The following is a 53,221-nucleotide window of genomic DNA, read 5'->3' on the forward strand; positions in this document are numbered from 1 at the left end:
ATGATCAGATAGCTCACCAGCGTAATGACCAGCATGCCCGCCAGCGTGAAGCCTTCAGGGATGTGGAAGTGTAGCGTCACACCCGCAATCACCAACCCGACCAGCGTGCCCGCCGAACGGTGTAGTATGCGAACCCGCGTCGCGCCGTAGCCGTTTTGCGTTACAAACAGCACCGTCATCAGGATCCAGTACGGTTTCGGCAGATGTAACGCGCTGCCCATCAGACTGGCGATACTCAGCATGACGCTGATGCGCCCGGCATTTCGCAAAGCGGGCGATTTGAAGGACAGATAGTTTTTTAGCGCCGGGATCAGCGGGAGTCGGCGTTGTTTATCCGCCATCAGGTCGCGGGCATAGAGTGGGCGTTGGGTCCGCAATACACGGGCAATGCGGCTAAAGTGCCAGTAACAGAACTGACCCACCGGGTTATCGGGATGCTGGTTGGCGATTTTCTCCAGCGCGCCAATCTGCTTTTCCATGGAAAAGCGAGTCGGCAGACGGTGATACAGAATGTCATCCGCCAGGATGCGCAAGCGCGCAGCGACCGTTTGCGCGTTCCAGCGAATCACCTGCTCCGCATGGCTGCGTTCGACCAGTTTTTGCACCTCTTCCGGCTGATGCAGGCTGACCGAGATATGTTCCTGTAAGTCCAGCGCTTCCTGGAAGGCCCGCAGCAGGCGTTTATATTCATTGTTGTGATGCGCCGACAGCATGTGCATTTGCTGGTAACACTGGGTGATGAGATCTACCGCTTTCTGTTGGCGCACCAACAAGGGTGGCAGCGCTTTTTCAGGATCGGCGTGCTGGGTGAGCAGACTGTATTTGGCTTCGCAGTAGTCGGCCAGCTCGCGGTACAACAAACTGAGCGACTCGCGTAGCGGTTGTTCACGCCAGAGCCAGAACCAAAACCAGTTAAAAAGCCCGTACCACAGGGTGCCCAGGGCATAGATCAGCAACGGCTCCCAGACGGGCATGTTACCAGCCAGGCTTAGCGTGAAAATAGCGGCGATAAGCGAGGCAGGCAGGAGTCGGGCATGCAAGGCGCTGAGTTCCGCCGTCACGCCAAGAATCAGCGTTAAACCTGTCAGAATCAGCGGTAGCGGTATTGCTTGCGCGAGCAGTAGCTGCATGACCAGGCTGCATCCGGCAAACAGCGATGCGCCAATGACTAAGCGTTTGAAAAAGCGTTTGTGGGGGGTATCAAGCCCGGCAATGTTGCAGCAGGCGGGAACGAGAGAAAAGAGCAATCCCAGATGCAACTGGCCAATGATAAGGCCGATCGCCACAGGCAAACACAGCACCAGCGTTTGCCGCAGTGCGTAGTTGATTTCAGGGTGATAAATCAGTCTTCGCCACATCGGTGCCAACAAAAATGGCGCATTACAGGGTAATACGCCATTTCGACGGGGTTAACGAGTGCCGTAGACGACGATGGTCTTACCGTGCGCGGAGATCAGGTTCTGATCTTCCAGCATTTTCAGAATACGACCAACGGTTTCGCGAGAACAGCCAACGATCTGACCGATCTCCTGACGGGTGATTTTGATTTGCATGCCGTCCGGGTGAGTCATCGCATCGGGTTGTTTCGCCAGGTTCAGCAGAGTCTGAGCGATACGACCAGTTACGTCGAGGAAGGCAAGGTTGCCGACTTTTTCAGACGTAACTTGCAGGCGACGAGCCATCTGGGAAGACAGGCGCATCAGAATATCCGGGTTCACCTGGATCAGTTGGCGAAATTTTTTGTAGGAGATTTCAGCGACTTCACAGGCCGTTTTTGCACGTACCCATGCACTGCGTTCCTGGCCTTCTTCAAACAGGCCCAATTCGCCAATGAAATCGCCCTGATTCAGATAAGAAAGGATCATCTCTTTCCCTTCTTCGTCTTTAATCAGCACAGCCACTGAGCCTTTAACGATGTAGTACAACGTTTCTGCTTTTTCACCCTGGTGAATCAGCGTGCTCTTCGACGGGTACTTATGAATGTGGCAATGAGACAAGAACCATTCGAGAGTCGGGTCTGTTTGCGGTTTGCCAAGCACCATGCGCGGTTATCCTCTGTTATAAGCTGTCTCCAGAGCCAGAAAACGACGCTGTCTCTGGGGTTGCCAAAATATGCTTCCCGCTGCCAGGGAAGGGGGCTGCTAAAAATGTACTGCAGCCTGTAATGTGATGTCCTCTGCATACATGCAGTACGTCAATGTATTACTGTAGCATCCTGACTGTTTTAGCATAGCTTTCGCCGTGTGTCTCCTGGTGTCTCGCTTCAGCATGATGCAGGTCGCCTTCCATTGCGAGATTTGTTATGTCCGCGTAATCTGTCAGGAAAATTGAAACATTGGAGTTACGAAATATGCAAGCGCGTGTGAAATGGGTCGAAGGGCTAACCTTCCTGGGAGAGTCTGCTTCCGGCCACCAGATTTTGATGGATGGTAACTCCGGTGATAAAGCGCCGAGTCCGATGGAAATGGTGTTAATGGCCGCGGGTGGCTGCAGTGCGATTGATGTGGTGTCTATTTTGCAAAAGGGGCGCCAGGACGTGACCAACTGCGAAGTGAAGCTCACATCCGAGCGTCGTGAAGAGGCGCCGCGCCTGTTCACCCATATCAATCTGCATTTCATTGTGACCGGCAATGATCTGAAAGATGCCGCCGTTTCGCGCGCTGTTGATCTTTCAGCAGAAAAATATTGTTCTGTTGCGTTGATGCTGGAAAAAGCGGTGAATATCACGCACTCATACGAAGTGATTGCCGCGTGATCTCAGGTTGCCGGAGGGCGTGACGCTTATCCGGCAACGCTGCGCATTATTCGATTTTTTTGCCTTCCATCAGTCGCTGAACCAGCGGCAGCATAATCAACTCCATCGCCAGTCCCATTTTGCCGCCCGGCACGACTAATGTATTGATATGAGAAATAAATGAACCCTGAAGCATCGCCAGCAACCAGGGAAAATCGATCCCTTCCAGATTACGAAAATGAATAACGACAAAGCTCTCGTCTAATGACGGGATGCCTTTTGCCGCGAAGGGATTCGAGGTGTCCACAGTGGGCACGCGCTGAAAGTTAATATGCGTACGGGAGAACTGCGGGGTGATGTAGTTGATGTAATCATCCATTGAGCGAACCACCGAATCCATCACCGCCTCGCGGGAGTGCCCACGTTCGCTGGTGTCGCGGATCAGTTTCTGTATCCACTCCAGGTTAACGATCGGTACTACGCCAACCAGTAAATCCACATGGCGCGCCACGTTATGGTGCGGCGTCACCACGCCGCCGTGCAGCCCTTCATAGAACAGGACGTCGGTCGGTTCAGGTAAGGGCTGCCACGGCGTGAAGGTTCCCGGCACCTGATTCCACGGTACTGCTTCATCGTAGGTATGCAGATATTTCCGCGACTGGCCTTTACCCACTTGTCCGTACTCGCTGAACGTTTGTTCCAGCAGACCAAAATCATTGGCTTCGGGGCCGAAATAACTGATATGCCGCCCGGCGTCCCGCGCTTTGCGGATCGCCATGTCCATTTCCGGGCGTGTATAGCGATGAAAACTGTCGCCTTCCACCTCGGCGGCGCGCAGATTTAACTGTGAAAAAATTTTACGGAACGCGAGGCTGGTGGTGGTGGTCCCCGCGCCGCTGGACCCTGTTACCGCAATCACCGGATGTTTGGCAGACATAACAACTCCATGAATAAACACTCGTTTTAGTATAGTCGGCCCTCAGCGGCGAATTACTCGTGCAACTGCTTTTTGGGCATAATATTGACCGTTTCGTGGAGTTCGGACCACACCAGAACGGCCTCGCCACACTGTAGCTGACGTTTGACGTCGGCGACTTTTTGCGCAAGCGAACGTTCATGTTCACCATAATCGGTGCCTTCGCGCAATACAAAGCTTTCAATCAGGTTATCCAGCGTTTCAGGGGACAACTCCTGCCAGGGGATCATCATGATTATGCTTCCAGATACGTGGTGAGCCAGTCAGGGATTCGCGATTCAAGCCACATTTCAGGGCGGCGCAGCGTCCCGCCGATAAAGCCGACATGCCCGCCATGCTCGGTTAATTGATACTCTACCTGCGGCGGAAGATTCTCGGGGTTCGGGATCACATGACTGTCCATAAACGGATCGTCTTTCGCGTGAATAATCAGCGTGGGTTTGGCGATCTGATTGAGCAACGGCATGGCGCTACATTGACGATAATAGTCTATCGCATCAGCAAAACCGTGAATTTTGGCGGTAATCAGATCATCAAAATCACGGATACGCCGTACCGCTTTTAGCTGCGCCAGGTTGACAGGGAGCGTGCCGGGATAGGCCGCCAGTTTGCGTGACGCGTTGGCTTTGAGCAGATTGAGCAGATAGCGCTGGTAAACGCGCGAAAACCCTTTTTCCATGTGATAGCTGCAGGCTTCAAGCACGAAAGGTGCAGAGACAATCACTGCCGCATCGACAGGAATCCCCCGACCTTCTTTCGCCAGCAGGCAGGCCAGCATATTGCCGCCGAGCGAATAGCCAACCGCCGCGGTAGGAACACGACCAAACTCGTGTTGCAGCCACTGTAAAAACCAGGTGCCGTCTTCCGTTTCCCCGGAGTGATAAATGCGATTCAGGCGATTGGGTTCGCCGCTGCAACCGCGAAAGTGCATCACGACACCCAGCCATCCACGCTTTTGTGCGGCCTCTATGAGTCCGTGGGCATACGGGCTGTTCAGACTACCTTCAAGACCATGAAACACCACCAGACGTGGTTTGTGCTTCGCCTGATGCGGATCTTCACTCCATGCCAGATCGACAAAATCGCCGTCAGGTAATTCCAGGCGTTGCCAGTGTGGGCTGAACTGCACTTTACGGCGGATCAGTCGTGGGAGCATCGTTTGTAGATGGCGATTGCTGATGCCGCGCATCGGGCGGAACTCATACGAATCAGCGTCGGTCGGGGTCATTTCTGTGGGGGTGATTTCAACCATAGCACCAGAGCAATTAATCATCGGGAAGAATAACTATACCGCGCACACGGCTGGCAGGTTAGCCAATATGTGATTTTACGCTTAGTCAGTCAGGAGGTTACGTGAGAAAAGATGGATGTCCACCCCGGGTTTACGCCGCCAGAGACGGGCTTTACGCGTCCCTGTCGCCGCACTTTCCCCTGTCTCTTCAAACATGCCCGACGCCTCAAAACGGCGAATCAGACTTTTACGCTGAATGGCCTGACCCAGAATGATTTCGGTCGCCTCCTGCAACTGACCCTGGGTAAACGACGCCGGCAGACAGTAGACGGGCAGTAACGAGTACATCGTTTTTTGCCGTAGGCGATGCAGCGCTGAGGCAATGATGTTCTCGTGGTCGAACGCCAGAGGATATTCGGCAAGCTTGTCGACCGGCACCCAGCGGGCGTCGCTAACGCTGGCGATATGCGGCGCGCAATCTTCCCAGGCGATCAGCGCGAACCAGGTGACGGTCAGGCTCCAGCCGCGCGGGTCGCGGTCGGGTCCGGAGACGGTATCCAGTTGCTCCAGCCATGAAGGGGAAACCCCTGTTTTTTCTGTCAGCTTACGTAACGCCGTCGCGCGGGTGGAATCATCGCGTGCCATATCAATAAAACCGCCAGGCAATCCCCAGCGCCCTTTCTGCGGCTGCTTTGCCCGTTCGACCAGCAGGACACACAGCGTTTGTTCATGCAGGGTGAACAACACGCTATCCACTGTGACCAGGGGAGAAGGAAAGCGGCTGGCATCGTACTGGTTCAGATAGTCGGCTTCGGTTGTCATAAGGCACTCACGGTGATGTGGAACGTTCACAAGTGTACCAGCACAACATCAGGCGGCAAGGCGCGTTTTTTTCCATTACTTATCAGCTGATTAACTTCTCTGTGAAAAATTAATCAATTTTGCGCTTGCTTAATATGTGTCTTAAGGACATTATTAATTGTGTCGAAGGGACACAATTAAGGGCGGGATGAGATATGAGCGAAAAATTGACATTAACGCTGGATGAGCAGGTCTACGCCATTGCCAGCGGTGTTTTTCCGGATGGCGCTGTCTGGCTGAAGGTGACGGAGACGTTACCGCCCTCCGCTCGTCTGATGCGCATTCGCGCAGCGGCGATGCGTGATATGAACGATTTCATGCTGCTGGCGCAACTGGTTGAGGCGGTACGTCATCAGACGGATGTGTTGGTGAGTCATCTTGAACTTCCCTGGCTGCCGTGGGCGCGTCAGGACCGCCATATGGTTACCGGTGACAGCTTTGCACTGAAAGTCTTTGCCCGTCAGCTCAACACGCTGAAGTTCGACAAGGTGAAAGTGCTCGACCCGCATAGCGACGCTGCAGCGGCGGCGATAGATAACATGATCGCTGTGCCACAGGAAGCCTGCCTGATGCAAAGCGCGACTCTGCGCCGTCAGTTTCAACAACATGCGCTGATGCTGGTGGCACCGGATGCCGGGTCGCTGAAGAAAATCGATGCTGTGGCCAGAGCCGCAGGGGCAGCAGAGTACGCCATTTTGAGCAAAAAACGCGATGTGGCGAGCGGCAATCTGACCGGCTTCTCGCTGGTGGCGGGAGACGTGAAGGACAGGGATGTGCTGATTGTCGACGACCTGTGCGACGCGGGCGGCACCTTCATTGGTTCGGCGCAGGTGTTACGTGATGCCGGAGCGCGCAGTGTCAGTCTGTACGTGACGCATGGCATCTTCTCGAAAGGTGTTGAGCACCTGTTTGCCAATGGCATTGATGCCCTCTACACCACCACCTCGTTGGCTGCACCGACGCTGGCGCATCCGCAGCTTGAACTTATCGACATTGACGCGATTTACCGCTGAGGGAGACAACATAATGAAAATGAATCCAATTCTGGCTATCGACGGCTACAAAGTCTCCCACCGCGTGCAGTATCCGCAGGGAACCACCCGGGTGTATTCCAACTTCACGCCGCGCAGCGATCGCTATTTTCAGTCGCCGTTGCCGGACGGCAAGTTGGTGTTCTTTGGTCTGCAGGGCTTTTTACAGTGGTTTCTGGTCGATCTGTTTAACGAGGCCTTCTTTGCCCGTCCGGAAGACGAGGTGGTCAACGAATATAAGCAGGTGATGGACAGTTATCTCGGTCGCGATGCCGTCGCCGTCGATCATATTCGCGCGCTGCATCAGTTGGGCTACCTGCCGCTGCATATTAAGGCGCTGGATGAAGGCACTAAAGTGCCCATGGCGGTACCGGTTCTCACCATTATCAACACCAAACCCGAGTTTTTCTGGTTGGTAAATTACCTGGAAACTGTACTGTCGGCGGAACTCTGGAAAGCCTCAACGAACGCCACCATTGCTCACCATTACCGCAAAATTTGCGCGCATTGGGCAGAGAAAACCTGTAGCAACCTGACGCATCTCGATTTTCAGTGCCATGATTTTTCGTTTCGCGGCATGGCCGGTCTCCAGGACACCATGCAGGCGGGCAGTGGGCATCTGTTGAGTTTTAAAGGCACGGATAGCATTCCGTCGCTGTTGTATGCCCGTGATTACTACACCGACGGCGACGCCTATTTTATCGGCGCCAGTATTCCGGCGACCGAACACAGCGTGATGTGCATGGGCGAGCGCGAACATGAGATTGAAACGTTCCGTCGGCTGATTGTCGATCTTTACCCGCAGGGTTTTGTGTCGATAGTGTCTGATACCTGGGACTACTGGCAGGTGCTGACGGAGTATACCCGTGAACTCAAAAATACCATTCTGGCGCGGGAAGGGCGGGTGGTCTTTCGCCCCGACAGCGGTGATCCGGTGGAGATCCTTTGCGGCACCGGGATGGACGAGGATGATCGCGCCGACCGCAGCCCACAAGAGAAAGGATCGGTGGAAGTGCTGTGGGAGATTTTTGGCGGCACGATCAATGAGAAAGGTTATAAGGTGCTCGACCCGCACGTAGGGTTGATTTATGGCGACTCCATCACCCTTGAACGGGCGAATGAGATCCTACGGCGGCTGGAGGCGAAAGGGTTTGCCAGTTCGAACGTGGTCTTCGGAGTCGGTTCTTTCACCTATCAGTACAACACGCGCGACACCTTTGGTTTTGCGATGAAAGCGACCTGGGGAGAGGTCGACGGCAACGGCCGTACAATCTTTAAAGCGCCGAAAACCGATAATGGACTGAAACGTTCTGCCCGCGGATTGCTGCGCGTTGCGCGTGATGAACAGGGCGAGTTACGCCTGCACGATGAACAAAGCTGGGTTCAGGAGCAGGAGGGTGAACTGAAGACGCGTTTCCTCGATGGGGCACTGTTCAACCGCGAACATTTTGAACAAATCCGCCAGCGGCTGGCGACGCAGCGCTGATTCACCTCGCCTGGTTCTCAGGTAGCAGACCGGATGGCGACGCTTCAACGTCGCTATCCGGTAATCATTGTGAATCAGTCCGTAGGCCGGATAAGGCGTGAAAGCGCCGCCATCCGGCAATCACGGCTACTCGGCCAGCATCTGTTCGAGCTGTTCCTGTATTTCAAGCCAGGCCATTTCACACTCTTCCAGCCCTGATTTGGCGCTGGCTTGCTGTTGCAGACAGGCGGTGAGCTCGGCTTTTCTGCTCTGATCGTACAATTCGCTGTCGCCCAGTTTTTCTTCCGCCTGCGCCAGTTGCGCGTTCAGTTTCTCCATCTCTTTTTCCAGTCGCGCAATTTCTTTACGCAGTGGCTGAGTTTGCGTGCGTAGCTCCGCTTCACGGCGTTTCTGATCTTTACGCGCTTGCGCGCTATTGGCGTTGTCTTTCGGCGCGTCATCAGGCTGACTTTCCTGCTTCTGCACGTCGCTCAGCCATTGTTGATAATCTTCCAGATCGCCATCGAACGGCTCGACTTTACGGTCATGAACCAGATAGAGATCGTCAGTGGTTGAGCGCAGCAGGTGACGGTCGTGCGAAACGACAACCAGGGCCCCTTCAAAGTCGATCAAGGCTTCGGTCAATGCCTGACGCATATCCAGATCCAGGTGGTTGGTCGGTTCATCGAGCAGCAGCAGGTTCGGACGCTGCCAGACGATCAGCGCCAGCACCAGACGGGCCTTTTCACCGCCGGAGAAACGTTGAGTTTCTTCAGTGACTTTATCGCCCTGGAAACCAAAGCCGCCGAGATAATCCCGCAGCTTCTGTTCCAGTTCCTGAGGCGCCAGTCGCGTCAGATGCTGCAACGGTGATTCGTCTGCGCGGAGGAACTCCAGTTGATGCTGGGCGAAATACCCCAGTTTGATGCCTTTTGCCAGACCGATCTCCCCGCTGACAGGATCGAGCTCGCCCGCCAGCAGTTTGATCAGCGTCGATTTCCCTGCGCCGTTGCGTCCTAACAGTCCGATACGTGAGCCGGGAACCAGATTGAGTTTGATGGAGTCGAGGATAACGCGATCGCCATATCCGGCGCTCACTTTCTCCATTTTCAGCAGCGGGTTAGGCAGGCTTTCTGGCGCCCGGAAGCTGAAGTGGAACGGGTTGTCGACGTGTGCCGGAGCGATAAGCTCCATGCGTTCCAGCATCTTGATGCGGCTCTGTGCTTGTTTCGCTTTGGTTGCTTTGGCGCGGAAACGGTCGATATAGCTTTGCAAGTGCGCGACACGCTCCTGCTGGCTTTCGTACATCGATTGTTGCTGCGCCAGGCGCGTGGCTCGCTGAATTTCAAACGCGCTGTAGTTGCCGGTGTACTCGAACATCGTTTGTTGTTCGATATGAATAATTTTATCGACCACCGGATCGAGGAAGTCGCGGTCGTGGGAGATAAGGATCAGTGTCCCCTGATAGCTCTTCAGCCATTTCTCCAGCCAGATGACGGCGTCCAGATCAAGGTGGTTGGTGGGTTCATCGAGCAGCAGCAAATCTGAGCGGCAGATCAGCGCCTGGGCCAGGTTAAGACGCATGCGCCAGCCGCCGGAGAAGTCGCTGACCGGGCGCTCAAGTTGCTCATTGGAGAAACCGAGACCGTGGAGCAGACTGGCGGCGCGGGACCGCACGGTCCAGGCGTCGATGGCGTCCAGTTTGCCATGTACGGTGGCAATCGCGTGTCCGTCGTTACGTTCGTTAGCGTCGTTCAGTTGCGCTTCCAACTGGCGATACTCACGGTCACCGTCAATAACGTATTCCAGCGCAGGCTGCGGAAGCGCAGGCGTTTCCTGATTCACCCACGCCAGTTGCCAGTTGCCGGGGAAGGAATAATTGCCGCCATCGGCGCTGATTTCATTTTTTAGCAATGCCAGCAGGGTAGATTTTCCGCAGCCATTTTTACCCACCAGACCGACTTTCTGACCAGGATTGATGGTCGCTGTAGCATTGTCCAGCAAGACGCGTACGCCGCGGCGAATTTGTAACGAGGAGAAAACAATCATAAGGCGCCGTATGTTCTGACTATGTTAATTTATCATTATGATAATGTAGTGTGTGTGGGCGTACTGCCGCACTGGAGCGCAATGGTAGCCCAAAACAACGACTATACACAAAAACCGGGAGGGGGATGATGTCCCAGCCAGCGAAAGTTTTGCTGCTGTATGCCCATCCGGAATCTCAGGACTCGGTCGCCAATCGGGTTCTGCTTAAGCCGGCCATGCAGCTCAGTAATGTGACAGTGCACGATCTTTACGCGCACTACCCTGATTTTTTTATCGATATTCCGCATGAGCAGGCGCTATTGCGTGAACACGACGTGATTGTTTTTCAGCACCCTTTGTATACCTACAGCTGTCCGGCACTGCTCAAAGAGTGGTTTGACCGGGTGTTGAGCCGCGGTTTTGCCAGCGGTCCCGGAGGAAATCAACTGGCGGGAAAGTACTGGCGAAGCGTGATCACTACCGGCGAGCCGGAAAGTGCTTACCGCTATGACGCGCTGAACCGTTATCCGATGAGCGACGTGCTGCGTCCCTTTGAATTGACGGCAGCAATGTGTCGTATGCATTGGATGAGTCCGATCATTATTTACTGGGCCAGGCGACAAAGTGCGCAGGAATTAGCCAGTCATGCCAGGGCGTATGGTGAGTGGCTGGCAAACCCTGTTGTTGCGGGAGGTCGCTGATGGAAGGTTCCGATTTAATGCTGGCAGGCGTGCTGTTTCTCTTCGCGGCAGTGGTTGCGGTGCCGTTGGCTGCGCGGCTGGGTATCGGCGCGGTCCTGGGCTACCTGCTGGCCGGGATCGCTATCGGTCCGTGGGGGCTGGGGTTTATCAGCGACGTTGATGAGATCCTGCATTTCTCTGAGTTGGGCGTTGTCTTCCTGATGTTTATCATTGGCCTGGAGCTGAATCCCGCAAAACTCTGGCAGCTGCGGCGTTCTATTTTTGGCGTCGGGGCGGCGCAGGTGATGTTAAGCGCGGCAGTGCTGGCGGGGCTACTGATGCTGACCCGCTTCTCGTGGCAGGCGGCGGTGGTCGGGGGGATCGGTCTGGCGATGTCGTCGACCGCCATGGCATTGCAGCTGATGCGTGAAAAAGGGATGAATCGCAGTGAATCCGGGCAACTGGGTTTTTCTGTGCTGCTGTTTCAGGATTTGGCGGTGATCCCGGCGCTGGCGCTGGTGCCGCTGCTGGCGGGTTCCGCAGATGAACATTTTGACTGGATCAAAGTGGGCATGAAGGTGCTGGCATTTGCGGGCATGCTGATTGGCGGACGCTATCTGCTGCGCCCCGTATTTCGCTTTATCGCCAGTTCGGGAGTGAGGGAGGTTTTCACTGCCGCCACCCTGCTGCTGGTGCTGGCTTCGGCGCTGTTTATGGATGCGCTGGGGCTGTCGATGGCGCTGGGGACGTTTATTGCGGGTGTGTTACTGGCGGAAAGCGAATATCGCCATGAGCTGGAAACCGCCATTGATCCCTTTAAAGGCTTGCTGCTGGGGCTGTTCTTTATTTCGGTCGGGATGTCGTTGAATCTTGGTGTGCTCTACACCCATCTGTTGTGGGTCGTGATGAGCGTCGTCATTCTGGTGGCCGTCAAGACGCTGGTGCTCTATTTGCTGGCTCGCGTGTATGGCGTGAGGAGTTCGGAGCGAATGCAGTTTGCGGGCGTGTTGAGTCAGGGGGGCGAGTTTGCTTTTGTGCTCTTTTCTACCGCGTCTTCTCAGCGATTGTTTCAGGGCGATCAGATGGCGTTGCTGTTGGTGACCGTCACGCTGTCGATGATGACAACACCCTTGTTAATGAAGCTCATTGATAAATGGCTTTCCAGGCAGATCAATGGCCCGGAAGAGGAAGACGAAGCGCCCTGGGTGGATGATGATAAGCCGCAAGTGATTGTGGTGGGGTTTGGGCGATTCGGTCAGGTGATTGGGCGTTTGTTGATGGCGAACAAGATGCGTATCACGGTACTTGAGCGGGATATCAGTGCCGTCAACCTGATGCGTAAATATGGCTACAAAGTGTATTACGGTGATGCCACCCAGGTGGATCTCCTGCGTTCGGCAGGGGCAGAAGCGGCGGAGTCGATCGTGATCACCTGTAATGAGCCTGAAGACACCATGAAGCTGGTGGAACTGTGCCAGCAGCATTTTCCGCATTTGCATATTCTTGCGCGGGCGCGCGGACGTGTAGAAGCACATGAGTTATTACAGGTGGGGGTGACACAGTTTTCTCGTGAAACCTTTTCCAGTGCGCTGGAGTTGGGGCGCAAAACGCTGGTGTCATTAGGGATGCATCCGCATCAGGCGCAGCGGGCGCAACTGCACTTTCGTCGCCTAGACATGCGTATGTTACGGGAGTTGATCCCAATGCATACCGATACGGTTCAAATCTCACGCGCCACGGAAGCCCGACGCGAGCTGGAGGAGATCTTCCAGCGAGAGATGCAGAAAGAACGGCGCCAGCTGGATGGCTGGGATGAATTTGAGTAGGGGAGCAGTATGGCAATTCGTAAACGTTTTATTGCAGGTGCAAAATGCCCATCTTGCCAGGCGCAAGATTCTCTGGCGATGTGGCGCGAAAATAATGTTGATATTGTTGAATGCGTTAAGTGTGGTCATCAGATGCGTGAAGCCGATAAAGCGGCGCGCGAGCATGTTCGCAAAGAAGAGCAAGTGATCGGGATTTTTCATCCGGACTAGCGATATGTCGCAGGTTTTTTTAAGCTAGTGGGTACACGAGTGCAGAATTCCGCTACAATCTGCGCCACTATTCTTCCCATGCTCAGGAGATATCATGAAAGTAGCAAAAGACCTGGTGGTCAGCCTGGCCTATCAGGTACGTACAGAAGACGGTGTGTTGGTTGATGAGTCTCCGGTGAGTGCGCCGCTGGACTACCTGCATGGTCACGGTTCCCTGATCTCTGGCCTGGAAACAGCGCTGGAAGGTCACGATGTTGGCGACAAATTTGACGTTGCTGTAGGCGCTAACGACGCTTACGGTCAGTATGACGAAAACCTGGTGCAGCGCGTTCCTAAAGACGTGTTCATGGGCGTTGACGAACTGCAGGTTGGCATGCGCTTCCTGGCGGAAACCGACCAGGGCCCGGTACCGGTAGAAATCACCGAAGTGGAAGACGACCACGTTGTGGTTGACGGTAACCACATGCTGGCTGGCCAGAACCTGAAATTCAACGTGGAAGTTGTCGCGATTCGTGAAGCAACCGAAGAAGAGCTGGCTCATGGCCACGTTCACGGTGCTAACGGTCACGACCATGACCACGACCACGAAGGTTGCTGCGGTGGCCACGGCCACGACCATGACCATGGTCATGAGCACGGCAAAGGTGGTTGTGGCGGAAATGGCGGCTGCGGTTGCCATTAATCGTCATGCTGGCCCGGTAAGCGTAGCGATACCGGGCACAAAAAAAGCGGGGAAACCCGCTTTTTTTACGTCTCAATAATGTGGCGGTGGCGTCTCTTCGGACTGAGAGGCAATGTTTGACGGTTGGCTGGCTTTGAGTTTATCCGTCAGCAAACGCAGATGATCGCGTAGTTTAGCCATTTCCATCTCATGAGCGGTCACTGTCACATTGAGTTCTTCAATGGTGATCTCCTGAAAAGCCAGGCGACTCTCCAGTTCAGCCAGGCGAGCTTCCATCGTTATATCCTGCATGATTCACCTCTTTTGTTGTTCCCGGCCGCGGATTCTACTTAACTTTACGGGATTGCACAGTACTCATTAACCTTTCAGGAAACTAAATTAAACAAAAAGAGTCTGAAAAGGGGTGATAATAGGGCGTGTTCGTATGTTGATTTGTTCTACAACGCTTTATAGTACGTTTCTTGTGTAAGTTAACCCTGGGGTGAGATGCCCCGGCCCTGGAGATATGGATGAAATCACTGTTTAAAGTAACGCTGCTGGCGACCACAATGGCCGTTGCTCTGCACGCTCCGATCACTTTCGCTGCTGATGCTGCAAAACCTGCGGCAACTGCCGACAGCAAAGCGGCGTTCAAAAATGACGATCAGAAATCAGCGTATGCGCTGGGTGCTTCTCTGGGTCGTTACATGGAAAACTCCCTGAAGGAACAGGAAAAATTAGGCATTAAACTGGACAAAGATCAGCTGATCGCGGGTGTTCAGGATGCGTTTGCAGACAAGAGCAAATTGTCTGACCAGGAAATCGAACAAACGCTGCAGGCGTTTGAAACTCGCGTGAAGAGCTCCGCTCAGGCGAAGATGGAAAAAGACGCGACTGAAAACGAAACCAAAGGCAAAGCATTCCGCGAGAAATTCGCTAAAGAGAAAGGGGCTAAAACCTCTTCTACTGGCCTCGTCTATAAAGTAGAAAAAGCCGGTACTGGCGATGCGCCGAAAGACAGCGATACTGTGGTGGTGAATTACAAAGGTACGCTGATTGACGGTAAAGAGTTCGATAACTCTTACACCCGTGGTGAGCCACTCTCTTTCCGTCTGGATGGTGTGATCCCTGGCTGGACTGAAGGTCTGAAGAACATCAAGAAAGGCGGTAAGATCCAACTGGTTATCCCACCGGATCTGGCTTACGGCAAAACTGGCGTTCCGGGCATCCCGGCTAACTCTACGCTGGTATTCGACGTAGAGCTGCTGGACATCAAACCGGCACCGAAAGCGGATGCCGCAGCGCCAGCAGAAGCTGATGCCAAAGCAGCAGATGCTGCTAAAAAATAAAAACTGAGAACCGCCGCCAGTATGGCGGCGGGTTTTTAATTGCAGGCCGGATATAATTAGTACTGGAAAGCGGAACGTCCGCTGTATTAATTTAGTTGTCCGCGTAAATAATGAGCCTGCCCTGAAAACATACCGACAGGCTCCTGAAAAGGAGTGTTTTTTTTCATGTCCAGGTCGCTTTTAACCAACGAAACCAGTGAGCTTGATTTACTGGATCAACGTCCTTTCGATCAAACCGACTTCGATATTCTGAAATCCTACGAAGCGGTGGTGGACGGGTTAGCGATGCTCATTGGTTCCCATTGTGAAATCGTATTGCACTCTTTGCAGGATTTGAAATGCTCGGCAATTCGCATTGCTAACGGTGAACACACGGGCCGCAAAATTGGCTCGCCGATTACTGACCTTGCGTTGCGCATGCTGCATGATATGACGGGTGCGGACAGCAGCGTGTCGAAGTGCTACTTTACACGCGCGAAAAGCGGTGTCTTGATGAAGTCGGTGACGATTGCTATTCGCAACCGCGAGCATCGTGTGATTGGTCTACTGTGCATCAACATGAACCTTGATGTACCGTTCTCACAGATTATGAATACCTTCATTCCGCCGGAAACGCCGGAAGTGGGTTCCTCCGTTAACTTTGCCTCCTCGGTAGAAGATTTGGTCACGCAAACGCTGGAGTTCACGATTGAAGAAGTGAACGCTGACCGAAACGTGTCTAACAATACGAAGAACCGCCAGATTGTGCTCAACCTCTACGAGAAAGGCATCTTCGATATCAAAGATGCGATTAACCAGGTGGCTGACCGCCTGAACATCTCCAAGCACACGGTGTACCTCTACATACGTCAGTTCAAAAGCGGCGATTTTCAGGGACAGGATACTAAGTAATGCGTTTCGCCATTGTGGTCACTGGGCCTGCTTACGGCACACAGCAGGCGAGCAGCGCCTTGCAGTTTGCCCTGGCGGTGCTCAATGAGGGGCACGAACTGAGCAGTGTCTTTTTCTACCAGGACGGTGTCTATAACGCCAACATGCTGACGTCGCCTGCCAGTGACGAATTTGACGTGGTACGTGCCTGGCAACAGCTGAACCAAACGCAGGGTGTGACATTAAACATCTGTGTTGCGGCGGCGTTGCGCCGGGGGATTGTGGATGAAACGGAGTCTGCCAGACTAGGCCTGGCTGCGGCTAACTTACAGCCAGGTTTCATTCTCAGTGGGCTTGGAGCTCTGGCGGAAGCATCGCTGACCTGCGATCGCGTGGTGCAATTTTAATGAAACGCATTGCTTTTGTATTTTCTACTGCGCCGCACGGTAGCGCATCGGGCCGTGAAGGGCTGGATGCGTTGCTGGCAACATCTGCATTAACAGAAGCGCTTGGCGTCTTTTTTATTGGCGATGGCGTTTTTCAGATACTTCTGGGGCAAAAACCTGATGTGGTGTTGGCACGCGACTACATTGCCACCTTTAAACTGCTGGAACTCTACGACATTGAACAGTGTTGGCTCTGCGCCGCCTCTATGCGTGAACGGGGTCTGTCGGAAGACACACGCTTTGTCATTGATACGACACTGCTTGAGCCTGAAGCGCTGCGCAATGAGCTTGACGGCTATGACGTTATCCTGAGGTTCTGAGTCCCTTATGTCTATATTGCACACTTTACATCGCTCTGCGTGGCATTCGGATCTCTCCTCTCTTCTTCGTCTGCTCAAAGAAGGGGATGAGCTTTTGTTGCTACAGGATGGCGTGATGACCGCTATCGAAGGCAGCCGTTTCCTTGAAAGTTTGCTGAATGCCCCCATTAAGATATACGTGCTGGAAGAAGACATTAAAGCTCGCGGTTTGGGTGGTCAAATTTCAGACAGCGTCGTCAGGGTTGACTATACTGACTTCGTCAGACTTGTGGCGAAACATCCCCGCCAGATGACCTGGTAATTGCGGGATTGTTGTATATTTCTTGACACCTTTTCGACGTCGCCCTAAAATTCTGCGTCCTCATATTGTATGAGGGCGTTTTATTACGTGTTTACGAAGCAAAAGCTAAAACCAGGAGCTATTTAATGGCAACAGTTAACCAGCTGGTACGCAAACCACGCGCACGCAAAGTTGCAAAGAGCAACGTGCCTGCGCTGGAAGCATGCCCGCAGAAACGTGGCGTATGTACTCGTGTATATACTACCACTCCTAAAAAACCGAACTCCGCACTGCGTAAAGTATGTCGTGTTCGTTTGACTAACGGTTTTGAAGTGACTTCCTACATCGGTGGTGAAGGTCACAACCTGCAGGAGCACTCCGTGATCCTGATCCGCGGCGGTCGTGTAAAAGACCTCCCGGGTGTTCGTTACCACACCGTTCGTGGTGCGCTTGACTGCTCCGGCGTTAAAGACCGTAAGCAATCACGCTCCAAGTATGGCGTGAAACGTCCTAAGGCTTAATGGTTCTCCGTTAAGTAAGGCCAAACGTTTTAAATTAATGTCAAACTAAACTCGTAGAGTTTTGGACAATCCTGAATTAACAACGGAGTATTTCCATGCCACGTCGTCGCGTCATTGGTCAGCGTAAAATTCTGCCGGATCCGAAGTTCGGATCAGAACTGCTGGCTAAATTTGTAAATATCCTGATGGTAGATGGTAAAAAATCTACTGCCGAAACTATCGTATACAGCGCGCTTGAGACCCTGGCTCAGCGTTCTGGTAAAAACGAACTGGAAGCTTTCGAAGTAGCTCTCGAAAACGTGCGCCCGACTGTCGAAGTTAAGTCTCGCCGCGTTGGTGGTTCTACTTATCAGGTACCAGTTGAAGTCCGTCCGGTTCGTCGTAATGCTCTGGCAATGCGTTGGATCGTTGAAGCTGCTCGTAAACGCGGTGATAAATCCATGGCTCTGCGCCTGGCGAACGAACTTTCTGATGCTGCAGAAAACAAAGGTACTGCAGTTAAGAAACGTGAAGACGTTCACCGTATGGCAGAAGCCAACAAGGCGTTCGCACACTACCGTTGGTAATCCCTTCGGAGTAATAGTTACCAGGCGGGCGCTTCTTGCAAGCAGCCCGCTTTGGGCTACTTAAATTGAACGCCTAAAAGATAAACGAGGAATCAAATGGCTCGTACAACACCCATCGCACGCTACCGTAACATCGGTATCAGTGCGCACATCGACGCCGGTAAAACCACCACTACCGAACGTATTCTGTTCTACACCGGTGTAAACCATAAAATCGGTGAAGTTCATGACGGCGCAGCTACCATGGACTGGATGGAGCAGGAGCAGGAACGTGGTATTACTATCACTTCCGCAGCGACTACTGCATTCTGGTCAGGTATGGCTAAGCAGTATGAGCCGCATCGCGTAAACATCATCGACACCCCGGGGCACGTTGACTTCACTATCGAAGTAGAACGTTCCATGCGTGTTCTTGATGGTGCGGTAATGGTTTACTGCGCAGTTGGTGGTGTTCAGCCGCAGTCTGAAACCGTATGGCGTCAGGCAAACAAATATAAAGTTCCACGCATTGCGTTCGTTAACAAAATGGACCGCATGGGTGCGAACTTCCTGAAAGTTGTTGGTCAGATCAAAACCCGTCTGGGCGCGAACCCGGTTCCGCTGCAGCTGGCAATTGGTGCTGAAGAAGGTTTCACCGGTGTTGTTGACCTGGTGAAAATGAAAGCCATCAACTGGAACGAAGCAGACGCAGGTGTAACCTTCGAATACGAAGATATCCCGGCTGACATGCAGGAACTGGCTGAAGAATGGCACCAGAACCTGATTGAGTCCGCTGCGGAAGCGTCTGAAGAGCTGATGGAAAAATACCTGGGCGGCGAAGAGCTGACCGAGGAAGAAATCAAGAAAGCTCTGCGTCAGCGCGTTCTGAACAACGAAATCATCCTGGTAACCTGCGGTTCTGCGTTTAAGAACAAAGGTGTTCAGGCGATGCTGGATGCGGTAATCGATTACCTGCCGGCTCCGACTGATGTTCCTGCGATCAACGGTATCCTGGACGACGGTAAAGATACTCCGGCTGAGCGTCACGCAAGTGATGACGAGCCGTTCTCTGCGCTGGCGTTCAAAATCGCTACCGACCCGTTCGTAGGTAACCTGACCTTCTTCCGTGTGTACTCCGGTGTGGTTAACTCTGGTGATACCGTACTGAACTCCGTGAAATCTGCACGTGAGCGTTTCGGTCGTATCGTTCAGATGCACGCTAACAAACGTGAAGAGATCAAAGAAGTTCGCGCAGGCGACATCGCTGCTGCGATCGGTCTGAAAGACGTGACTACTGGTGATACTCTGTGTGATCCGGACAAACCGATCATTCTGGAGCGTATGGAATTCCCTGAGCCGGTAATCTCCATCGCAGTAGAACCGAAAACCAAAGCTGACCAGGAAAAAATGGGTCTGGCTCTGGGTCGTCTGGCTAAAGAAGACCCGTCATTCCGCGTATGGACTGACGAAGAATCTAACCAGACCATCATCGCCGGTATGGGTGAACTGCACCTCGACATCATCGTTGACCGTATGAAGCGTGAATTCAACGTTGAAGCGAACGTCGGTAAACCTCAGGTCGCTTACCGCGAAGCGATTCGTGCGAAAGTTACCGATATCGAAGGTAAGCACGCGAAACAGTCTGGTGGTCGTGGTCAGTATGGTCACGTCGTTATCGACATGTACCCGCTGGAGCCGGGCTCTAACCCGAAAGGTTACGAGTTCGTCAACGACATTAAAGGTGGTGTAATTCCTGGCGAATACATCCCTGCCGTTGATAAAGGCATCCAGGAGCAGCTGAAGTCTGGTCCGCTGGCTGGTTACCCGGTAGTAGACATGGGTGTTCGTCTGCACTTCGGTTCTTACCATGACGTTGACTCCTCTGAACTGGCGTTTAAACTGGCTGCTTCTATCGCCTTTAAAGAAGGCTTTAAGAGAGCAAAACCTGTTCTGCTTGAGCCGATCATGAAGGTTGAAGTAGAGACTCCGGAAGAGAACACTGGTGATGTTATCGGTGACTTGAGCCGTCGTCGCGGTATGCTGCGCGGTCAGGAATCTGAAGTAACTGGCGTTAAGATCCACGCTGAAGTTCCGCTGTCTGAAATGTTCGGATATGCAACTCAGCTGCGTTCTCTGACCAAAGGTCGTGCATCATACACGATGGAATTCCTGAAGTATGATGATGCGCCGAACAACGTTGCTCAGGCCGTAATCGAAGCCCGTGGTAAATAAGCCCCGGGGTTAAAACCTAAGTCCCGTGCTCTCTCCTGAAGGGGAGAGCACTATAGTAAGGAATATAGCCGTGTCTAAAGAAAAATTTGAACGTACAAAACCGCACGTCAACGTTGGTACTATCGGCCACGTCGACCACGGTAAAACTACTCTGACCGCTGCAATCACCACCGTACTGGCTAAAACCTACGGCGGTGCTGCTCGTGCTTTCGACCAGATCGATAACGCACCGGAAGAAAAAGCTCGTGGTATCACCATCAACACTTCTCACGTTGAATATGACACCCCGACTCGCCACTACGCACACGTAGACTGCCCGGGCCACGCCGACTATGTTAAAAACATGATCACCGGTGCTGCGCAGATGGACGGCGCGATCCTGGTTGTTGCTGCGACTGACGGCCCGATGCCGCAGACTCGTGAGCACATCCTGCTGGGTCGTCAGGTAGGCGTTCCGTACATCATCGTGTTCCTGAACAAATGCGACATGGTTGATGACGAAGAGCTGCTGGAACTGGTAGAAATGGAAGTTCGTGAACTTCTGTCTCAGTACGATTTCCCGGGCGACGACACTCCGATCGTTCGTGGTTCTGCTCTGAAAGCGCTGGAAGGCGAAGCAGAGTGGGAAGCGAAAATCATCGAACTGGCTGGCTTCCTGGATTCTTACATCCCGGAACCAGAGCGTGCGATTGACAAGCCGTTCCTGCTGCCTATCGAAGACGTATTCTCCATCTCCGGTCGTGGTACCGTTGTTACCGGTCGTGTAGAGCGCGGTATCGTTAAAGTTGGCGAAGAAGTTGAAATCGTTGGTATCAAAGAGACTGCCAAGTCTACCTGTACTGGCGTTGAAATGTTCCGCAAACTGCTGGACGAAGGCCGTGCTGGTGAGAACGTTGGTGTTCTGCTGCGTGGTATCAAACGTGAAGAAATCGAACGTGGTCAGGTACTGGCTAAGCCGGGTTCCATCAAGCCGCACACCAAGTTCGAATCTGAAGTTTATATCCTGTCCAAAGACGAAGGCGGCCGTCATACTCCGTTCTTCAAAGGCTACCGTCCGCAGTTCTACTTCCGTACTACTGACGTGACTGGTACCATCGAACTGCCGGAAGGCGTAGAGATGGTAATGCCGGGCGACAACATCAAAATGGTTGTTACCCTGATTCACCCGATCGCGATGGACGACGGTCTGCGTTTCGCAATCCGTGAAGGCGGCCGTACTGTTGGTGCGGGCGTTGTTGCTAAAGTAATGAGCTAATTATTTAATAATTAGTTTTGAGCTTAAAAAGGGCGCTACGGCGCCCTTTTTGCTGCCTGGCATTTAGCCTGTCATATTTATTCGCATTTTTTATTGCTCTCCGGCTGCGTCTATATATTTGTGCTATTGTAATCATAACTATTCTCATTTACACTTTGCGCAGAAATTGAACGGGAGCGATCATGTACGTTTGTTTGTGTAATGGTGTCAGTGATAAAAAAATCCGTCAGGCGGTACGCCAGTTTCATCCACAATCTTTCCAACAATTGCGTAAGTTTATTGCTGTTGGAAATCAATGTGGTAAGTGTGTTCGGGCTGCACGTGAAGTAATGCAGGACGAATTGACACAGATTCCGGAATTTAAAGAGATCGCCTGAGTCACATTCTTTTTTTTGACATCCCTGTAGCCCCATCTACTCTTCAAAGAGTGGAAGCGGAGGGACTATAAAATGAAAGGTGATGTTAAAATCATAAGTTATCTCAATAAACTATTGGGTAATGAGCTTGTCGCGATCAACCAGTATTTTCTCCATGCTCGTATGTTTAAAAATTGGGGTCTGATTCGCCTCAATGATGTCGAATACCATGAGTCCATTGATGAGATGAAGCACGCTGATAAGTACATCGAGCGTATCTTGTTTTTGGAGGGCATTCCAAATTTGCAGGATCTTGGCAAGCTAGGCATTGGTGAAGATGTCGAAGAGATGCTGCAATCCGACCTTCGGCTTGAACTTGAAGGCGCAAAAGATCTACGTGAAGCTATCGCTTACGCAGATACCGTCCATGATTATGTCAGCAGGGATATGATGATTGAAATTCTTGCCGATGAAGAAGGGCACATCGACTGGCTGGAAACCGAGCTGGATTTAATTTCGAAACTTGGCTTGCAAAATTATCTGCAATCACAAATTAAAGTCGTAGACTAACTCTCCGGCATCAGTGTTTTCCATCCTATGATAAAACCCGCAGCCGCCATGTATGGCCCAAAAGGCAGCGGGTTTTTTAATACCGCCCTACCATACCTGAAGTAATCCGTCCCCACCGCGGCGCAGGCCAAAAAAGCGGCAATAAACACCAGCATGGGTAATGACTGCCATTCATGCCATGCGCCCAGGGCGGCAAGAAACTTCACATCACCATAGCCCAACCCTTCTTGTCGGTAAGCCAGACGATAACCCCAGTACAGAAGAGCGAACAGGACATACCCCGCTATGGCTCCCCATAGGGCAGCGGACAAACGTGCGGGCAGCAAAAGCTGATGGTAAATGAGACCGCTCCAAAGAAGAGGGCAGGTTAATCTATCGGGTAAAAAACCCGTTCGTAAATCGGTGACCCACAGACGCCCTGATAAAAAAAGGTATGTGAGCAGAAAAGGGAGCGCAGAGTACATGGATAACTCCTGAGTAGGCAGTGAGACCACATTAGCGGCGACAGCTTTCCACGCAATGTTGTATTTGCTGCTTTGTTTCCTTCGTTCCGCAGAAAAAATGAAATTTTGGACTTTTACAGGCAGGATGGAACGGAGCCCGCATTGTCGAAAAAATGATTAATATCTACACGGCGCTTGCGTAAGACTGAGATTTACGTATAATGCGCGGGCTTGTCTAATATTGACAGCGGTTCGATATGAGCCACAGGTACTGCGAAAGCGATACCAGACAATGTTCCCAATCGGGGAACTCTGTAAGAACGGTTACACTCTCCCATCAATCGTAATGGGTTTGAGGAGTAACTATTTCGTCTATAAAATAATTGGAGCTCTGGTCTCATGCAGAACCAAAGAATCCGTATCCGTTTGAAAGCGTTTGATCATCGTCTGATCGATCAATCAACCGCGGAAATCGTCGAGACTGCTAAGCGCACTGGTGCGCAAGTTCGTGGTCCGATCCCGCTGCCGACCCGCAAAGAGCGCTTTACCGTTCTGATCTCCCCGCACGTTAACAAAGACGCGCGTGATCAGTACGAAATTCGCACTCACAAGCGTCTGGTTGACATCGTTGAGCCAACTGAAAAAACCGTTGATGCTCTGATGCGTCTGGACCTGGCTGCCGGTGTAGACGTGCAGATCAGCCTGGGTTAATCAGGTCATCGAGCGATTGAGAGGTTGATACAATGATTGGTTTAGTCGGTAAAAAAGTGGGTATGACCCGCATCTTCACTGAAGATGGCGTATCTATCCCAGTAACCGTAATCGAAGTTGAAGCAAACCGCGTTACTCAGGTTAAAGACCTGGCTAACGATGGCTACCGCGCTGTTCAGGTTACCACCGGTGCTAAAAAAGCTAACCGTGTAACTAAGCCGGAAGCTGGCCACTTTGCTAAAGCTGGCGTAGAAGCTGGCCGCGGCCTGTGGGAGTTCCGTCTGGCAGATGGTGAAGAATTCACCGTAGGTCAGAGCATTAGCGTTGAACTGTTTGCTGACGTTAAAAAAGTTGACGTAACCGGTACCTCTAAAGGTAAAGGTTTCGCTGGTACCGTTAAGCGCTGGAACTTCCGTACCCAGGACGCTACTCACGGTAACTCCTTGTCTCACCGCGTTCCGGGTTCTATCGGTCAGAACCAGACTCCGGGCAAAGTGTTCAAAGGCAAGAAAATGGCAGGTCAGATGGGTAACGAGCGTGTCACCGTTCAGAGCCTTGACGTAGTACGCGTTGACGCTGAGCGCAACCTGCTGCTGGTTAAAGGTGGTGTTCCGGGTGCGACCGGTTGCGACCTGATCGTTAAACCAGCTGTGAAGGCGTAAGGGGATAGCAATGGAATTAGTATTGAAAGACGCGCAGAGCGCGCTGACTGTTTCCGAAACTACCTTCGGTCGTGATTTCAACGAAGCGCTGGTTCACCAGGTTGTTGTTGCTTATGCAGCTGGTGCTCGTCAGGGTACTCGTGCTCAGAAGACTCGTGCTGAAGTAACTGGTTCAGGCAAAAAGCCGTGGCGCCAGAAAGGTACCGGCCGTGCGCGTTCAGGTTCTATCAAGAGCCCGATCTGGCGTTCCGGTGGCGTGACCTTCGCTGCTCGCCCGCAGGACCACAGTCAAAAAGTTAACAAAAAGATGTACCGCGGCGCGCTGAAAAGCATTCTGTCCGAACTGGTACGTCAGGATCGTCTGATCGTTGTCGAATCATTCTCTGTAGAAGCGCCTAAAACTAAGCTGCTGGCACAGAAACTGAAAGACATGGCTCTGGAAGATGTGCTGATCATCACCGGTGAGCTGGACGAGAACCTGTTCCTGGCTGCGCGCAACCTGCACAAGGTTGACGTACGCGATGCAACTGGTATCGACCCGGTTAGCCTGATCGCCTTCGACAAAGTCGTAATGACTGCTGATGCTGTTAAGCAAGTTGAGGAGATGCTGGCATGATTCGTGAAGAACGTTTGCTGAAGGTGCTGCGTGCACCGCACGTTTCTGAAAAAGCGTCTGCTGCGATGGAAAAAACCAATACCATCGTTCTCAAAGTTGCTAAAGACGCGACCAAAGCAGAAATCAAAGCTGCTGTGCAGAAACTGTTTGAAGTCGAAGTCGAAGTCGTTAACACCCTGGTAGTTAAAGGGAAAGTTAAACGTCACGGACAGCGTATCGGTCGTCGTAGCGACTGGAAAAAAGCTTACGTCACCCTGAAGGAAGGCCAGAATCTGGACTTCGTTGGCGGCGCTGAGTAAGTCGGAGGAGTAATACAATGGCAGTTGTTAAATGTAAACCGACATCTCCGGGTCGTCGCCACGTCGTTAAAGTGGTTAACCCTGAGCTGCACAAGGGCAAACCGTTTGCTCCGTTGCTGGAAAAAAACAGCAAATCCGGTGGTCGTAACAACAATGGCCGTATCACCACTCGTCATATTGGTGGTGGCCACAAGCAGGCATACCGTCTGGTTGACTTCAAACGCAACAAAGATGGTATCCCGGCAGTTGTTGAACGTCTTGAGTACGATCCGAACCGTTCCGCGAACATCGCGCTGGTTCTGTACAAAGATGGCGAACGCCGTTACATCCTGGCCCCTAAAGGCCTGAAAGCTGGCGACCAGATTCAGTCTGGCGTTGATGCTGCAATCAAAGCAGGTAACACCCTGCCGATGCGCAATATCCCGGTTGGTTCTACCGTTCATAACGTAGAAATGAAACCAGGTAAAGGCGGTCAGCTGGCTCGTTCCGCTGGTACTTACGTTCAGATCGTTGCTCGTGATGGTGCTTATGTCACCCTGCGTCTGCGTTCTGGTGAAATGCGTAAAGTCGAAGCAGACTGCCGTGCAACTCTGGGCGAAGTTGGCAATGCTGAGCATATGCTGCGCGTTCTGGGTAAAGCAGGTGCTGCACGCTGGCGTGGTGTTCGTCCTACCGTTCGCGGTACTGCGATGAACCCAGTCGACCACCCACATGGTGGTGGTGAAGGTCGTAACTTTGGTAAGCACCCGGTAACTCCGTGGGGCGTTCAGACCAAAGGTAAGAAGACCCGCAGCAACAAGCGTACTGATAAATTCATCGTACGTCGCCGTAGCAAATAATTTTAGAGGATAAGCCATGCCACGTTCTCTCAAGAAAGGTCCTTTTATTGACCTGCACTTGCTGAAGAAGGTAGAGAAAGCGGTGGAAAGCGGAGACAAGAAGCCCCTGCGCACTTGGTCCCGTCGTTCAACGATCTTTCCTAACATGATCGGTTTGACCATCGCTGTCCATAATGGTCGTCAGCACGTTCCGGTATTTGTTTCCGATGAAATGGTCGGTCACAAACTGGGTGAATTCGCACCGACTCGTACTTATCGCGGCCACGCTGCTGATAAAAAAGCGAAGAAGAAATAAGGTAGGAGGAAGAGATGGAAACTTTAGCTCAACATCGCCATGCTCGTTCTTCTGCTCAGAAGGTTCGCCTTGTTGCAGACCTGATTCGCGGTAAGAAAGTGTCGCAGGCCCTGGATATTCTGACCTACACCAATAAGAAAGCGGCTGTACTGGTCAAGAAAGTTCTGGAATCTGCCATTGCTAACGCTGAACACAACGATGGCGCTGACATTGACGATCTGAAAGTTACGAAAATTTTCGTAGACGAAGGCCCGAGCATGAAGCGCATTATGCCGCGTGCAAAAGGTCGTGCAGATCGCATCCTGAAGCGCACCAGCCACATTACTGTGGTTGTGTCCGATCGCTGAGACTCTGGAGACTAGCAATGGGTCAGAAAGTACATCCTAATGGTATTCGCCTGGGTATTGTAAAACCATGGAACTCAACCTGGTTTGCGAACACCAAAGAATTCGCTGACAACCTGGACAGCGATTTTAAAGTACGTCAGTACCTGACTAAGGAACTGGCTAAAGCGTCTGTATCTCGTATCGTTATCGAGCGTCCGGCTAAGAGCATCCGTGTGACTATTCACACCGCTCGTCCGGGTATCGTTATCGGTAAGAAAGGCGAAGACGTAGAAAAACTGCGCAAAGTCGTAGCTGATATTGCTGGCGTTCCTGCCCAGATCAATATCGCCGAAGTGCGTAAGCCTGAACTGGACGCAAAATTGGTTGCTGACAGCATCACTTCTCAGCTGGAACGTCGCGTTATGTTCCGTCGTGCTATGAAGCGTGCTGTACAGAACGCAATGCGTCTGGGCGCGAAAGGTATTAAAGTTGAAGTTAGCGGCCGTCTGGGCGGCGCGGAAATTGCACGTACCGAATGGTACCGCGAAGGTCGCGTTCCTCTGCACACTCTGCGTGCTGACATCGACTACAACACCTCTGAAGCGCACACCACTTACGGTGTAATCGGCGTTAAAGTGTGGATCTTCAAAGGCGAGATCCTGGGTGGTATGGCTGCTGTTGAACAACCGGAAAAACCGGCTGCTCAACCTAAAAAGCAGCAGCGTAAAGGCCGTAAATAAGGAGCGTCGCTGATGTTACAACCAAAGCGTACAAAATTCCGTAAAATGCACAAAGGCCGTAACCGCGGTCTGGCGCAGGGTACGGATGTTAGCTTCGGCAGCTTCGGTCTGAAAGCTGTTGGCCGTGGTCGTCTGACTGCCCGTCAGATCGAAGCAGCACGTCGTGCTATGACCCGTGCAGTTAAGCGTCAAGGTAAGATCTGGATCCGTGTATTCCCGGACAAACCGATCACTGAAAAGCCGCTGGCAGTGCGTATGGGTAAAGGTAAAGGTAACGTGGAGTATTGGGTTGCCTTGATTCAGCCGGGTAAAGTCCTGTATGAAATGGACGGCGTACCGGAAGAGCTGGCCCGTGAAGCATTCAAGCTGGCAGCAGCGAAACTGCCGATTAAAACCACCTTTGTAACTAAGACGGTGATGTAATGAAAGCAAAAGAGCTGCGTGAGAAGAGTGTTGAAGAGCTGAACACCGAGCTGCTGAATCTGCTGCGTGAGCAGTTCAACCTGCGTATGCAGGCTGCAAGTGGCCAGCTGCAACAGTCTCACCTGTTGAAGCAAGTGCGTCGTGATGTCGCACGCGTTAAGACTTTACTGACTGAGAAGGCGGGTGCGTAATGACCGATAAAATCCGTACTCTGCAAGGTCGCGTTGTTAGCGACAAAATGGAGAAATCCATTGTTGTTGCTATCGAACGTTTTGTGAAACACCCGATCTACGGTAAATTCATTAAGCGTACGACCAAACTGCACGTACATGACGAGAACAACGAATGCGGTACTGGTGACGTGGTTGAAATCCGCGAATGCCGTCCGCTGTCCAAGACTAAGTCCTGGACGCTGGTTCGCGTTGTAGAGAAAGCTATTCTGTAATAGAGTATGCATTCTCAACGAATAAACGGCTCAGCAGTGAGCCGTTTATTTTTTCTACCCATATCGTTTGAGCGGTGTTATAATGCTGCGCCCTCAATATGGGGCTTTTTAATGACCTGATATTCGGGTCTCAGTAGTAGTTGACATTAGCGGAGCACTAAAATGATCCAAGAACAGACTATGCTGAACGTCGCCGACAACTCCGGTGCACGTCGCGTAATGTGTATCAAGGTTCTGGGTGGCTCGCACCGTCGCTACGCAGGCGTAGGCGACATCATCAAGATCACCATCAAGGAAGCAATTCCGCGTGGTAAGGTCAAAAAAGGTGATGTGCTGAAGGCGGTAGTGGTGCGCACCAAGAAGGGTGTTCGTCGCCCGGACGGTTCTGTCATTCGCTTCGATGGTAATGCATGCGTTATTTTAAACAATAACAGTGAGCAGCCTATCGGTACGCGTATTTTTGGGCCGGTAACTCGTGAACTTCGCAACGAGAAGTTCATGAAAATTATCTCTCTGGCACCAGAAGTACTCTAAGGAGCGAATCATGGCAGCGAAAATCCGTCGTGATGACGAAGTTATCGTGTTAACCGGTAAAGATAAAGGTAAACGCGGTAAAGTAAAAAATGTCCTGTCTTCCGGCAAGGTCATTGTTGAAGGTATCAACCTGGTTAAGAAACATCAGAAGCCGGTTCCGGCCCTGAACCAACCAGGCGGCATTGTAGAGAAAGAAGCAGCTATTCAGATCTCTAACCTTGCTATCTTCAACGCGGCAACCGGCAAGGCCGACCGTGTAGGCTTTAGATTCGAAGACGGCAAAAAAGTCCGTTTCTTCAAGTCTAACAGCGAAACTATCAAGTAATTTGGAGTAGTACGATGGCGAAACTGCATGATTACTACAAAGACGAAGTAGTCGCTAAACTCATGACTGAGTTTAACTACAATTCTGTCATGCAAGTCCCTCGGGTCGAGAAGATCACCCTGAACATGGGTGTTGGTGAAGCGATCGCTGACAAGAAACTGCTGGATAACGCAGCAGCTGATCTGACAGCAATCTCCGGTCAAAAACCGTTGATCACCAAAGCACGCAAATCAGTTGCAGGCTTCAAAATCCGTCAGGGCTATCCGATCGGCTGTAAAGTAACTCTGCGTGGCGAACGCATGTGGGAGTTCTTTGAGCGCCTGATCACTATTGCTGTTCCACGTATCCGTGACTTCCGTGGCTTGTCCGCTAAGTCTTTCGACGGTCGTGGTAACTACAGCATGGGTGTCCGTGAGCAGATCATCTTCCCAGAAATCGACTACGATAAAGTCGACCGCGTGCGTGGTTTGGATATTACCATTACCACTACTGCGAAATCTGACGAAGAAGGCCGTGCTCTGCTGGCTGCCTTTGACTTCCCGTTCCGCAAGTAAGGTAGGGTTACTAATGGCTAAGCAATCAATGAAAGCACGCGAAGTAAAACGCGTAGCTTTAGCTGATAAATACTTCGCGAAACGCGCTGAACTGAAAGCGATCATCTCTGATGTGAACGCTTCCGACGAAGATCGTTGGAATGCCGTTCTTAAGCTGCAGACTCTGCCGCGTGATTCCAGCCCGTCTCGTCAGCGTAACCGCTGCCGTCAAACAGGTCGTCCACATGGTTATGTGGGCAAGTTCGGGTTGAGCCGTATTAAGCTGCGTGAAGCCGCCATGCGCGGTGAAGTACCAGGCTTGAAAAAGGCTAGCTGGTAATTGTCACCAATTGAATCACGGGAGTAAAGACAGATGAGCATGCAAGATCCGATCGCGGATATGCTGACCCGTATCCGTAACGGTCAGGCCGCGAACAAAGCTGCGGTCACCATGCCTTCCTCCAAGCTGAAAGTGGCAATTGCCAACGTGCTGAAGGAAGAAGGTTTTATTGAAGATTTTAAAGTTGAAGGCGACACCAAGCCGGAACTGGAACTGACTCTTAAGTATTTCCAGGGTAAAGCTGTTGTAGAAAGCATTCAGCGTGTCAGCCGCCCAGGTCTGCGCATCTACAAACGTAAAGATGAGCTGCCGAAAGTTATGGCCGGCATGGGTATCGCAGTTGTTTCTACCTCTAAAGGTGTTATGACTGATCGTGCAGCGCGCCAAGCTGGTCTTGGTGGCGAAATTATCTGCTACGTAGCCTAATCGGAGGAAAAAATGTCTCGTGTTGCTAAAGCACCGGTCGTTGTTCCTGCCGGCGTTGATGTAAAAATCAACGGTCAGGTTATTACGATCAAAGGTAAAAACGGCGAGCTGACTCGTACTCTCAACGATGCTGTTGAAGTTAATCATGCAGATAATGCACTGACCTTCGGTCCGCGTGATGGTTACGCAGACGGTTGGGCTCAGGCTGGTACCGCGCGTGCCCTGCTGAACTCAATGGTTATCGGTGTTACCGAAGGCTTCACTAAGAAGCTGCAGCTGGTTGGTGTAGGTTATCGTGCAGCGGTCAAAGGGAATGTAGTAAACCTGTCTCTGGGTTTCTCTCACCCTGTTGATCATGAGCTGCCGGCAGGGATTACTGCAGAATGCCCGACTCAAACTGAAATCGTGCTGAAAGGCGCTGATAAGCAGGTGATTGGTCAGGTTGCAGCAGATCTGCGTGCCTACCGTCGTCCTGAGCCTTACAAAGGCAAGGGTGTTCGTTACGCCGACGAAGTCGTGCGTACCAAAGAGGCTAAGAAGAAGTAAGGTAACACTATGGATAAGAAATCTGCTCGTATCCGTCGTGCGACCCGCGCACGCCGCAAGCTCAAAGAGCTGGGCGCAACTCGCCTGGTGGTACATCGTACCCCGCGTCATATTTACGCACAGGTAATTGCACCGAACGGTTCTGAAGTTCTGGTAGCTGCTTCTACTGTAGAAAAAGCTATCGCTGAACAACTGAAGTACACCGGTAACAAAGACGCTGCTGCAGCTGTGGGTAAAGCTGTCGCCGAACGCGCTCTGGAAAAAGGCATCAAAGATGTTTCCTTTGACCGTTCCGGGTTCCAATATCATGGTCGTGTCCAGGCACTGGCAGATGCTGCCCGTGAAGCTGGCCTTCAGTTCTAAGGTAGAGGTGTAAGATGGCTCACATCGAAAAACAAGCTGGCGAACTGCAGGAAAAGCTGATCGCGGTAAACCGCGTATCTAAAACCGTTAAAGGTGGTCGTATTTTCTCCTTCACAGCTCTGACTGTTGTTGGTGATGGTAATGGCCGCGTTGGTTTTGGTTACGGTAAAGCACGCGAAGTTCCGGCAGCGATCCAGAAAGCGATGGAAAAAGCTCGTCGCAATATGATTAACGTCGCGCTGAACCACGGCACCCTGCAGCACCCGGTTAAGGGTACTCACACGGGTTCTCGTGTATTCATGCAGCCGGCTTCCGAAGGTACCGGTATCATCGCCGGTGGTGCAATGCGCGCCGTCCTGGAAGTCGCTGGAGTTCGTAACGTTCTGGCTAAAGCGTATGGTTCCACCAACCCGATTAACGTGGTTCGTGCAACTATCGATGGTCTGGAAAATATGAAATCTCCGGAAATGGTCGCTGCCAAGCGTGGTAAATCCGTTGAAGAAATTCTGGGGAAATAAACCATGGCAAAGACTATTAAAATTACTCAAACCCGCAGTGCAATCGGTCGTCTGCCGAAACACAAGGCAACGCTGCTTGGCCTGGGTCTGCGTCGTATTGGTCACACCGTAGAACGCGAGGATACTCCTGCTGTTCGTGGTATGGTCAACGCGGTTTCCTTCATGGTTAAAGTTGAGGAGTAAGAGATGCGTTTAAATACTCTGTCTCCGGCCGAAGGCTCCAAAAAGGCGGGTAAACGCCTGGGTCGTGGTATCGGTTCTGGCCTCGGTAAAACCGGTGGTCGTGGTCACAAAGGTCAGAAGTCTCGTTCTGGCGGTGGCGTACGTCGCGGTTTCGAGGGTGGTCAGATGCCTCTGTACCGTCGTCTGCCGAAATTCGGCTTCACTTCTCGTAAAGCAGCGATTACAGCCGAAGTTCGTCTGTCTGACCTGGCTAAAGTAGAAGGCGGCGTTGTAGACCTGAACACGCTGAAAGCAGCTAACATTATCGGTATCCAGATCGAGTTCGCGAAAGTGATCCTGGCTGGTGAAGTTTCAACTCCGGTAACTGTTCGTGGCCTGCGTGTTACTAAAGGCGCTCGTGCTGCTATCGAAGCTGCTGGCGGTAAAATCGAGGAATAAGTAGCAGATGGCTAAACAACCGGGATTAGATTTTCAAAGTGCCAAAGGTGGCTTAGGCGAGCTGAAACGCAGACTGCTGTTTGTAATCGGCGCGCTGATTGTGTTCCGTATTGGCTCTTTCATTCCGATCCCTGGTATTGATGCCGCTGTACTTGCCAAACTGCTTGAGCAACAGCGAGGCACCATCATTGAAATGTTCAACATGTTCTCTGGTGGTGCTCTCAGCCGTGCTTCTATCTTTGCTCTGGGTATCATGCCGTATATTTCGGCATCGATTATTATCCAGCTGCTGACGGTGGTTCACCCAACGTTGGCAGAAATCAAGAAAGAAGGGGAGTCTGGTCGTCGTAAGATCAGCCAGTACACCCGCTACGGTACTCTGGTGCTGGCGATATTCCAGTCGATCGGTATTGCTACCGGTCTGCCGAATATGCCTGGTATGCAGGGCCTGGTAATGAATCCGGGCTTTGCATTCTATTTCACCGCTGTTGTGAGTCTGGTTACAGGGACTATGTTCCTGATGTGGCTCGGCGAACAGATTACTGAACGTGGTATCGGTAACGGTATCTCGATCATTATTTTCGCCGGTATCGTTGCGGGACTCCCGCCAGCCATTGCCCATACTATCGAGCAAGCGCGTCAAGGCGACCTGCACTTCCTCGTGTTGCTGTTGGTTGCAGTATTAGTATTTGCAGTGACGTTCTTTGTTGTATTTGTTGAGCGTGGTCAACGCCGCATTGTGGTAAACTACGCGAAACGTCAGCAAGGTCGTCGTGTCTATGCTGCACAGAGCACACATTTACCGCTGAAAGTGAATATGGCGGGGGTTATCCCGGCAATTTTCGCTTCCAGTATCATTCTGTTCCCAGCAACCATCGCGTCATGGTTCGGGGGCGGAACCGGTTGGAACTGGCTGACAACAATTTCGCTGTATTTGCAGCCTGGGCAACCGCTTTATGTGTTACTCTATGCGTCTGCAATCATATTCTTCTGTTTCTTCTACACGGCGTTGGTTTTCAACCCGCGTGAAACAGCAGATAACCTGAAGAAGTCCGGTGCATTTGTACCAGGAATTCGTCCGGGAGAGCAAACGGCGAAGTATATCGATAAAGTAATGACCCGCCTGACCCTGGTCGGTGCGCTCTACATTACCTTTATCTGCCTGATCCCGGAGTTCATGCGTGATGCAATGAAAGTACCGTTCTACTTCGGTGGGACCTCACTGCTTATCGTTGTTGTCGTGATTATGGACTTTATGGCTCAAGTGCAAACTCTAATGATGTCAAGTCAGTACGAGTCTGCATTGAAGAAGGCGAACCTGAAAGGCTACGGCCGATAATTGGTCGCCCGAGAAGTTACGGAGAGTAAAAATGAAAGTTCGTGCTTCCGTCAAGAAATTATGCCGTAACTGCAAAATCGTTAAGCGTGATGGTGTCATCCGTGTGATTTGCAGTGCCGAGCCGAAGCATAAACAGCGCCAAGGCTGATTTATTCGCATATTTTTCTTGCAAAGTTGGGTTGAGCTGGCTAGATTAGCCAGCCAATCTTTTGTATGTCTGTGCGTTTCCATTTGAGTATCCTGAAAACGGGCTTTTCAGCATGGTGCGTACATATTAAATAGTAGGAGTGCATAGTGGCCCGTATAGCAGGCATTAACATTCCTGATCAGAAACATGCTGTGATCGCATTAACTTCGATCTACGGCGTCGGCAAGACCCGTTCCAAGGCCATTTTGGCTGCAGCGGGTATCGCTGAAGATGTTAAGATCAGTGAGCTGTCTGAAGAACAAATCGACACGCTGCGTGACGAAGTTGCCAAATTTGTCGTTGAAGGTGATCTGCGCCGTGAAGTTAGCATGAGCATCAAGCGCCTTATGGACCTTGGTTGCTATCGCGGTTTGCGTCATCGTCGTGGTCTCCCGGTTCGCGGTCAGCGTACCAAGACCAACGCACGTACCCGTAAGGGTCCGCGCAAACCGATCAAGAAATAATCGGGGTGATTGAATAATGGCAAAGGCACCAATTCGTGCACGTAAACGTGTAAGAAAACAAGTCTCTGACGGCGTGGCTCATATCCATGCTTCTTTCAACAACACCATCGTGACTATCACTGATCGTCAGGGTAACGCGCTGGGTTGGGCAACAGCCGGTGGTTCCGGTTTCCGTGGTTCTCGCAAATCCACTCCGTTTGCAGCTCAGGTTGCAGCAGAGCGTTGCGCTGACGCCGTAAAAGAATACGGCATCAAGAATCTGGAAGTTATGGTCAAAGGACCGGGTCCAGGTCGCGAATCTACTATTCGTGCACTGAACGCCGCTGGTTTCCGCATCACTAATATTACTGATGTGACTCCGATCCCTCATAACGGTTGTCGTCCGCCGAAAAAACGCCGCGTATAACGCTGTCGTTTCCAGGTTTGTTGGAGAAAGAAAATGGCAAGATATTTGGGTCCTAAGCTCAAGCTGAGCCGTCGTGAGGGCACCGACTTATTCCTTAAGTCTGGCGTTCGCGCGATCGATACCAAGTGTAAAATTGAACAAGCTCCTGGCCAGCACGGTGCGCGTAAACCGCGTCTGTCTGACTATGGTGTGCAGTTGCGTGAAAAGCAAAAAGTTCGCCGTATCTACGGTGTGCTGGAGCGTCAGTTCCGTAACTACTACAAAGAAGCAGCACGTCTGAAAGGCAACACCGGTGAAAACCTGTTGGCTCTGCTGGAAGGTCGTCTGGACAACGTTGTATACCGTATGGGCTTCGGCGCCACTCGTGCAGAAGCACGTCAGCTGGTAAGCCATAAAGCAATTATGGTAAACGGTCGTGTTGTTAACATCGCTTCTTATCAGGTTAGTCCGAATGACGTTGTTAGCATTCGTGAGAAAGCGAAGAAGCAGTCTCGCGTGAAAGCCGCTCTGGAGCTGGCTGAGCAGCGTGAAAAGCCAACCTGGCTGGAAGTTGATGCTGGCAAGATGGAAGGTACGTTTAAGCGTAAGCCTGAGCGTTCTGATCTGTCTGCGGACATTAACGAACACCTGATCGTCGAGCTTTACTCCAAGTAAAGCTTAGTACCAAAGAGAGGACACAATGCAGGGTTCTGTGACAGAGTTTCTAAAACCGCGCCTGGTAGATATCGAGCAAGTGAGTTCGACGCACGCCAAGGTGACCCTTGAGCCTTTAGAGCGTGGCTTTGGCCATACTCTGGGTAACGCACTGCGCCGTATTCTGCTCTCATCGATGCCGGGTTGCGCGGTGACCGAGGTTGAGATTGATGGTGTACTACATGAGTACAGCACCAAAGAAGGCGTTCAGGAAGATATCCTGGAAATCCTGCTCAACCTGAAAGGGCTGGCGGTGAGAGTTCAGGGTAAAGATGAAGTTATTCTTACCTTGAATAAATCTGGCATTGGCCCTGTGACTGCAGCCGATATCACCCATGATGGGGATGTCGAAATCGTCAAGCCGCAGCACGTGATCTGCCACCTGACCGATGAGAACGCGTCTATTAGCATGCGTATCAAAGTTCAGCGCGGTCGTGGTTATGTGCCGGCTTCTACCCGAATTCATTCGGAAGAAGATGAGCGCCCAATCGGCCGTCTGCTGGTCGACGCATGCTACAGCCCTGTAGAGCGTATTGCCTACAATGTTGAAGCAGCGCGTGTAGAACAGCGTACCGACCTGGACAAGCTGGTCATCGAAATGGAAACCAACGGCACAATCGATCCTGAAGAGGCGATTCGTCGTGCGGCAACCATTCTGGCTGAACAACTGGAAGCTTTTGTTGACTTACGTGATGTACGTCAGCCTGAAGTGAAAGAAGAGAAACCAGAATTCGATCCGATCCTGCTGCGCCCTGTTGACGATCTGGAATTGACTGTCCGCTCTGCTAACTGCCTTAAAGCAGAAGCTATCCACTATATCGGTGATCTGGTACAGCGTACTGAGGTTGAGCTTCTTAAGACGCCTAACCTTGGTAAAAAATCTCTTACTGAGATTAAAGACGTGCTGGCTTCCCGTGGACTGTCTCTGGGCATGCGCCTGGAAAACTGGCCACCGGCAAGCATCGCTGACGAGTAACCGGATCACAGGTTAAGGTTTTACTGAGAAGGATAAGGTCATGCGCCATCGTAAGAGTGGTCGTCAACTGAACCGCAACAGCAGCCATCGCCAGGCAATGTTCCGCAACATGGCAGGTTCACTGGTTCGTCATGAAATCATCAAGACGACCCTGCCTAAAGCGAAAGAGCTGCGCCGCGTAGTTGAGCCGCTGATTACTCTTGCCAAGACTGATAGCGTAGCTAATCGTCGTCTGGCATTCGCCCGCACTCGTGATAACGAGATCGTGGCAAAACTGTTTAACGAGCTGGGCCCGCGTTTCGCGAGCCGCGCCGGTGGTTACACTCGCATTCTGAAGTGTGGCTTCCGTGCAGGCGACAACGCGCCGATGGCATACATCGAGCTGGTTGATCGCTCTGAGTCGAAAGCAGAAGCTGCTGCAGAGTAATCTGTAGTAACGTAAGAAAACCCGCCCCGGCGGGTTTTTTTATATCCGTTGTATCCCCACTTGCCTACAATATCTTTATTCTTTTTGTTCATCCCCTGGAGCGTTTATGTGGTTACTTGACCAGTGGGCAGAGCGCCATATTGTCGATGCACAATCCAAAGGCGAGTTTGATAACCTTCCTGGTAGCGGGAAAGCACTCATTCTTGATGATGACTCGCATGTCCCCGACGATCTTCGTGTTGGTTATCGTTTATTAAAAAATGCAGGATGCCTGCCTCCTGAGCTGGAACACCGCAGAGAGGCCATTCAGTTACTTGATATGCTCAAGGGTATCAGGCAGGACGACCCGCAGTATCAGGAAGTTAGCCGACGTCTGTCATTGCTTGAGTTAAAATTGAGACAGGCTGGTTTGAGTACTGAGTTTTTACGTGGAGCATATGCAGACAAACTGATGCATAAAATCAACGATCAATAACGGAGTTCTTATGTACCGCATTGGTGAACTGGCAAAACTGGCGGAAGTGACCCCTGATACTATCCGCTATTATGAAAAGCAGCAAATGATGGAGCATGAAGTGCGCACCGAAGGGGGATTTCGGCTTTATACCGAAAGTGATCTCCAGCGGCTTAAATTTATTCGTTATGCGCGCCAGCTTGGTTTTACGCTTGAGTCGATCCGCGAGCTACTTTCGATCCGTGTTGATCCGGAACACCATACGTGTCAGGAATCGAAGGGGATTGTGCAGGAGCGACTGAAAGAAGTGGAAGCCAGAATTGCAGAACTGCAAACTATGCAGCGTTCACTGCAAAGACTCAATGATGCCTGCTGTGGCAAGGCGCACAGTAGCGTCTATTGTTCGATTCTGGAGGCCCTGGAACAGGGGGCTAGTGGAGTCAAAACGGGCTGTTGATTTATTGAACGCAGGCGCTTACACTCGCGCCGTAAAACATACCACTGGAGAAATTATGAGTCGTTATCAGCATACGAAAGGGCAGATAAAGGACAATGCCATTGAAGCATTACTGCATGACCCTTTGTTCAGGCTGCGCGTAGAAAAAAATAAGAAAGGGAAAGGAAGTTATCAGCGGAAGGGTAAGAATGGCAATCGGGGTAACTGGGAGGCCAGTGGCAAGAGCGTAAATCACGTTCTTACCACTGGCCTTCTGTTTTCAGCGACGTGTTAAGAACGCGTATTTTGCTCTTTCAGCAGGTCGCGGATTTCGGTAAGTAACACTTCTTCTTTTGTTGGTGCAGGTGCTGCAGCTGGTTCTTCTTTCTTACGATTGAGTTGATTGATCAGTTTGATTGCCATAAAGATGGCAAATGCAACAATAACAAAATCAATGATGTTCTGAATGAATACACCATAGTGCATGACGACCGCCGGGATATCTCCCTGTGCAGCACGCAATGTGACAGCAAATTGTTTAAAGTCGATCCCGCCAATTAATAATCCCAGGGGAGGCATGATGATATCGGCAACCAGTGATGAAACAATTTTACCGAATGCCGCACCAATAATGACACCCACTGCCAAATCCACAACATTCCCGCGCATCGCGAATTCGCGAAATTCTTTAATTATGCTCATTTTATTCTCCCTAAGCAGCTGACGAGTCTAAGTTTAACAAATGTTAAAGTATTTTCCATTTATGGATATTCTCTTTAGGAAAATAAATTAAACCTTGATAAATAAAGGGAATTAAAAAAGGCACCGAAACGGTGCCCTCTTAAAATTACAGGAAGAAAGGACTTGGCTGGAATAAACGTTCAACGTCGGTAATAAACTTTTTGTCTGTCAGGAACATAATGACATGATCGCCCTGCTCAATACGCAGATTATCATTGGCGATCATGACATCGTTTCCTCTGACAACTGCACCAATGATCGTTCCCGGCGGAAGTTTTATTTCATCGATCACGCGACCCACGACGCGGGAAGTCGTCTCATCACCGTGTGCAACAGCTTCTATAGCTTCAGCAACGCCACGTCGTAATGAAGATACCCCGACAATATCAGCTTTACGTACGTGACTGAGAAGCGCGGAGATGGTTGCCTGCTGCGGTGAAATCGCAATATCAATCACGCTGCCCTGAACAAGATCGACATAGGCACGCCGCTGAATCAGCACCATCACCTTTTTGGCCCCCATTCGTTTGGCGAGCATTGCCGACATTATATTCGCTTCATCGTCATTGGTGACCGCGATGAACAGATCAACTTGATCGATATGTTCTTCCGCCAATAATTCTTGATCCGATGCATCGCCAAAGAAGACGATCGTATTCTGTAGTTTCTCGGCAAGCTCGGCTGCACGTTGCTGATTTCGCTCAATCAACTTCACGCTGTAATCTTTTTCCAGGCGACGTGCAAGGCCTGCGCCGATATTACCGCCACCGACCAGCATGATGCGCTTGTAGGGTTTTTCCAGGCGTTGCAATTCACTCATCACAGCACGAATGTGCTGAGAGGCCGCGATAAAGAACACTTCGTCACCCGCTTCGACAATCGTGGATCCTTGCGGACGAATCGGTCTGTCGTGGCGAAAAATTGCTGCAACACGAGTATCGATATGCGGCATATGTTCGCGCATGGTGGATAACGAGTTTCCAATCAGCGGACCGCCGTAATAGGCTTTTACCACTGCCAGGCTGACTTTACCTTCCGCGAAATTGACCACCTGCAATGCGCCAGGGTACTCAATCAGTCGATAGATATTATCAATGACTAATTGCTCCGGCGCGATGAGATGATCGATAGGAACCGCTTCGGAATGGAACAGCTTATCCGCATCGCGGACATAGTCCGGCGAGCGAATTCGTGCAATACGGTTCGGCGTGTTGAAGAGTGAATAGGCGACCTGGCAGGCGACCATGTTGGTTTCATCGGAACTGGTAACGGCGACGAGCATGTCCGCATCGTCAGCCCCCGCTTCACGCAGCACACGAGGATGGGAACCGTGCCCTTGTACCACGCGAAGATCGAATTTGTCCTGCAAACTGCGCAAGCGCTCACCGTTGGTATCGACCACCGTGATATCGTTGTTCTCTCCGACCAGGTTTTCAGCCAGCGTACCGCCAACCTGCCCTGCGCCCAGAATGATAATTTTCATCAGTCGCGACCCGTTATCTCATCACTTTTTGATTAGCTTAGCGTAAAAGAAGCCATCACCTTCTTCCAATCCTGGCAGATTTTGCAGCCCCGGATTATCAGGTGTACCTGTCTCCTGCAACGCAGCGTTTGGAGTGCGCTGCAGGAAGGTTTTAATCTGCAGACTGTTTTCTTCCGGCAGAATGGAACAGGTAGCGTAAACCAGCACACCGCCGGGTTTCAGATGTGGCCATACGGCATCAAGAATTTCAGACTGCAACTGAGCAAGTTCAGCAATATCACGGTCACGGCGCAACCACTTGATGTCCGGGTGGCGACGAATAACGCCAGTAGCCGAACAGGGGGCATCTAACAGAATGCGATCAAACTGCTGCTCGCCGCACCATTGTGCCGGATAGCGCCCGTCACCTTGCTTAACGGCTGCCTTCATGCCGAGGCGTTTCAGGTTGTCGTAAACGCGTGATAAGCGTTTTTCATCAACGTCGACTGCCGTTACATTAGCGTCTGGGGCAACTTCCAGAATATGTGTCGTTTTACCACCAGGAGCGCAGCATAAATCGAGGATCTGCTCACCATTTTGCGGTAGCAGGTAGCCGACGCAACCCTGGGCGGAAGCATCCTGAACGGTAACCCAACCTTGCTCGAAACCAGGCAAAGCCAGTACTGATGTAGGGTTTTCCAGACGCACGGCATCCGGATAAGCAGGATGAGTAAAGCCTGTCATACCCGCTTCTTCCAGCAATGCCAGCCAACTGTCGCGCGAATGGTGCGTACGGTTCACACGCAACCACATTGGCGGTCGTTGGTTATTGGCTTCAAGGATACTTTCCCACTGCTGTGGATAGGCATTCTTAATGCGCTTTACTAACCAGGACGGATGTAAGAAACGAAGTTCGCTTTGTGCAAATTCGGTTAGTAGTTCTTCCTGGCGGCGCTGGAATTGGCGTAGTACGCCATTTATCAGCCCTTTCAGCTGTGGGCGCTTGATAACGACTGCACCTTCCACAGTCTCAGCAAGTGCAGCATGAGGGGGAATACGGGTATGCAATAGCTGGTAGAAGCCAACCATAATCAGATAATGGACCGTGCGCTGCTTGCCCGTCATCGGACGCTCCATCAGTTGTTTGATCATCCACTCCAACTGGGAAAGCGTGCGCAATACGCCAAAGCAGAGTTCCTGCAACAGTGCTTTATCTTTATCGGTGACTTTCTGCTGCATAGCGGGCAGAACATTGCTTAACGACTGCCCCTTTTCGACAACCTGTTCGATGGCTTGGGCCGCCATACTGCGTAAATTAAGATTTTTTTTCATAACCGCAAAAATAAAAATGCCCGGTTACACCGGGCGTATTGAGAGGTGACCGTCAGGCCAGACGGTTGCCAGGAATAAACCATTCCCGACGTGAATTTAGTAGATCTTGAGCACTCATCGCCTTTTTCCCTGCGGGTTGCAATGAGAGCAAGTTCAGAATGCCGTTACCCGTCGCGACCTGAATACCTTGTTTGGTTGCCTCAAGGATGGTGCCGGGTTCTGCTTGCGTGGAGGCCTCAATGACTGATGCCTGCCAGACTTTCACGGGTTGATCTTCTATTTCCAGCCAGCTCATCGGCCAGGGGTTAAAGGCACGAATACAACGTTCTAACTGTTCGGCAGAGAGAGACCAGTCTATGCGGGCCTCTTCTTTGCTGAGCTTATCTGCATGGGTAACCAGAGCGTCATCTTGCACTTCAGGCTTTGCGGTACCTGCGGCGAGCTGCTTGAGCGTATCGATCAGCCCCTGCGGGCCCAGGTTTGCCAGTTTGTCATACAGCGTGCCGCTGGTATCTTCTGCTGTGATCGGGCATGCAAGCTTATAAAGCATGTCACCAGTATCCAGGCCGACATCCATTTGCATAATGGTTACACCCGTTTCGGTATCGCCGGCCCACAGCGAACGCTGAATAGGTGCGGCGCCGCGCCAACGAGGGAGCAGGGAACCGTGAACGTTGATGCAGCCAAGACGCGGCATGTCCAGGACCGCTTTTGGCAGAATCAGGCCATAAGCCACTACGACCATGACATCCGCGTTTAAGTCGGCGACCAGTTGCTGGTTTTCCTGCGGGCGTAAAGAGACAGGCTGAAAAACCGGTAACCCTTTCTCTTCGGCCAGGACTTTCACAGGGCTGGGCATCAGCTTTTTGCCGCGTCCTGCCGGGCGGTCAGGTTGGGTAAACACACCAACGACGTTATGTCCTGAAGACAACAGCGCGTCGAGATGACGCGCTGCAAAGTCAGGTGTACCCGCAAAAATGATACGTAGTGAGTCTGACACGTTGATTCTTGTCCTTAAGCTCGGGCGTTCAGGCGGTCGAGTTTTTCAACTTTCTGACGGATACGTTGTTGTTTCAGCGGCGACAGGTAATCAATAAAAAGCTTACCGACCAGGTGATCCATCTCATGCTGAATACAAATCGCCAGCAGGCCATCCGCTTCCAGTTCAAAAGGTTTGCCATCGCGATCGAGTGCGCGAATTTTTACTTTCTCTGCGCGTGGCACTAACGCACGCTGTTCTGGGATAGAAAGGCAGCCTTCCTCAATACCGGTTTCACCGTATTTTTCCAGCAACTCTGGATTGATGAGTACCAGGCGTTCATCGCGGTTCTCGGACACATCAATCACGATAATACGTTGATGGATATCGACCTGCGTTGCCGCCAGACCAATACCTTCTTCGGCGTACATCGTCTCGAACATATCATCGACGATACGCTGAATTTCTGCATTCACTTCTTCTACCGGTTTTGCGACTTTGCGAAGGCGCTCGTCCGGAATATGTAACACTTGCAAAACTGACATAGTTATCCAGAGTTGTGTTCAGGAGTTGGAAAGATTATTACCTCTATTCTAGACAAAACCCCTGCTGATTGACAGCATCACTGACCAATCGCAAAGATTGCCAGGACCGCTTGTGACAGGGGGAGAAGGATGACCCATATCGAAATTTGGTTACGCCTAATGCGTGTCAGTGAGATGTACGGCGACGCAATGGTTCGTACGGCCAATTTTCTCATTAATCAGACCCATATCGATCCTACATTGTTGCACAGTGCAGGATTCTCAATCCGACAGGCTGAACGCTTTTTAACGCTCCCGCAAAAGGAGCTGGATATTGTGCTGGATTGGTTAGCGCGGCCTCATCACTATTTCATTACGGCGGAGAGTAAACATTACCCTCAACAGCTTCGTGCGATTGAAGACTACCCCGGCGCGCTATTTGTCGCCGGGGAGCCTGAATGCCTTGACTCCATCCAGCTTGCCGTTGTGGGGAGTCGCTCACACTCCTGGTATGGTGAACGATGGGGGCGCGTATTCTGCGAAAAACTTGCCGCAGCAGGGATTACGGTGACCAGCGGACTGGCACTCGGTATCGATGGCGTCGCACATAAAGCCGCGTTAAGTGTAAATGGGAAAAGCGTTGCTGTATTGGGTAACGGTCTGTTGACTGTGCATCCGCGTCGGCATGCACAGCTCGCAGAAAACATCGTCGGTATGGGAGGCGCCTTGATCTCTGAGTTTCCGCTGGCGACACCTCCGTTAGCGCATCATTTCCCCCGGCGAAACCGCATTATTAGTGGTCTCAGTAAAGGTGTTTTGGTGATTGAGGCGGCTCTGCGCAGCGGGTCTCTGGTTACCGCACGTTGTGCGATGGAGCAAGGGCGAGAGGTCTTTGCTTTACCAGGGCCGATAGGCAGCCCAGGGAGTGAAGGTCCCCATTGGCTGATAAAGCAGGGGGCCACACTGGTGACAGCGCCAGAGGATATACTCGAAAATTTGCAATACGGGTTACATTGGTTGCCAGATGAGCCTGAAAATACACTTTATTCACCAGATCACGAAGCGGTGGCATTGCCATTTCCTGAGCTCCTGGCTAACGTAGGAGATGAGGCAACACCTGTTGACGTCGTCGCTGAACGTGCCGGCCAACCTGTGCCAGTGGTAGTGGCTCAGCTACTCGAACTGGAGTTAGCAGGATGGATCGCAGCTGTACCCGGCGGCTATGTCCGATTGAGGAGGGCAAGCCATGTTCGACGTACTAATGTATTTGTTTGAGACATACATCCATAACGAAGCTGAATTACGTGTGGATCAGGACAAACTGGAACGGGATCTTACCGACGCTGGTTTTGATCGTGAAGACATCTACAACGCGTTATTGTGGCTGGAAAAGCTTGCTGACTATCAGGAAGGCCTCGCTGAACCCATGCAACTCGCCTCAGATCCGCTCTCTGTACGTATTTATACTGCTGAAGAGTGCGATCGCCTGGATGCCAGTTGCCGGGGATTCTTGTTATTCCTGGAGCAGATACAGGTGCTAAACCTCGAGACACGGGAAATGGTCATTGAACGTGTGCTCGCACTGGATACTGCAGAATTCGACCTGGAAGATCTAAAGTGGGTGATCCTGATGGTTCTGTTCAACATTCCAGGTTGTGAAAATGCATATCAACAAATGGAAGAATTACTCTTTGAAGTGAATGAAGGTATGCTGCATTAAACGATCTTTATTCAGCATGAGTTGTTATGGCTAAATCAGCACTGTTCACGGTGCGTAAAAATGGGCCCTGCCCGCAATGCGGGGCAGAACTTGTTATTCGTTCCGGGAAACACGGTCCGTTTCTCGGCTGCTCGCAATATCCGGAATGTGATTATGTCCGTCCTCTGAAATCGTCAGCGGACGGACATATTGTCAAAGTTCTGGAGGGTAAGTTTTGTCCTGCATGCGGCGCTGAACTTGTGTTGCGGCAGGGGCGGTTCGGTATGTTTATTGGTTGCAGCGATTATCCTGCGTGTGGGCATACCGAAATTATCGATAAACCTGATGAAACCGCGATTACCTGCCCTCAGTGCCGGACGGGTCATCTGGTCCAGCGCCGTTCACGTTATGGCAAAACCTTTCACTCCTGCGATCGCTATCCTGAGTGTCAGTTTGTCATCAACTTCAAACCTATAGCGGGAGAGTGTCCTGAGTGCCACTACCCTCTACTCATCGAAAAGAAAACCGCGCAGGGTGTGAAACACGTCTGTGCCAGTAAACAATGTGGAAAGCCGTTACCGGCGGATATTAAAAGTGAATAAAAACCTGCCATCAGACGCTATCGCTGCCGCGATAGAGGTACTGAATAAAGAAAATGTCATCGCCTATCCAACAGAAGCCGTCTTCGGTGTCGGGTGCGATCCTGATAGCGAAACAGCAGTTACTCGATTGTTGGAACTGAAACAGCGACCCGTTGATAAAGGTCTCATATTGATCGCGGCAAATTTTGAACAACTGAGATCTTATATTGATGACAGCGTGCTAACGGATGCCCAACGGGAAGCCGTATTTGCCCGCTGGCCAGGTCCTGTCACATTTGTTTTCCCCGCGCCGGCGACAACGCCTCGCTGGTTGACGGGACGCTTTGATTCACTGGCCGTGCGCGTCACCGACCATCCGCTCGTGGTTGCATTGTGCCAGGCTTATGGTAAGCCGTTAGTTTCTACCAGCGCCAACCTGAGTGGATTGCCGCCATGCCGTACTGTTGAAGAAGTACGGGAGCAGTTCGGGGCAGACTTCCCTGTTGTTGAAGGCGAAACGGGAGGTCGTTTGAATCCATCTGAAATTCGTGATGCCCTGACGGGTGAATTGTTTCGACAGGGGTAAGATGATGGAAACCTATGCCGTTTTTGGTAATCCGATCGCACACAGTAAGTCGCCGTTCATTCATCACCATTTTGCACAACAACTGCAAATTGAACATCCCTATGGGCGGGTATTAGCGCCGATCAATGATTTTATCGGTACGCTTAATACCTTCTTTGCTGAAGGGGGAAAAGGGGCGAATGTTACCGTTCCTTTTAAAGAAGAAGCGTTCGCACGGGCAGACGAATTGACGGAGCGTGCGGCTCTTGCCGGGGCCGTCAACACGCTCAAAAAGCTTGAGGATGGTCGCATACTGGGTGATAACACTGACGGTATTGGGCTGTTAAGCGATCTTGAACGCTTATCTTTCATTCGGCCTGGCGCGCGTGTTTTGCTCATTGGTGCGGGGGGCGCTTCCCGTGGCGTATTGTTGCCACTGCTTTCGATGGATTGCGCAGTGACGATCGTGAACCGAACGGCTTCGCGTGCGGAAGAACTGGCGAAAATTTTTGCCCATACAGGGAGTGTTCAGTCTCTGAAAATGGATGCGCTGGTGGATCATGAGTTTGATCTGATCATTAACGCAACATCCAGCGGGATCAGTGGTGATATTCCTGCTATTCCGGCATCCCTTATTCATCCTTCTGTTTATTGCTACGATATGTTCTATCAGAAAGGGAATACGCCGTTTCTTACCTGGTGTATAGAGAAGGGAGCCAGATCCTACGCAGATGGTCTGGGTATGCTGGTGGGGCAGGCGGCGCACGCTGTTTTGCTTTGGCACGGTACATTACCAGACGTTGAGCCAGTGATTAAATTGCTGCAACAGGAGTTGTCTGCATGAATCAGGCCATCCAGTTCCCTGACAGAGAAGAGTGGAACGCAGATATCGACGCTGTCAGCTTTCCTGCGCTGGTAAATGGTATGCAACTCATGTGTGCGATTAAAGGAGAGACGCTGGCACATCGTTATGGCGGCGATACCCCGGAGCAGTGGCTGGCTGCTTTTTGTGAGCATCGCTGGGATCTGGAAGAAGAAGCTGAAGCACTGATCCAGTCCCAGCAAGAAGACGATCACGGTTGGGTCTGGTTGTCCTGACTGAGATATTCGTCTTTCCACTTCACATAGTTATTCGCGGAGTATTGCAGACCTGCCTTCTCCGCGTCGCTCAGAGGGCGGATTTGTTTCACCGGGCTTCCCAGATACAGATATCCACTCTCAAGACGTTTGTTTTGCGGTACAAGACTACCTGCCCCGATCATGACGTCATCTTCTATAACTGCGCCATCCAACAGAATCGATCCCATCCCGACTAAGACGCGGTTACCGATAATACAGCCGTGTAGCATGACCTTATGTCCTACGGTCACATCCTCACCCACGATCAGGGGATTACCTTGTGGGTTGGAGGTCGATTTATGGGTGACGTGCAGTACGCTGCCGTCCTGAATATTCGTACGGGCGCCGACCTCGACGTAATTCACGTCTCCGCGGATAGCAACGAGCGGCCAAATACTGACATCATCCGCCAGACGGACATCGCCAATGACGACACTGCTGGTATTGATCATCACTCGTTTTCCGATCTGCGGGAAAAGATCCTTATAAGGACGTAGTACGTCAGACATATTTACCTCAACAAAATAGAACCGTAATGATGACTTTGGTTGGATTATTGGCTCTGTGCAAGCGATTTGAGTATCAAAAATCAGGCGAATTGCGCAGGAATGGAACGAAAGGGGTGAAAAAACAGCAAACAGAAAAAAAGATCTAAAAAACACTTGTGCTAAAAAATGGGATCCCTATAATGCGCCTCCATCGACACGGCGGATGTGAATCACTTCACACAAACAGCCGGTTCGGTTGAAGAGAAAAATTCTGAAAATCAGGGTTGACTCTGAAAGAGGAAAGCGTAATATACGCCACCTCGCGACAGAGCGCTAAAGCGCGTCGCAACTGCTCTTTAACAATTTATCAGACAATCTGTGTGGGCACTCGAAGATACGGATTCTTAACGTCGAAAGACGAAAAATGAATACCAAGTCTCAAGAGTGAACATACGTAATTCATTACGAAGTTTAATTCACGAGCATCAAACTTAAATTGAAGAGTTTGATCATGGCTCAGATTGAACGCTGGCGGCAGGCCTAACACATGCAAGTCGAACGGTAGCACAGAGGAGCTTGCTCCTTGGGTGACGAGTGGCGGACGGGTGAGTAATGTCTGGGAAACTGCCCGATGGAGGGGGATAACTACTGGAAACGGTAGCTAATACCGCATAACGTCGCAAGACCAAAGAGGGGGACCTTCGGGCCTCTTGCCATCGGATGTGCCCAGATGGGATTAGCTAGTAGGTGGGGTAACGGCTCACCTAGGCGACGATCCCTAGCTGGTCTGAGAGGATGACCAGCCACACTGGAACTGAGACACGGTCCAGACTCCTACGGGAGGCAGCAGTGGGGAATATTGCACAATGGGCGCAAGCCTGATGCAGCCATGCCGCGTGTATGAAGAAGGCCTTCGGGTTGTAAAGTACTTTCAGCGGGGAGGAAGGCGATACGGTTAATAACCGTGTCGATTGACGTTACCCGCAGAAGAAGCACCGGCTAACTCCGTGCCAGCAGCCGCGGTAATACGGAGGGTGCAAGCGTTAATCGGAATTACTGGGCGTAAAGCGCACGCAGGCGGTCTGTCAAGTCGGATGTGAAATCCCCGGGCTCAACCTGGGAACTGCATCCGAAACTGGCAGGCTAGAGTCTTGTAGAGGGGGGTAGAATTCCAGGTGTAGCGGTGAAATGCGTAGAGATCTGGAGGAATACCGGTGGCGAAGGCGGCCCCCTGGACAAAGACTGACGCTCAGGTGCGAAAGCGTGGGGAGCAAACAGGATTAGATACCCTGGTAGTCCACGCCGTAAACGATGTCGACTTGGAGGTTGTGCCCTTGAGGCGTGGCTTCCGGAGCTAACGCGTTAAGTCGACCGCCTGGGGAGTACGGCCGCAAGGTTAAAACTCAAATGAATTGACGGGGGCCCGCACAAGCGGTGGAGCATGTGGTTTAATTCGATGCAACGCGAAGAACCTTACCTACTCTTGACATCCACGGAATTTAGCAGAGATGCTTTAGTGCCTTCGGGAACCGTGAGACAGGTGCTGCATGGCTGTCGTCAGCTCGTGTTGTGAAATGTTGGGTTAAGTCCCGCAACGAGCGCAACCCTTATCCTTTGTTGCCAGCGGTTCGGCCGGGAACTCAAAGGAGACTGCCAGTGATAAACTGGAGGAAGGTGGGGATGACGTCAAGTCATCATGGCCCTTACGAGTAGGGCTACACACGTGCTACAATGGCATATACAAAGAGAAGCGACCTCGCGAGAGCAAGCGGACCTCATAAAGTATGTCGTAGTCCGGATCGGAGTCTGCAACTCGACTCCGTGAAGTCGGAATCGCTAGTAATCGTGGATCAGAATGCCACGGTGAATACGTTCCCGGGCCTTGTACACACCGCCCGTCACACCATGGGAGTGGGTTGCAAAAGAAGTAGGTAGCTTAACCTTCGGGAGGGCGCTTACCACTTTGTGATTCATGACTGGGGTGAAGTCGTAACAAGGTAACCGTAGGGGAACCTGCGGTTGGATCACCTCCTTACCTTAAAGAACCTGCCTTTGTAGTGCTCACACAGATTGTCTGATGAAAATTAGCAGTAAGAAATCTCTGCAGGCTTGTAGCTCAGGTGGTTAGAGCGCACCCCTGATAAGGGTGAGGTCGGTGGTTCAAGTCCACTCAGGCCTACCAAATTCCTTCTGATACCGTAGGGTGCTTCAGAATGAACTAAGGTGAACGAGATGACTACGATGGGGCTATAGCTCAGCTGGGAGAGCGCCTGCTTTGCACGCAGGAGGTCTGCGGTTCGATCCCGCATAGCTCCACCATTACTTACTGCAAAAAACCAAGAAAACTTCAGAGTGTACCTGAAAAGGTTCACTGCGAAGTTTTGCTCTTTAAAAATCTGGATCAAGCTGAAAATTGAAACGACACACTGTGTCTGTTCTCCGTAATAAGAACAGACAAGCGGTGTGTTCGAGTCTCTCAAATTTTCGCAACACGATGTGTTTTACGAAACACCTTCGGGTTGTGAGGTTAAGCGACTAAGCGTACACGGTGGATGCCCTGGCAGTCAGAGGCGATGAAGGACGTGCTAATCTGCGATAAGCGTCGGTAAGGTGATATGAACCGTTATAACCGGCGATTTCCGAATGGGGAAACCCAGTGTGATTCGTCACACTATCATTACGTGAATACATAGCGTAATGAAGCGAACCGGGGGAACTGAAACATCTAAGTACCCCGAGGAAAAGAAATCAACCGAGATTCCCCCAGTAGCGGCGAGCGAACGGGGAGCAGCCCAGAGTCTGAATCAGCATGTGTGGTAGTGGAACGGTCTGGAAAGTCCGGCGATACAGGGTGATAGCCCCGTACACAAAATCGCATGTGTTGTGAACTCGAAGAGTAGGGCGGGACACGTGGTATCCTGTCTGAATATGGGGGGACCATCCTCCAAGGCTAAATACTCCTGACTGACCGATAGTGAACCAGTACCGTGAGGGAAAGGCGAAAAGAACCCCGGCGAGGGGAGTGAAAAAGAACCTGAAACCGTGTACGTACAAGCAGTGGGAGCCTTGATTTATCAGGGTGACTGCGTACCTTTTGTATAATGGGTCAGCGACTTATATTCTGTAGCAAGGTTAACCGAATAGGGGAGCCGAAGGGAAACCGAGTCTTAACTGGGCGTTAAGTTGCAGGGTATAGACCCGAAACCCGGTGATCTAGCCATGGGCAGGTTGAAGGTTGGGTAACACTAACTGGAGGACCGAACCGACTAATGTTGAAAAATTAGCGGATGACTTGTGGCTGGGGGTGAAAGGCCAATCAAACCGGGAGATAGCTGGTTCTCCCCGAAAGCTATTTAGGTAGCGCCTCGTGAACTCATCTTCGGGGGTAGAGCACTGTTTCGGCTAGGGGGTCATCCCGACTTACCAACCCGATGCAAACTGCGAATACCGAAGAATGTTATCACGGGAGACACACGGCGGGTGCTAACGTCCGTCGTGAAGAGGGAAACAACCCAGACCGCCAGCTAAGGTCCCAAAGTCATGGTTAAGTGGGAAACGATGTGGGAAGGCACAGACAGCCAGGATGTTGGCTTAGAAGCAGCCATCATTTAAAGAAAGCGTAATAGCTCACTGGTCGAGTCGGCCTGCGCGGAAGATGTAACGGGGCTAAACCATGCACCGAAGCTGCGGCAGCGACACTATGTGTTGTTGGGTAGGGGAGCGTTCTGTAAGCCGTTGAAGGTGGCCTGTGAGGGTTGCTGGAGGTATCAGAAGTGCGAATGCTGACATAAGTAACGATAAAGCGGGTGAAAAGCCCGCTCGCCGGAAGACCAAGGGTTCCTGTCCAACGTTAATCGGGGCAGGGTGAGTCGACCCCTAAGGCGAGGCCGAAAGGCGTAGTCGATGGGAAACAGGTTAATATTCCTGTACTTGGTGTTACTGCGAAGGGGGGACGGAGAAGGCTATGTTGGCCGGGCGACGGTTGTCCCGGTTTAAGCATGTAGGCGGAGGTTCCAGGTAAATCCGGTTCCTTATTAACGCTGAGGTGTGATGACGAGGCACTACGGTGCTGAAGTAACAAATGCCCTGCTTCCAGGAAAAGCCTCTAAGCATCAGGTAACACAAAATCGTACCCCAAACCGACACAGGTGGTCAGGTAGAGAATACCAAGGCGCTTGAGAGAACTCGGGTGAAGGAACTAGGCAAAATGGTGCCGTAACTTCGGGAGAAGGCACGCTGATATGTAGGTGAAGCGACTTGCTCGTGGAGCTGAAATCAGTCGAAGATACCAGCTGGCTGCAACTGTTTATTAAAAACACAGCACTGTGCAAACACGAAAGTGGACGTATACGGTGTGACGCCTGCCCGGTGCCGGAAGGTTAATTGATGGGGTTATCCGTAAGGAGAAGCTCTTGATCGAAGCCCCGGTAAACGGCGGCCGTAACTATAACGGTCCTAAGGTAGCGAAATTCCTTGTCGGGTAAGTTCCGACCTGCACGAATGGCGTAATGATGGCCAGGCTGTCTCCACCCGAGACTCAGTGAAATTGAACTCGCTGTGAAGATGCAGTGTACCCGCGGCAAGACGGAAAGACCCCGTGAACCTTTACTATAGCTTGACACTGAACACTGGTCCTTGATGTGTAGGATAGGTGGGAGGCTTTGAAGTGTGGACGCCAGTCTGCATGGAGCCAACCTTGAAATACCACCCTTTAATGGCTGGTGTTCTAACGTAGACCCGTGATCCGGGTTGCGGACAGTGTCTGGTGGGTAGTTTGACTGGGGCGGTCTCCTCCTAAAGAGTAACGGAGGAGCACGAAGGTTAGCTAATCCTGGTCGGACATCAGGAGGTTAGTGCAAAGGCATAAGCTAGCTTGACTGCGAGAGTGACGGCTCGAGCAGGTGCGAAAGCAGGTCTTAGTGATCCGGTGGTTCTGAATGGAAGGGCCATCGCTCAACGGATAAAAGGTACTCCGGGGATAACAGGCTGATACCGCCCAAGAGTTCATATCGACGGCGGTGTTTGGCACCTCGATGTCGGCTCATCACATCCTGGGGCTGAAGTAGGTCCCAAGGGTATGGCTGTTCGCCATTTAAAGTGGTACGCGAGCTGGGTTTAGAACGTCGTGAGACAGTTCGGTCCCTATCTGCCGTGGGCGCTGGAGAATTGAGGGGGGCTGCTCCTAGTACGAGAGGACCGGAGTGGACGCATCACTGGTGTTCGGGTTGTCATGCCAATGGCATTGCCCGGTAGCTAAATGCGGAAGAGATAAGTGCTGAAAGCATCTAAGCACGAAACTTGCCCCGAGATGAGTTCTCCCTGAGACTATAAGTCTCCTGAAGGAACGTTGAAGACTACGACGTTGATAGGTCGGGTGTGTAAGTGTAGCGATACATTGAGCTAACCGATACTAATGAACCGTGAGGCTTAACCTTACAACGCCAAAGGTGTTTTGGCGAAGAGACCAATAATCAGCTTGATACAGATTAAATTAATGTGTTCAGAGAACATGTTAATAAACAGAATTTGCCTGGCGGCTGTAGCGCGGTGGTCCCACCTGACCCCATGCCGAACTCAGAAGTGAAACGCCGTAGCGCCGATGGTAGTGTGGGGTCTCCCCATGCGAGAGTAGGGAACTGCCAGGCATCAAATTTAGCGTGCTGATATGGCTCAGTTGGTAGAGCGCACCCTTGGTAAGGGTGAGGTCCCCAGTTCGACTCTGGGTATCAGCACCACTTAATTCGGTTAAAGTTCGGTGCAGTAAAAAAGAATTTGTCTGGCGGCTGTAGCGCGGTGGTCCCACCTGACCCCATGCCGAACTCAGAAGTGAAACGCCGTAGCGCCGATGGTAGTGTGGGGTCTCCCCATGCGAGAGTAGGGAACTGCCAGACATCAAA

At 51.6% G+C, this 53,221-nt stretch carries 69 protein-coding genes, 3 tRNA genes, 4 rRNA genes and 1 pseudogene (1 of these 77 only partly in view); 62 read left to right on the forward strand and 15 right to left on the reverse strand.

Features of this window, described 5'->3' with window-relative positions:
- Together JM656_RS01555 and crp are read right to left on the reverse strand one after the other, a co-directional pair.
- Positions 1–1,358, reverse strand: the 5' portion of a protein-coding gene (locus JM656_RS01555; RefSeq protein ID WP_203361193.1) for a YccS/YhfK family putative transporter. Its footprint begins 730 nt before the window's first position; 1,358 of the gene's 2,088 nt are visible here — the first part of the coding sequence; it begins with the start codon at positions 1,356–1,358; the stop codon falls past the left edge of the window.
- 51 nt (positions 1,359–1,409) lie between these two features.
- A complete protein-coding gene (crp, locus tag JM656_RS01560; RefSeq protein WP_000242758.1) occupies positions 1,410–2,042 on the reverse strand; it encodes a cAMP-activated global transcriptional regulator CRP in 633 nt (210 codons plus the stop codon).
- Between the two features lie 308 nt (positions 2,043–2,350).
- Between crp and JM656_RS01565 the strand changes: the two genes are divergently transcribed.
- Positions 2,351–2,755: an OsmC family protein gene (locus JM656_RS01565; RefSeq protein ID WP_192614277.1), complete on the forward strand. Its 405-nt coding sequence runs from the start codon at positions 2,351–2,353 to the stop codon at positions 2,753–2,755.
- A gap of 46 nt (positions 2,756–2,801) precedes the next feature.
- Here the strand turns inward: JM656_RS01565 and JM656_RS01570 are convergent, their stop codons facing one another.
- From JM656_RS01570 to JM656_RS01585, 4 genes and pseudogenes are all read right to left on the reverse strand, one after another.
- Positions 2,802–3,671 carry a phosphoribulokinase gene (locus JM656_RS01570; protein ID WP_203359757.1) on the reverse strand — a complete coding sequence of 290 codons (870 nt, stop codon included), beginning with the start codon at positions 3,669–3,671 and terminating at the stop codon, positions 2,802–2,804.
- A 53-nt stretch (positions 3,672–3,724) separates the two neighbouring features.
- Positions 3,725–3,943: a YheU family protein gene (locus JM656_RS01575; RefSeq protein WP_203359758.1), complete on the reverse strand. Its 219-nt coding sequence runs from the start codon at positions 3,941–3,943 to the stop codon at positions 3,725–3,727.
- A gap of 2 nt (positions 3,944–3,945) precedes the next feature.
- Positions 3,946–5,008, reverse strand: a pseudogene (locus JM656_RS01580) (hydrolase).
- Positions 5,009–5,043: 35 nt separating this feature from the next.
- Complete coding sequence (locus tag JM656_RS01585; protein WP_203359760.1) at positions 5,044–5,763, reverse strand: NUDIX domain-containing protein; 720 nt, start codon at positions 5,761–5,763, stop codon at positions 5,044–5,046.
- A 194-nt stretch (positions 5,764–5,957) separates the two neighbouring features.
- On the opposite strand from JM656_RS01585, the gene prs reads away from it, so the two are divergent.
- Both prs and JM656_RS01595 read left to right on the forward strand, forming a co-directional pair.
- Positions 5,958–6,815: a ribose-phosphate diphosphokinase gene (prs, locus tag JM656_RS01590; protein ID WP_203359761.1), complete on the forward strand. Its 858-nt coding sequence runs from the start codon at positions 5,958–5,960 to the stop codon at positions 6,813–6,815.
- Positions 6,816–6,828: 13 nt separating this feature from the next.
- Positions 6,829–8,319 carry a nicotinate phosphoribosyltransferase gene (locus JM656_RS01595; protein ID WP_203359762.1) on the forward strand — a complete coding sequence of 497 codons (1,491 nt, stop codon included), beginning with the start codon at positions 6,829–6,831 and terminating at the stop codon, positions 8,317–8,319.
- 126 nt (positions 8,320–8,445) lie between these two features.
- Here JM656_RS01595 and JM656_RS01600 read toward each other — a convergent pair whose 3' ends face one another.
- Complete coding sequence (locus JM656_RS01600) at positions 8,446–10,347, reverse strand: ABC transporter ATP-binding protein (protein ID WP_203359763.1); 1,902 nt, start codon at positions 10,345–10,347, stop codon at positions 8,446–8,448.
- A gap of 128 nt (positions 10,348–10,475) precedes the next feature.
- On the opposite strand from JM656_RS01600, the gene kefG reads away from it, so the two are divergent.
- The 4 genes from kefG (at position 10,476) to slyD (ending at position 13,724) form a co-directional block, all read left to right on the forward strand.
- Positions 10,476–11,027: a glutathione-regulated potassium-efflux system ancillary protein KefG gene (gene kefG, locus JM656_RS01605; RefSeq protein WP_162383517.1), complete on the forward strand. Its 552-nt coding sequence runs from the start codon at positions 10,476–10,478 to the stop codon at positions 11,025–11,027.
- Complete coding sequence (gene kefB, locus JM656_RS01610; protein WP_203359764.1) at positions 11,027–12,832, forward strand: glutathione-regulated potassium-efflux system protein KefB; 1,806 nt, start codon at positions 11,027–11,029, stop codon at positions 12,830–12,832. Before kefG ends, kefB begins: the two co-directional genes overlap by 1 nt.
- A gap of 9 nt (positions 12,833–12,841) precedes the next feature.
- A complete protein-coding gene (locus JM656_RS01615) occupies positions 12,842–13,042 on the forward strand; it encodes a YheV family putative zinc ribbon protein (RefSeq protein WP_192610765.1) in 201 nt (66 codons plus the stop codon).
- 94 nt (positions 13,043–13,136) lie between these two features.
- On the forward strand, positions 13,137–13,724 hold the full coding sequence (gene slyD / locus JM656_RS01620; protein WP_203359765.1) for a peptidylprolyl isomerase: 588 nt from the start codon (positions 13,137–13,139) through the stop codon (positions 13,722–13,724).
- Positions 13,725–13,796: 72 nt separating this feature from the next.
- On the opposite strand, the gene JM656_RS01625 is transcribed toward slyD, so the two are convergent.
- Entirely contained in the window at positions 13,797–14,015 is a 219-nt protein-coding gene (locus tag JM656_RS01625; protein WP_162383486.1) for a protein SlyX, read from the reverse strand.
- A gap of 218 nt (positions 14,016–14,233) precedes the next feature.
- On the opposite strand from JM656_RS01625, the gene fkpA reads away from it, so the two are divergent.
- The 11 genes from fkpA (at position 14,234) to bfr (ending at position 22,447) form a co-directional block, all read left to right on the forward strand.
- Positions 14,234–15,052, forward strand: a complete 819-nt coding sequence (fkpA, locus tag JM656_RS01630) for an FKBP-type peptidyl-prolyl cis-trans isomerase (RefSeq protein ID WP_203359766.1) — start codon at positions 14,234–14,236, stop codon at positions 15,050–15,052.
- A gap of 165 nt (positions 15,053–15,217) precedes the next feature.
- Positions 15,218–15,943, forward strand: coding sequence for a transcriptional regulator (locus tag JM656_RS01635; protein ID WP_192610769.1), 726 nt, complete (start codon positions 15,218–15,220; stop codon positions 15,941–15,943).
- Positions 15,943–16,329 (forward strand): sulfurtransferase complex subunit TusD, encoded by a 387-nt coding sequence (gene tusD, locus JM656_RS01640; protein ID WP_203359767.1) that lies wholly within the window; start codon positions 15,943–15,945, stop codon positions 16,327–16,329. The genes JM656_RS01635 and tusD overlap by 1 nt, the downstream gene beginning before the upstream one ends.
- A complete protein-coding gene (gene tusC, locus JM656_RS01645; protein WP_203359768.1) occupies positions 16,329–16,688 on the forward strand; it encodes a sulfurtransferase complex subunit TusC in 360 nt (119 codons plus the stop codon). The genes tusD and tusC overlap by 1 nt, the downstream gene beginning before the upstream one ends.
- Before the next feature lie 13 nt (positions 16,689–16,701).
- Positions 16,702–16,989, forward strand: coding sequence for a sulfurtransferase complex subunit TusB (tusB, locus tag JM656_RS01650; protein WP_192614278.1), 288 nt, complete (start codon positions 16,702–16,704; stop codon positions 16,987–16,989).
- Between the two features lie 125 nt (positions 16,990–17,114).
- Positions 17,115–17,489 (forward strand): 30S ribosomal protein S12, encoded by a 375-nt coding sequence (gene rpsL, locus JM656_RS01655; protein ID WP_003023654.1) that lies wholly within the window; start codon positions 17,115–17,117, stop codon positions 17,487–17,489.
- Positions 17,490–17,584: 95 nt separating this feature from the next.
- Positions 17,585–18,055, forward strand: a complete 471-nt coding sequence (gene rpsG / locus JM656_RS01660) for a 30S ribosomal protein S7 (protein ID WP_003023657.1) — start codon at positions 17,585–17,587, stop codon at positions 18,053–18,055.
- Between the two features lie 96 nt (positions 18,056–18,151).
- Positions 18,152–20,266, forward strand: coding sequence for an elongation factor G (gene fusA / locus JM656_RS01665; RefSeq protein WP_203359769.1), 2,115 nt, complete (start codon positions 18,152–18,154; stop codon positions 20,264–20,266).
- Positions 20,267–20,336: 70 nt separating this feature from the next.
- Positions 20,337–21,521 carry an elongation factor Tu gene (gene tuf / locus JM656_RS01670; protein WP_192610773.1) on the forward strand — a complete coding sequence of 395 codons (1,185 nt, stop codon included), beginning with the start codon at positions 20,337–20,339 and terminating at the stop codon, positions 21,519–21,521.
- A gap of 182 nt (positions 21,522–21,703) precedes the next feature.
- Positions 21,704–21,898, forward strand: coding sequence for a bacterioferritin-associated ferredoxin (gene bfd, locus JM656_RS01675; protein WP_203359770.1), 195 nt, complete (start codon positions 21,704–21,706; stop codon positions 21,896–21,898).
- A 72-nt stretch (positions 21,899–21,970) separates the two neighbouring features.
- Positions 21,971–22,447 carry a bacterioferritin gene (gene bfr / locus JM656_RS01680; protein ID WP_203359771.1) on the forward strand — a complete coding sequence of 159 codons (477 nt, stop codon included), beginning with the start codon at positions 21,971–21,973 and terminating at the stop codon, positions 22,445–22,447.
- Here bfr and JM656_RS01685 read toward each other — a convergent pair.
- Entirely contained in the window at positions 22,444–22,911 is a 468-nt protein-coding gene (locus tag JM656_RS01685; protein WP_203359772.1) for an A24 family peptidase, read from the reverse strand. The two genes, bfr and JM656_RS01685, sit on opposite strands and share 4 nt — an antisense overlap.
- A 378-nt stretch (positions 22,912–23,289) precedes the next feature.
- Here JM656_RS01685 and rpsJ point away from each other — a divergent pair, with 378 nt between their 5' ends.
- From rpsJ to JM656_RS01840, 31 genes are all read left to right on the forward strand, one after another.
- A complete protein-coding gene (rpsJ, locus tag JM656_RS01690) occupies positions 23,290–23,601 on the forward strand; it encodes a 30S ribosomal protein S10 (protein WP_001181005.1) in 312 nt (103 codons plus the stop codon).
- Between the two features lie 32 nt (positions 23,602–23,633).
- Positions 23,634–24,263, forward strand: coding sequence for a 50S ribosomal protein L3 (gene rplC, locus JM656_RS01695; RefSeq protein WP_162383477.1), 630 nt, complete (start codon positions 23,634–23,636; stop codon positions 24,261–24,263).
- 10 nt (positions 24,264–24,273) lie between these two features.
- Positions 24,274–24,879: a 50S ribosomal protein L4 gene (gene rplD / locus JM656_RS01700; protein ID WP_003031119.1), complete on the forward strand. Its 606-nt coding sequence runs from the start codon at positions 24,274–24,276 to the stop codon at positions 24,877–24,879.
- On the forward strand, positions 24,876–25,178 hold the full coding sequence (gene rplW / locus JM656_RS01705) for a 50S ribosomal protein L23 (protein WP_004868363.1): 303 nt from the start codon (positions 24,876–24,878) through the stop codon (positions 25,176–25,178). Before rplD ends, rplW begins: the two co-directional genes overlap by 4 nt.
- Before the next feature lie 17 nt (positions 25,179–25,195).
- Positions 25,196–26,017 carry a 50S ribosomal protein L2 gene (gene rplB / locus JM656_RS01710; RefSeq protein WP_039076813.1) on the forward strand — a complete coding sequence of 274 codons (822 nt, stop codon included), beginning with the start codon at positions 25,196–25,198 and terminating at the stop codon, positions 26,015–26,017.
- 16 nt (positions 26,018–26,033) lie between these two features.
- On the forward strand, positions 26,034–26,312 hold the full coding sequence (gene rpsS / locus JM656_RS01715) for a 30S ribosomal protein S19 (protein WP_001138115.1): 279 nt from the start codon (positions 26,034–26,036) through the stop codon (positions 26,310–26,312).
- A 14-nt stretch (positions 26,313–26,326) separates the two neighbouring features.
- Positions 26,327–26,659: a 50S ribosomal protein L22 gene (rplV, locus tag JM656_RS01720; protein WP_000448832.1), complete on the forward strand. Its 333-nt coding sequence runs from the start codon at positions 26,327–26,329 to the stop codon at positions 26,657–26,659.
- Positions 26,660–26,676: 17 nt separating this feature from the next.
- Positions 26,677–27,378 (forward strand): 30S ribosomal protein S3, encoded by a 702-nt coding sequence (gene rpsC / locus JM656_RS01725; RefSeq protein ID WP_000529945.1) that lies wholly within the window; start codon positions 26,677–26,679, stop codon positions 27,376–27,378.
- 12 nt (positions 27,379–27,390) lie between these two features.
- On the forward strand, positions 27,391–27,801 hold the full coding sequence (gene rplP / locus JM656_RS01730) for a 50S ribosomal protein L16 (RefSeq protein WP_000941212.1): 411 nt from the start codon (positions 27,391–27,393) through the stop codon (positions 27,799–27,801).
- On the forward strand, positions 27,801–27,992 hold the full coding sequence (gene rpmC, locus JM656_RS01735; protein ID WP_000644742.1) for a 50S ribosomal protein L29: 192 nt from the start codon (positions 27,801–27,803) through the stop codon (positions 27,990–27,992). The genes rplP and rpmC overlap by 1 nt, the downstream gene beginning before the upstream one ends.
- Positions 27,992–28,246, forward strand: a complete 255-nt coding sequence (gene rpsQ / locus JM656_RS01740) for a 30S ribosomal protein S17 (protein WP_017460070.1) — start codon at positions 27,992–27,994, stop codon at positions 28,244–28,246. The genes rpmC and rpsQ overlap by 1 nt, the downstream gene beginning before the upstream one ends.
- 162 nt (positions 28,247–28,408) lie before the next feature.
- Entirely contained in the window at positions 28,409–28,780 is a 372-nt protein-coding gene (rplN, locus tag JM656_RS01745; RefSeq protein ID WP_000613954.1) for a 50S ribosomal protein L14, read from the forward strand.
- Positions 28,781–28,790: 10 nt separating this feature from the next.
- Positions 28,791–29,105, forward strand: a complete 315-nt coding sequence (gene rplX / locus JM656_RS01750; RefSeq protein WP_003031122.1) for a 50S ribosomal protein L24 — start codon at positions 28,791–28,793, stop codon at positions 29,103–29,105.
- 14 nt (positions 29,106–29,119) lie between these two features.
- A complete protein-coding gene (gene rplE / locus JM656_RS01755; RefSeq protein ID WP_003031123.1) occupies positions 29,120–29,659 on the forward strand; it encodes a 50S ribosomal protein L5 in 540 nt (179 codons plus the stop codon).
- Between the two features lie 13 nt (positions 29,660–29,672).
- Complete coding sequence (rpsN, locus tag JM656_RS01760) at positions 29,673–29,978, forward strand: 30S ribosomal protein S14 (protein ID WP_012135425.1); 306 nt, start codon at positions 29,673–29,675, stop codon at positions 29,976–29,978.
- A 33-nt stretch (positions 29,979–30,011) separates the two neighbouring features.
- Positions 30,012–30,404: a 30S ribosomal protein S8 gene (rpsH, locus tag JM656_RS01765; protein ID WP_003031127.1), complete on the forward strand. Its 393-nt coding sequence runs from the start codon at positions 30,012–30,014 to the stop codon at positions 30,402–30,404.
- A 12-nt stretch (positions 30,405–30,416) separates the two neighbouring features.
- Entirely contained in the window at positions 30,417–30,950 is a 534-nt protein-coding gene (gene rplF / locus JM656_RS01770) for a 50S ribosomal protein L6 (protein ID WP_162383475.1), read from the forward strand.
- Positions 30,951–30,959: 9 nt separating this feature from the next.
- Positions 30,960–31,313 (forward strand): 50S ribosomal protein L18, encoded by a 354-nt coding sequence (gene rplR, locus JM656_RS01775; protein WP_000358956.1) that lies wholly within the window; start codon positions 30,960–30,962, stop codon positions 31,311–31,313.
- A 14-nt stretch (positions 31,314–31,327) separates the two neighbouring features.
- Positions 31,328–31,831, forward strand: a complete 504-nt coding sequence (gene rpsE / locus JM656_RS01780) for a 30S ribosomal protein S5 (protein ID WP_003031131.1) — start codon at positions 31,328–31,330, stop codon at positions 31,829–31,831.
- Positions 31,832–31,834: 3 nt separating this feature from the next.
- Positions 31,835–32,014: a 50S ribosomal protein L30 gene (gene rpmD / locus JM656_RS01785; RefSeq protein WP_001140434.1), complete on the forward strand. Its 180-nt coding sequence runs from the start codon at positions 31,835–31,837 to the stop codon at positions 32,012–32,014.
- A 3-nt stretch (positions 32,015–32,017) separates the two neighbouring features.
- Entirely contained in the window at positions 32,018–32,452 is a 435-nt protein-coding gene (rplO, locus tag JM656_RS01790; RefSeq protein WP_162383474.1) for a 50S ribosomal protein L15, read from the forward strand.
- A 7-nt stretch (positions 32,453–32,459) separates the two neighbouring features.
- Positions 32,460–33,791: a preprotein translocase subunit SecY gene (secY, locus tag JM656_RS01795; protein WP_001118864.1), complete on the forward strand. Its 1,332-nt coding sequence runs from the start codon at positions 32,460–32,462 to the stop codon at positions 33,789–33,791.
- Positions 33,792–33,822: 31 nt separating this feature from the next.
- Entirely contained in the window at positions 33,823–33,939 is a 117-nt protein-coding gene (rpmJ, locus tag JM656_RS01800) for a 50S ribosomal protein L36 (protein WP_000868187.1), read from the forward strand.
- Positions 33,940–34,085: 146 nt separating this feature from the next.
- Positions 34,086–34,442 carry a 30S ribosomal protein S13 gene (gene rpsM / locus JM656_RS01805; protein WP_003031135.1) on the forward strand — a complete coding sequence of 119 codons (357 nt, stop codon included), beginning with the start codon at positions 34,086–34,088 and terminating at the stop codon, positions 34,440–34,442.
- Positions 34,443–34,458: 16 nt separating this feature from the next.
- On the forward strand, positions 34,459–34,848 hold the full coding sequence (rpsK, locus tag JM656_RS01810) for a 30S ribosomal protein S11 (RefSeq protein ID WP_001029684.1): 390 nt from the start codon (positions 34,459–34,461) through the stop codon (positions 34,846–34,848).
- Positions 34,849–34,881: 33 nt separating this feature from the next.
- Positions 34,882–35,502 (forward strand): 30S ribosomal protein S4, encoded by a 621-nt coding sequence (rpsD, locus tag JM656_RS01815; RefSeq protein ID WP_000135224.1) that lies wholly within the window; start codon positions 34,882–34,884, stop codon positions 35,500–35,502.
- Between the two features lie 25 nt (positions 35,503–35,527).
- Positions 35,528–36,517, forward strand: a complete 990-nt coding sequence (gene rpoA / locus JM656_RS01820; RefSeq protein ID WP_001162094.1) for a DNA-directed RNA polymerase subunit alpha — start codon at positions 35,528–35,530, stop codon at positions 36,515–36,517.
- Between the two features lie 40 nt (positions 36,518–36,557).
- Positions 36,558–36,944 carry a 50S ribosomal protein L17 gene (gene rplQ / locus JM656_RS01825; protein ID WP_001216372.1) on the forward strand — a complete coding sequence of 129 codons (387 nt, stop codon included), beginning with the start codon at positions 36,558–36,560 and terminating at the stop codon, positions 36,942–36,944.
- A 106-nt stretch (positions 36,945–37,050) separates the two neighbouring features.
- Complete coding sequence (locus JM656_RS01830; protein WP_203359773.1) at positions 37,051–37,419, forward strand: DUF1992 domain-containing protein; 369 nt, start codon at positions 37,051–37,053, stop codon at positions 37,417–37,419.
- 10 nt (positions 37,420–37,429) lie between these two features.
- Positions 37,430–37,855 carry a Zn(2+)-responsive transcriptional regulator gene (gene zntR, locus JM656_RS01835; protein ID WP_203359774.1) on the forward strand — a complete coding sequence of 142 codons (426 nt, stop codon included), beginning with the start codon at positions 37,430–37,432 and terminating at the stop codon, positions 37,853–37,855.
- A gap of 55 nt (positions 37,856–37,910) precedes the next feature.
- The gene (locus JM656_RS01840; RefSeq protein WP_203359775.1) at positions 37,911–38,129 is read left to right on the forward strand and encodes an alternative ribosome-rescue factor A; all 219 of its coding nucleotides are present in this window, start codon (positions 37,911–37,913) and stop codon (positions 38,127–38,129) included.
- Here the strand turns inward: JM656_RS01840 and mscL are convergent.
- The 5 genes from mscL to def form a co-directional block, all read right to left on the reverse strand.
- Positions 38,126–38,536, reverse strand: coding sequence for a large-conductance mechanosensitive channel protein MscL (gene mscL, locus JM656_RS01845; RefSeq protein ID WP_203359776.1), 411 nt, complete (start codon positions 38,534–38,536; stop codon positions 38,126–38,128). The genes JM656_RS01840 and mscL overlap by 4 nt on opposite strands.
- A 145-nt stretch (positions 38,537–38,681) precedes the next feature.
- Positions 38,682–40,058, reverse strand: a complete 1,377-nt coding sequence (gene trkA / locus JM656_RS01850) for a Trk system potassium transporter TrkA (protein WP_203359777.1) — start codon at positions 40,056–40,058, stop codon at positions 38,682–38,684.
- Between the two features lie 21 nt (positions 40,059–40,079).
- The gene (gene rsmB / locus JM656_RS01855) at positions 40,080–41,369 is read right to left on the reverse strand and encodes a 16S rRNA (cytosine(967)-C(5))-methyltransferase RsmB (protein WP_203359778.1); all 1,290 of its coding nucleotides are present in this window, start codon (positions 41,367–41,369) and stop codon (positions 40,080–40,082) included.
- Positions 41,370–41,421: 52 nt separating this feature from the next.
- The gene (gene fmt / locus JM656_RS01860; protein WP_203359779.1) at positions 41,422–42,369 is read right to left on the reverse strand and encodes a methionyl-tRNA formyltransferase; all 948 of its coding nucleotides are present in this window, start codon (positions 42,367–42,369) and stop codon (positions 41,422–41,424) included.
- A gap of 14 nt (positions 42,370–42,383) precedes the next feature.
- Complete coding sequence (gene def / locus JM656_RS01865; RefSeq protein ID WP_192610782.1) at positions 42,384–42,893, reverse strand: peptide deformylase; 510 nt, start codon at positions 42,891–42,893, stop codon at positions 42,384–42,386.
- Between the two features lie 129 nt (positions 42,894–43,022).
- Here def and dprA point away from each other — a divergent pair, with 129 nt between their 5' ends.
- From dprA to JM656_RS01895, 6 genes are read left to right on the forward strand one after another with little or no spacing between them, the layout of a single operon-like run.
- A complete protein-coding gene (gene dprA, locus JM656_RS01870) occupies positions 43,023–44,147 on the forward strand; it encodes a DNA-protecting protein DprA (protein WP_203359780.1) in 1,125 nt (374 codons plus the stop codon).
- Positions 44,119–44,592 carry a DUF494 family protein Smg gene (gene smg / locus JM656_RS01875; protein ID WP_192610784.1) on the forward strand — a complete coding sequence of 158 codons (474 nt, stop codon included), beginning with the start codon at positions 44,119–44,121 and terminating at the stop codon, positions 44,590–44,592. The genes dprA and smg overlap by 29 nt, the downstream gene beginning before the upstream one ends.
- Positions 44,593–44,618: 26 nt before the next feature.
- Complete coding sequence (locus tag JM656_RS01880) at positions 44,619–45,173, forward strand: type I DNA topoisomerase (protein WP_203359781.1); 555 nt, start codon at positions 44,619–44,621, stop codon at positions 45,171–45,173.
- On the forward strand, positions 45,166–45,738 hold the full coding sequence (gene tsaC, locus JM656_RS01885) for an L-threonylcarbamoyladenylate synthase type 1 TsaC (protein WP_203359782.1): 573 nt from the start codon (positions 45,166–45,168) through the stop codon (positions 45,736–45,738). The genes JM656_RS01880 and tsaC overlap by 8 nt, the downstream gene beginning before the upstream one ends.
- 4 nt (positions 45,739–45,742) lie before the next feature.
- Positions 45,743–46,561, forward strand: a complete 819-nt coding sequence (gene aroE / locus JM656_RS01890; RefSeq protein ID WP_203361194.1) for a shikimate dehydrogenase — start codon at positions 45,743–45,745, stop codon at positions 46,559–46,561.
- Positions 46,558–46,815, forward strand: a complete 258-nt coding sequence (locus tag JM656_RS01895; protein ID WP_203359783.1) for a DUF1488 domain-containing protein — start codon at positions 46,558–46,560, stop codon at positions 46,813–46,815. The genes aroE and JM656_RS01895 overlap by 4 nt, the downstream gene beginning before the upstream one ends.
- Here JM656_RS01895 and JM656_RS01900 read toward each other — a convergent pair.
- Entirely contained in the window at positions 46,791–47,345 is a 555-nt protein-coding gene (locus JM656_RS01900; protein ID WP_203359784.1) for a gamma carbonic anhydrase family protein, read from the reverse strand. The genes JM656_RS01895 and JM656_RS01900 overlap by 25 nt on opposite strands.
- A 472-nt stretch (positions 47,346–47,817) precedes the next feature.
- Here JM656_RS01900 and JM656_RS01905 point away from each other — a divergent pair.
- From JM656_RS01905 to rrf (JM656_RS01935), 7 genes are all read left to right on the forward strand, one after another.
- Positions 47,818–49,359 (forward strand): 16S ribosomal RNA (locus tag JM656_RS01905).
- 70 nt (positions 49,360–49,429) lie between these two features.
- Positions 49,430–49,506 (forward strand) — tRNA-Ile (locus JM656_RS01910).
- Between the two features lie 61 nt (positions 49,507–49,567).
- Positions 49,568–49,643: transfer RNA gene (locus JM656_RS01915), tRNA-Ala, on the forward strand.
- Between the two features lie 206 nt (positions 49,644–49,849).
- Positions 49,850–52,759 (forward strand): 23S ribosomal RNA (locus JM656_RS01920).
- 94 nt (positions 52,760–52,853) lie between these two features.
- Positions 52,854–52,969, forward strand: a 5S ribosomal RNA gene (gene rrf / locus JM656_RS01925).
- Between the two features lie 14 nt (positions 52,970–52,983).
- Positions 52,984–53,059 (forward strand) — tRNA-Thr (locus tag JM656_RS01930).
- A 40-nt stretch (positions 53,060–53,099) separates the two neighbouring features.
- Positions 53,100–53,215 (forward strand): 5S ribosomal RNA (gene rrf / locus JM656_RS01935).
- Together the 16S, 23S and 5S rRNA genes with 3 tRNA genes alongside form the textbook arrangement of a ribosomal RNA operon.
- Positions 53,216–53,221 lie beyond the last annotated feature (6 nt).

The organism is Citrobacter sp. R56 (assembly GCF_016811995.1).
In the GTDB taxonomy this organism is placed as follows: Bacteria; Pseudomonadota; Gammaproteobacteria; order Enterobacterales; family Enterobacteriaceae; genus Citrobacter_D; species Citrobacter_D enshiensis.

What these genes read in the sequence shown, in the direction of transcription:
- rpsG (WP_003023657.1), top strand. Translation starts at nt 17,585, where the DNA reads ATGCCACGTCGTCGCGTCATTGGTCAGCGTAAAATTCTGCCGGATCCG.
- JM656_RS01615 (WP_192610765.1), top strand. Translation starts at nt 12,842, where the DNA reads ATGGCAATTCGTAAACGTTTTATTGCAGGTGCAAAATGCCCATCTTGC.
- rplP (WP_000941212.1), top strand. Translation starts at nt 27,391, where the DNA reads ATGTTACAACCAAAGCGTACAAAATTCCGTAAAATGCACAAAGGCCGT.
- rpsH (WP_003031127.1), top strand. Translation starts at nt 30,012, where the DNA reads ATGAGCATGCAAGATCCGATCGCGGATATGCTGACCCGTATCCGTAAC.
- prs (WP_203359761.1), top strand. Translation starts at nt 5,958, where the DNA reads ATGAGCGAAAAATTGACATTAACGCTGGATGAGCAGGTCTACGCCATT.
- rplC (WP_162383477.1), top strand. Translation starts at nt 23,634, where the DNA reads ATGATTGGTTTAGTCGGTAAAAAAGTGGGTATGACCCGCATCTTCACT.
- rpsQ (WP_017460070.1), top strand. Translation starts at nt 27,992, where the DNA reads ATGACCGATAAAATCCGTACTCTGCAAGGTCGCGTTGTTAGCGACAAA.
- rplN (WP_000613954.1), top strand. Translation starts at nt 28,409, where the DNA reads ATGATCCAAGAACAGACTATGCTGAACGTCGCCGACAACTCCGGTGCA.
- rsmB (WP_203359778.1), bottom strand. Translation starts at nt 41,369, where the DNA reads ATGAAAAAAAATCTTAATTTACGCAGTATGGCGGCCCAAGCCATCGAA.
- rpsK (WP_001029684.1), top strand. Translation starts at nt 34,459, where the DNA reads ATGGCAAAGGCACCAATTCGTGCACGTAAACGTGTAAGAAAACAAGTC.
- JM656_RS01565 (WP_192614277.1), top strand. Translation starts at nt 2,351, where the DNA reads ATGCAAGCGCGTGTGAAATGGGTCGAAGGGCTAACCTTCCTGGGAGAG.
- rplD (WP_003031119.1), top strand. Translation starts at nt 24,274, where the DNA reads ATGGAATTAGTATTGAAAGACGCGCAGAGCGCGCTGACTGTTTCCGAA.
- rpsD (WP_000135224.1), top strand. Translation starts at nt 34,882, where the DNA reads ATGGCAAGATATTTGGGTCCTAAGCTCAAGCTGAGCCGTCGTGAGGGC.
- rpoA (WP_001162094.1), top strand. Translation starts at nt 35,528, where the DNA reads ATGCAGGGTTCTGTGACAGAGTTTCTAAAACCGCGCCTGGTAGATATC.
- trkA (WP_203359777.1), bottom strand. Translation starts at nt 40,058, where the DNA reads ATGAAAATTATCATTCTGGGCGCAGGGCAGGTTGGCGGTACGCTGGCT.
- JM656_RS01570 (WP_203359757.1), bottom strand. Translation starts at nt 3,671, where the DNA reads ATGTCTGCCAAACATCCGGTGATTGCGGTAACAGGGTCCAGCGGCGCG.
- secY (WP_001118864.1), top strand. Translation starts at nt 32,460, where the DNA reads ATGGCTAAACAACCGGGATTAGATTTTCAAAGTGCCAAAGGTGGCTTA.
- JM656_RS01595 (WP_203359762.1), top strand. Translation starts at nt 6,829, where the DNA reads ATGAAAATGAATCCAATTCTGGCTATCGACGGCTACAAAGTCTCCCAC.
- rplE (WP_003031123.1), top strand. Translation starts at nt 29,120, where the DNA reads ATGGCGAAACTGCATGATTACTACAAAGACGAAGTAGTCGCTAAACTC.
- rpsL (WP_003023654.1), top strand. Translation starts at nt 17,115, where the DNA reads ATGGCAACAGTTAACCAGCTGGTACGCAAACCACGCGCACGCAAAGTT.
- JM656_RS01585 (WP_203359760.1), bottom strand. Translation starts at nt 5,763, where the DNA reads ATGACAACCGAAGCCGACTATCTGAACCAGTACGATGCCAGCCGCTTT.
- bfr (WP_203359771.1), top strand. Translation starts at nt 21,971, where the DNA reads ATGAAAGGTGATGTTAAAATCATAAGTTATCTCAATAAACTATTGGGT.
- kefG (WP_162383517.1), top strand. Translation starts at nt 10,476, where the DNA reads ATGTCCCAGCCAGCGAAAGTTTTGCTGCTGTATGCCCATCCGGAATCT.
- dprA (WP_203359780.1), top strand. Translation starts at nt 43,023, where the DNA reads ATGACCCATATCGAAATTTGGTTACGCCTAATGCGTGTCAGTGAGATG.
- rpsE (WP_003031131.1), top strand. Translation starts at nt 31,328, where the DNA reads ATGGCTCACATCGAAAAACAAGCTGGCGAACTGCAGGAAAAGCTGATC.
- rpsN (WP_012135425.1), top strand. Translation starts at nt 29,673, where the DNA reads ATGGCTAAGCAATCAATGAAAGCACGCGAAGTAAAACGCGTAGCTTTA.
- JM656_RS01900 (WP_203359784.1), bottom strand. Translation starts at nt 47,345, where the DNA reads ATGTCTGACGTACTACGTCCTTATAAGGATCTTTTCCCGCAGATCGGA.
- bfd (WP_203359770.1), top strand. Translation starts at nt 21,704, where the DNA reads ATGTACGTTTGTTTGTGTAATGGTGTCAGTGATAAAAAAATCCGTCAG.
- rpmJ (WP_000868187.1), top strand. Translation starts at nt 33,823, where the DNA reads ATGAAAGTTCGTGCTTCCGTCAAGAAATTATGCCGTAACTGCAAAATC.
- aroE (WP_203361194.1), top strand. Translation starts at nt 45,743, where the DNA reads ATGGAAACCTATGCCGTTTTTGGTAATCCGATCGCACACAGTAAGTCG.
- JM656_RS01830 (WP_203359773.1), top strand. Translation starts at nt 37,051, where the DNA reads ATGTGGTTACTTGACCAGTGGGCAGAGCGCCATATTGTCGATGCACAA.
- rplO (WP_162383474.1), top strand. Translation starts at nt 32,018, where the DNA reads ATGCGTTTAAATACTCTGTCTCCGGCCGAAGGCTCCAAAAAGGCGGGT.
- rplB (WP_039076813.1), top strand. Translation starts at nt 25,196, where the DNA reads ATGGCAGTTGTTAAATGTAAACCGACATCTCCGGGTCGTCGCCACGTC.
- JM656_RS01880 (WP_203359781.1), top strand. Translation starts at nt 44,619, where the DNA reads ATGGCTAAATCAGCACTGTTCACGGTGCGTAAAAATGGGCCCTGCCCG.
- JM656_RS01625 (WP_162383486.1), bottom strand. Translation starts at nt 14,015, where the DNA reads ATGCAGGATATAACGATGGAAGCTCGCCTGGCTGAACTGGAGAGTCGC.
- fkpA (WP_203359766.1), top strand. Translation starts at nt 14,234, where the DNA reads ATGAAATCACTGTTTAAAGTAACGCTGCTGGCGACCACAATGGCCGTT.
- JM656_RS01685 (WP_203359772.1), bottom strand. Translation starts at nt 22,911, where the DNA reads ATGTACTCTGCGCTCCCTTTTCTGCTCACATACCTTTTTTTATCAGGG.
- mscL (WP_203359776.1), bottom strand. Translation starts at nt 38,536, where the DNA reads ATGAGCATAATTAAAGAATTTCGCGAATTCGCGATGCGCGGGAATGTT.
- rplF (WP_162383475.1), top strand. Translation starts at nt 30,417, where the DNA reads ATGTCTCGTGTTGCTAAAGCACCGGTCGTTGTTCCTGCCGGCGTTGAT.
- kefB (WP_203359764.1), top strand. Translation starts at nt 11,027, where the DNA reads ATGGAAGGTTCCGATTTAATGCTGGCAGGCGTGCTGTTTCTCTTCGCG.
- rplW (WP_004868363.1), top strand. Translation starts at nt 24,876, where the DNA reads ATGATTCGTGAAGAACGTTTGCTGAAGGTGCTGCGTGCACCGCACGTT.
- rpmC (WP_000644742.1), top strand. Translation starts at nt 27,801, where the DNA reads ATGAAAGCAAAAGAGCTGCGTGAGAAGAGTGTTGAAGAGCTGAACACC.
- fusA (WP_203359769.1), top strand. Translation starts at nt 18,152, where the DNA reads ATGGCTCGTACAACACCCATCGCACGCTACCGTAACATCGGTATCAGT.
- JM656_RS01635 (WP_192610769.1), top strand. Translation starts at nt 15,218, where the DNA reads ATGTCCAGGTCGCTTTTAACCAACGAAACCAGTGAGCTTGATTTACTG.
- zntR (WP_203359774.1), top strand. Translation starts at nt 37,430, where the DNA reads ATGTACCGCATTGGTGAACTGGCAAAACTGGCGGAAGTGACCCCTGAT.
- slyD (WP_203359765.1), top strand. Translation starts at nt 13,137, where the DNA reads ATGAAAGTAGCAAAAGACCTGGTGGTCAGCCTGGCCTATCAGGTACGT.
- JM656_RS01840 (WP_203359775.1), top strand. Translation starts at nt 37,911, where the DNA reads ATGAGTCGTTATCAGCATACGAAAGGGCAGATAAAGGACAATGCCATT.
- rplV (WP_000448832.1), top strand. Translation starts at nt 26,327, where the DNA reads ATGGAAACTTTAGCTCAACATCGCCATGCTCGTTCTTCTGCTCAGAAG.
- rplX (WP_003031122.1), top strand. Translation starts at nt 28,791, where the DNA reads ATGGCAGCGAAAATCCGTCGTGATGACGAAGTTATCGTGTTAACCGGT.
- rplR (WP_000358956.1), top strand. Translation starts at nt 30,960, where the DNA reads ATGGATAAGAAATCTGCTCGTATCCGTCGTGCGACCCGCGCACGCCGC.
- JM656_RS01600 (WP_203359763.1), bottom strand. Translation starts at nt 10,347, where the DNA reads ATGATTGTTTTCTCCTCGTTACAAATTCGCCGCGGCGTACGCGTCTTG.
- crp (WP_000242758.1), bottom strand. Translation starts at nt 2,042, where the DNA reads ATGGTGCTTGGCAAACCGCAAACAGACCCGACTCTCGAATGGTTCTTG.
- JM656_RS01575 (WP_203359758.1), bottom strand. Translation starts at nt 3,943, where the DNA reads ATGATGATCCCCTGGCAGGAGTTGTCCCCTGAAACGCTGGATAACCTG.
- rpmD (WP_001140434.1), top strand. Translation starts at nt 31,835, where the DNA reads ATGGCAAAGACTATTAAAATTACTCAAACCCGCAGTGCAATCGGTCGT.
- tusD (WP_203359767.1), top strand. Translation starts at nt 15,943, where the DNA reads ATGCGTTTCGCCATTGTGGTCACTGGGCCTGCTTACGGCACACAGCAG.
- rpsJ (WP_001181005.1), top strand. Translation starts at nt 23,290, where the DNA reads ATGCAGAACCAAAGAATCCGTATCCGTTTGAAAGCGTTTGATCATCGT.
- rpsS (WP_001138115.1), top strand. Translation starts at nt 26,034, where the DNA reads ATGCCACGTTCTCTCAAGAAAGGTCCTTTTATTGACCTGCACTTGCTG.
- JM656_RS01895 (WP_203359783.1), top strand. Translation starts at nt 46,558, where the DNA reads ATGAATCAGGCCATCCAGTTCCCTGACAGAGAAGAGTGGAACGCAGAT.
- tusC (WP_203359768.1), top strand. Translation starts at nt 16,329, where the DNA reads ATGAAACGCATTGCTTTTGTATTTTCTACTGCGCCGCACGGTAGCGCA.
- smg (WP_192610784.1), top strand. Translation starts at nt 44,119, where the DNA reads ATGTTCGACGTACTAATGTATTTGTTTGAGACATACATCCATAACGAA.
- rplQ (WP_001216372.1), top strand. Translation starts at nt 36,558, where the DNA reads ATGCGCCATCGTAAGAGTGGTCGTCAACTGAACCGCAACAGCAGCCAT.
- rpsC (WP_000529945.1), top strand. Translation starts at nt 26,677, where the DNA reads ATGGGTCAGAAAGTACATCCTAATGGTATTCGCCTGGGTATTGTAAAA.
- def (WP_192610782.1), bottom strand. Translation starts at nt 42,893, where the DNA reads ATGTCAGTTTTGCAAGTGTTACATATTCCGGACGAGCGCCTTCGCAAA.